The sequence below is a fragment of the Nocardioides xinjiangensis genome (assembly GCF_017916455.1).
Taxonomy (GTDB): domain Bacteria; phylum Actinomycetota; class Actinomycetes; order Propionibacteriales; family Nocardioidaceae; genus Nocardioides; species Nocardioides xinjiangensis.
The window spans coordinates 170,399-228,069 of the sequence record NZ_JAFMSY010000005.1 but is presented as its reverse complement, the minus strand read 5'-3'; the positions used below and the strand labels follow the sequence as shown (position 1 = coordinate 228,069).

Below are 57,671 nucleotides of genomic sequence, written 5' to 3'. Positions count from 1 at the left end.
TCCACACGATGTGCGAGTCGACGTTGCCCTTGTAGGAGCCGCGCAGCACGAAGTACTTGTGGTGCGTGTAGCGCTCGATGTTCTCGGGCATGTTGTCGATCTCGGGGTCACCGGTCGGGACGTCGTCGCGGAGGTTGAAGCCGGTCGAGCGCAGCGGCACGCGGCCCCTCGGCGTCGGCGCTCCGATGTGCTTCTTGGTGTAGAAGCCCATCAGCCCGTAGTTGACCCGAAGGTTGCAGCCCTGCGCGTAGAGGGAGCGCAGCCTGTCGGCGATGTAGTTGCCCCGGTTGCCGCGCATGGTGTGCATCGAGAGCGCCAGCTGGGTGCGCCTCTGCACCCCCGCCGCGTCGGTGTAGACGCACTGGACGTTGTTGAGGATGTCGAGCACGACGTCCTTCTTGGGCGTCGTGTGCCGCGGGAAGACGATGTTGTAGTACTTCTGCTGGTCACCTGCGGGGCAGTCCCGGCCGTTCTCGCAGAACGCGTAGGACGCACGGCGCTTGTCCCAGTCGGGCCGCATGTCGTTGAACAGGGAGACGAACTGGTCGTAGAGCGTCTTCTTGCCGACCGTCGTCCAGAGGTCGTTCCACTGCCAGCGAACCGCGTTGAGCGTCATGTTGTAGGAGCCGAGCATCACGACGTTGCGGTTCCGGCCGGTGCGGCTGAACAGGTAGAACTTGCTGTGCAGGTTGTTGTACTCGTTCTTGTCGGCACGGCAGCCCGACACGCAGCGGCGCAGGAAGCTGGACTTCTTGGTCTTGTTGCCCAGGACGCGCTGGATCCGGACCTGGGCGTTGGGCACCAGGTGGTCGTTGAGCAGCACCTTCACCTTGACGCCGCGCCGCTTGGCGCGGATCAGCTCGTCGGCGAACACCTGCCGGTCGAGGGAGTACGCGGAGATGGTGATCTTCTCGCCCTTGGGCGTGTTGCGGATCGCCCGGAGGACGTGGCGCTCGATGACGAAGCGGTCCTTGGGGATCATCGGGTTGTTGAACTTCGGGCCCGTGGGCACCTTCCACCGCTTGTTGGGCTTGCCGGGGCGCGCCAGCGTGGTGGGGGCGGCCGGGGCCGACGCGGCGACGCCGCGCGCGACGGTCGCCGGTGCAGGCGGGGCGGCGGCCGAGGCCGGGACCAGCAGCGCGGTCAGCAAGCCGCAGGCGGCGGACAGGGCGATGAACGTGGAACGCAACACAAACTCCCTCGGGGTGCCCTCCGGCACCCGGGTCAGAGACTCCCCCGGGACCGCGGCACCACGTCGTGGGTGCTCGCGCGGACGTCGGCCACGATATCAGCGACGAGGCGCCCCGCCGATTCGAGGAGCTCCTCCGGTGTCACGGTGCCGGGCAGGCGGCCGGCACCGGCGACGCGGCGGCCGGTGAGGGCGGCGAGGTCGCCGAGCACGTGGAACCCACGCTCCGCCACGAGGCGGGCGGCCGCTCGGTCCATGGCGTCGAACCGGTCGCGGTAGGCCTCGGGCAGCCCGCCGCGCTCGCTCGGCTGCCGGGCCAGCAGGTCCTCGGCGAGGTAGCCGCGGATCCACACGCCGCGCTCCTGGGCGGAGTACGGCGGCAGGTGCTTGTTGACCAGCCGGAGGGTCTCGATCTGCACGATCCCGAGCGCGGGGTTGACCGCCTCGGCCGGCGCCTCGAAGTCGTCGGGGTCGACGCCGAGCACCTCGGCGAAGTGGCGCCAGTGCAGGTCCCGCGGCTCGCCGGCGCCGGGCATCACGAGGAGGTGCACCCGCTCGGCGGGCAGGTCGCGGGTCCAGCGCTCCAGCACCGCGGCGAGGTCCCAGGTGCGCATGCTGAACTCCGGGCCGCCGGCGGCCTTGCCGGCCAGGACCGAGTCGAGGTCGACGGTGCCGCCGTTCTTCACCGACTCCTGCCAGCCGGCCGAGACCACGCTCGCCGCGTCGCGGGCCGTGACCACCAGGTGCACCTCGGCTCCGGGGAAGCTGGCGACGGCACGCGAGGCCTGCGCGGCGCTGGCCCCGCACAGGAACTCGTGGGTGATGAGGACGTCGGCCGACTGCCCCGCGCCCTCGTCGACGAGCCGCTGCCAGGCCCCCGGCGCGTCCGGGTGGCGCCTGGCCAGCCGCGGGCGCTCCTGGAGGTCGAGCGCCGCCCAGAGGTGCTCGCGGTGCCCGAAGCCGGGCAGGACGAGGCCCGCGGCGCGGAGCCGGTCGCGGTTGCCCCACACCACCTGCTGCAGGTACGTCGTCCCCGTCTTCGGCAGGCCGATGTGGAGGAACACCCGGCGGGGCCCGCCACGGCTGTCCGGGCCTGGGCTCAAGAGAAGTCCCCGCGGTACTTCTCGAGCAGCTCCTCCAGCTTCTCCTCGTCGCGCGCGGCGACCGGCAGGAGCAGCTCGGTCACGACGTCGGTGAGCTCGGCGAGGCGCACGTTGAGGGCGCGGTTCTCCTGGAGGGCCTCCTCCAGGGCGGCGACCCGCTTCTCCAGGTCCCCGCTCGCCGGCGCGTGCCTCCTGCGTCCGAACATGTCTGCTCCCACCTCACCCGTTCCAGTCGATGATCAAGCGGCACACCTGCGAGCTCGCGGGGTCGGCCGAGACGCGCGTGCGCCGGTCCTCGAGGACGCGGCCGCCGGACTCGGCCACCTCGGCCAGCACGACCGCCGGGTCGAGGGCCTTGCGGGCGCCGGTGCGGCGAGCGTAGCCGTCACGGCCCTTCTCGCTGAGGAACTGCAGGTGCAGCGTGCCGGTGGTGCCGGCGAGGACCATGCGCGAGGCCCGCAGCATGTTGAGCCGCCCGCGCCGGCCGAGCCGCTCGACGACGTGGACGCAGCCCACGGCGCGGGGGCCCGGCAGCCGGGCGAGCCAGGCCGGGACGGCGAGCACGTGGCGCAGCTCGAGCAGGTTGAACAGCTGGAAGGTCACGCGCGGGTCGTCCGCGCGGCGCTGCGCCTCGACCTCGTAGGCATAGGGCTGGAAGTCGAGGCCGACCGCGGCGACGCCCCGGTCGGCGAAGAAGCCGACGTCGGCCCCGCGGCCGCAGCCGATGTCGACGTACGTCGCCAGGTCGGGGTGGCGCTCGGCCACCTCGCGCGCGACGTCGGACACCGTCGGCTCCTGGTGGATCGTGCGCTTGTGGTAGCCGTGCCAGCCGGCCCGGCCCGTGCGCATCCCGCGGAACCAGCCGTTGAACAGCTCGATGGTGCTGGCCGGCGTGGTGAACTTGTAGGCCGGGTCGGGCACGCGCCAGTGGGGGCCGTAGGTGGCGGTGAGGAACTTGTCGGCATCGGCCGGCACGGGGAACTCGCGGCCCTCCAGCGAGGCCGTGCCGAGCGGGTGGATCCACTCGCGCCGGAACGGCACCGCGATCTCGCCCATCAGGTACAGCACGCCGTTGCGCATGAAGCCGCCGAAGACGTCGAGGCCGCGGTCGAGCCCGTCGCTCTCCAGCACGTGGACCTTGAGCGCGATCGCGGAGTACCGCGTGACCCGGTAGCCCATGTCGGTCAGCGCGCGCTGCACGCGGAAGGACTCGCGGATCACGTCGACCGGGTGGTCGTAGGTGCTGACGTAGCCGAGGTCGGCGTCGCTGTCGTGGCCGATGAGCCCGCCGTCACGCACGGCGCCCAGCGCGGTCCCGTAGGCCAGGAACGCGTCGAGCCCGGCCTTGCGCAGCGCGCCGAGGACCTCGTCGATCGCGTCGAGCAGCGGCTCCACCTGGGCGGCGTCGCGCGTGTCGAAGGTCTCGACGAGCTTGAGCGACTTGTCGAGGCTGAGCGGTCGGCCCGCCGCGTTCACCACCTCGATCCGGTCGCGACGGTCGCCGAGCCGGACCGTCCGGGAGTACAGCACCGTGCCGGTGCCCGGGTCGGTCATCGTGACCTCGGTGACGCCGTCGAGGAAGGGGCGCAGCGGCTTGGGCCAGGACAGGTGGATCCCGTCGTCGCGCGCCTGGCCGTCACGCAGCAGCCAGAACGACCAGATGCGCCGGCCGTCGAAGGCGACGTCGACGAGCCGCTCGCGGGACGGCGAGACGACGATCTCCTGCGCGTCGATCCGGAGGACCTCCAGCGCGCCGGGACGCCGCAGCTGGCTCAGTGACCTCACTCCCGGAGTATATCGAGCGCCGTCGCCGGCGCTGCGCCTACTCCGACGCGGTCAGCGTGGCGGTGGCGTGCACCAGGCTGTGGTCGGACGCCTTGCCGGTGCCGGTCACGGCGTAGTCGGCGAAGGCGACGCCGGTGGAGCCGAAGATCCAGTCCACCTGCATGCTCGGGGGCGGCGAGCACCCGCCTGCCGAGCTGCCGCCGTTGGCGGCGCTGAAGACGCCCCCGGCGGTGAAGCGGCAGAAGATCTCCGCGCGCTCGTTGTAGTCGCCCGTGGCGATCACCGGGTAGTCGCCCGACCGGCGCAGCTCGGTGAGGTGGGCGATCTCGAGGCCGGCGGCCTCGGCCCGCCAGCGGGCGTTGTTGCCGAGGCGGGGGGTGTCCGCGGGGTTGTGGAAGTTCGCGAACCACGCCCGGCGACCGGTGCTCGTGGACTCCAGCAGCACGACCGGCATCGCGATCCGGCTGCCGCCGGCGTAGGGGATGGTGAGGGTATGCGCCTCGACCATCCGGAACATGTCGGAGCGCCAGGCGATGTTGAAGCGGACGGACTTGTCGCCGAGGGACAACCCCGGGTAGAGCGAGTACTCCCCCGCCCGGGCGACGAACATGTTGTGCTGGCTGGCCTCGAACTCCTGGAAGCCGACCACGTCGATGCCGTTGCCGCGCAGCGCGGCGATCGCCATGTCCATGCGGGGACCCGCGTCGGGGAACCCGGGCTTGTTGCCGCCGGGACCGGTGTGGGAGTCGCCGAGCACGTTGTAGGTCGCGACCTGGAACTCCACCGCCGGCTGGGTGCGGCGCTCGAGCTGCTGGGCGACCCGGGCCGCCAGCCGCCGCTGGGCGGCGCGGAAGCGACGTACGGACGCCTCGAGCTCCTCGGGCTCGGTGACGTCCGGCTCGGCACTGCCGCCCTCCCCGGAGGTGGCCTCGTCGTCCGGCGTCGCCGACCCCTGCTCCTCCGTCCCGGTGGGCCCGTCCGGCTCCGTGACTTCGCCGGTCTCCTGGGAGGCGCCGACGCGGTCGTCCGCGGAGCCCGTGCCGGCGGGCCCGGACCAGAAGGACGCCCACACGACGCCCGCGATGACCGCCAGCACCAGGAGGGGTGCCCACACCTCCGCGCGCGAGCGGCGCGGGCCGCTCACGGTCGGATCCTTGTGCATCACGGCCACCTCCGGGAGGCGAGCCGCCTGCCGCGCGGGCGGGTCGGGCGGACGGCTCGGAGGCGGCCAGCCTAGCCGGGCCTCCGGGCCGCGTCCCAACCTCCGGTCAGGCGCCGGGCACCAGGAGCGGGTCGAAGACCTGGAAGCGCTGCTCGGGGTCCATCGACGAGCCGGGCACCGGGGGGAGCCCGAGCGTGCGGGTGACGAGGTTGGTCAGGTCACCGACGCGGATCGGCTGGACGCCCGAGTAGCCCATCTGCTGCTTGCCCGGCGAGGCGAACGACGGGTTGAGGTCGTACAGGTCGCTGTCGGCGGGGACGCCGGGACCGGTCACCCACATGGGGACGCGGTAGCTCTGGGCCCAGTCGCGCGAGGACCCTCGCGCCTTCTGGGCGCCGCCGGTGCCGGTGACCACCAGCAGGGTGGTGCCCTGCATCTCCGGCGACGCGGCGATGCTGCGGCGCACCGCTGCCACGCGACGGAACGCCTTGCGGACCGCCTTCTGGTACGCCGGACCGGTGAAGCCGTCGTCGAGACCTGCGTCCAGCACCCCGGAGAGCTCGAGGACGCTGAGCTCGGCCGGTGCCTTGGCGATCTTGTCGCGCCACCACCCGACGACCGCGGCGTCGTCGCGCATCACCTTGGCGGCGTCGAGCTTGGCCTTCCCGTCGTCGACGCCGTAGGGGTCACCGCCGCCGGACTTGCGGTTCCAGCTGCGGTGGACCAGGTGCGTCTCGGGGCGGCTGGCGCCGAACATCGTGCGGTTCGAGAGGTTGTGGGCGAGGTCGAAGACGCCCGAGACGTACTGCCCGGCCGAGGCGTGCACCGTGGCGGGCAGTCGCTTGGTGGAGCCGACGCCGTGGCCGCCGGCCTTGGCGAACACCCGGCGGCCGGTGAGCAGCGACATGAGGTTCGCGTCGGCCTGCGTGCTCTCCCGGACGGTGCGGGCGTTGGTCGTCGAGGCGCCGTTGGCACGCAGGCGGGCGATCTCGCCGGCGTCGCCGACCTTGCCACGCACGACGGTCGACGTCAGGCCGGGGACGGCGACGACCACGACGTGGTCGACGCCGACGGGCGCCGAGGCCGGGACCACCGCGTTGGCGAAGTAGAGCGGGTGGTCGCTCGTGCGGCGGACGAACGCGTTGTCGAGGCGGGTGTACCCGTTGAAGAACACGTCCTTCGTGCCCATGATCCAGTCGATCGCCCCGCCGGCCGGCGGGCGGCACGTGGTGCCGTCGACGTAGCCGCCGCTCGCCGACCACAGGTCGGCGCCGGGGGCCACGGCGCAGTAGTACTCGCCGCGCTCGTTCTTGTCACCGAGCGAGATGAACGGGGCGTCGGGGTAGGCGGCGCGCAGCTCGTTGGCCAGGGCGACCTCCATCGCGAAGCCCGTGTCGCGCCACTGCTGGGCCGGCCCCCGGGTGTCGGCCGGGTTGTGCGTGTTGAAGAACCACACGCGGCGCCCGGTCTCGATGTTCTGGAGCAGGACCGCGGGCATCCGGCTGGGGACGCCGTCGAAGTAGGGGATCGGGATGGTGCGCGCCTCGAGCAGCCGCCAGACCGCGGTGCTCCACCCGATCGAGTTGACCGACGGTCCCGCGGGGTTGTTCAGGCCGGGGTAGGTCTGCCAGGTGGTCCCCATCAGCTCCGCGAAGCGCGTGGCCTGCGGCGGCTGGAACTCCTGGAAGCCGACGACGTCGAGCGCGTTCTCCTTCACCAGGGTCACCACGCGGTCCATGCGCACCACGCCGGAGTCCCAGCCCTTGCGGTTGCCGCCCGGCGCGGTGTGGTCGGCGCCGAGGACGTTGAAGTTGGCCACCCGGAACGACGTGGCGGGCGTCGTCTGGGGGGTGTCGGCGACCCGTGCGGCCACCGGTGCCGCCGCGGCTGCCGGAGCCAGGGCGTCGGGCGTGGCCGGGGCGATCAGCAGCGCGGTCGCGAGGGCGAGCGAGGTGGCGCACAGGCGTCGCAGCCCGGTGACGGGCGGACGCGTGGAGCGCGAGGACGTGGTCGTGCCGGACATGCGTGGGGCCTCACAGTCGTCGGGGAAGTGGCGTCGTCGAGGTGGCCCGACCGTGGCCGCCCGGCGCGTGGGACGCGCTGCGAGGACACGGTCGATGTGACGGGTGTGATGTGACGGAAGTGACTCGTGCGGCCTCAGGGTACACGACGGCCTCGCCCGCACGACGGCTTCGAGCGCGGTCCCGGCACGCTAACGTTGCCGCCGTGAGCACCTCCCCGACCCGCGTCTTCGTGGCCCGGCTCGTCGGGCTGCCGATCTTCGACCCGCAGGGCGACCAGGTGGCCAAGGTGCGCGACCTCGTCGTCGCCATCCGCACCGAGACCAGCCAGCCGCGGGTCCTCGGCATGGTGGCCGAGGTGTTCGGGCGGCGACGGATCTTCGTGCCGATGACCCGCATCACCAACATCGACAGCGGCCAGGTGCACACCACCGGGCTGCTCAACATGCGGCGGTTCGAGCAGCGCTCGACCGAGACCCTGGTGATGGGGCAGATGCTCGACCGCACGGTCACCATCAGGGAGTCCGGCGTCACCGGGGTCGTCTACGACGTCGCGATGGAGCAGGCACGCAACCGCGACTGGGTGCTCTCGCGCGTCGCCGTGCAGGAGCCCAGCAAGGGGTTCCGGCGGCGCGGGCAGACGTACGTCGTGGAGTGGCGCGACGTCACCGGGCTGACCCGGCCCGAGCCCACGCAGGGGGCCACCCACCTCATCTCCGCGCTCAACGACATGCGCCCCGCCGACGCGGCGAACATGATCCACGACCTCCCCCGGGAGCGGCGGACGGCGGTGGTGGCGGCCCTCGACGACGAGCGGCTCGCCGACGTCCTCGAGGAGCTGCCCGAGGAGGACCAGGTCGAGATCCTGGAGCAGCTGGACTCCGAGCGCGCCGCCGACGTCCTCGAGGAGATGTCGGCCGACGACGCCGCGGACCTGATCGCCGACCTCAACCCCGAGACGGCCGCGACCCTGCTGGGCCTGATGCAGCCCGACGAGGCCGAGGACGTCCGCCGCCTGATGTCCTACGAGGACAACACCGCCGGCGCGATGATGACGCCGGAGCCGGTCATCCTCTCCCCCGACGCGACCATCGCCGACGCGCTGGCGCAGGTGCGCAACCCCGAGCTCACGCCGGCGCTGGCGGCGCTGGTCTACGTCTGCCGCCAGCCGCTCGAGACGCCGACCGGCAGGCTGCTCGGCGCCGCGCACATCCAGCGGCTGCTGCGCGAGCCGCCGTCGACCCTGGTGGCGGCGGCCCTCGACGAGTCGATGGACCCGCTGCGCCCCGACGCCTCGATGGACGAGGTGGCCGCGCACCTCGCCACCTACAACCTCGTCGCCGCGCCGGTGGTCGACGACGAGGGCCGGCTGCTCGGCGCCGTCACCGTGGACGACCTGCTCGACCACATGCTGCCCGAGGGCTGGCGCGACCGCGCGCCCCGGCCCGGTCCCATCGCCGGCGACGCCGGCGCGCGGGCACGCGGCGGGGGCGTCCGATGACGGTGGACCGCCGTTCCCGCCTCGACACCCCGCGCGACGCCCGCCGCCACCTCGTGCGACGCCCCAGCGTGGACGCCGACGCGTTCGGCGTGTTCGCCGAGTCGTTCGCCCGCTACATGGGCACCGCGAAGTTCCTGCTCTGGATGACGATGTTCGTCGCCGCCTGGATCCTCTGGAACACGCTGAGCCCGCGCGAGCTGCGCTTCGACCCGTTCCCGTTCATCTTCCTCACGCTGATGCTCAGCCTGCAGGCGTCGTACGCCGCGCCGCTGATCCTGCTCGCGCAGAACCGGCAGGAGCAGCGGGACAAGGTCGTCGCGGAGCAGGACCGGCAGGCCAACGCCCGGGCGCACGCCGACATGGAGTTCCTGGCGCGCGAGGTGGCCTCGCTGCGGATGGCCGTGGGCGAGGTCGCCACCCGCGACTTCCTCCGCTCCGAGCTGCGCGGGCTGCTCGGCGACATCGAGGACCTCTCGCGCCAGCAGGCGGACGACGAGCCCGAACCGTGAGCCCTCGGGTCGGCTCGTAGACTGGGGCATCATGAGCACCCCCACGCAGCAGCAGGTGATGGACGCGCTGGCGACCGTCAACGACCCGGAGATCAAGCGCCCGATCACGGAGCTGGGGATGGTGGACTCCGTCGAGGTGGCCGCCGACGGCTCCGTCGCCGTGCACGTGCTGCTCACGGTGGCCGGGTGCCCGCTCAAGGACACCATCAACCGCGACGTCACGGCGGCCGTCACCACGGTCCCGGGCGTCGCCTCCGTCGACCTCACCCTCGGCGTGATGACCCCCGAGCAGCGCGCCGGCCTCAAGGAGGTCCTCAGCGACGGCCGCGCCCAGCGCGAGATCCCGTTCGCGCAGCCCGGGTCGCTGACGAAGGTGTACGCGATCGCCAGCGGCAAGGGCGGCGTCGGCAAGTCGTCGGTCACCGTCAACCTCGCGCTCGCGATGGCGGCCCAGGGCCTCCGGGTCGGCATCGTGGACGCCGACATCTACGGCCACTCCGTGCCCGCCATGCTCGGCGTCGCCGACACCCGCCCCACGCAGGTCGACGACCTCATCATGCCGGTCCCGACCCCGAGCGGCGTGTCGGTGATCTCGATCGGCATGCTCAAGCCGCGCCGCGACCAGGTCGTCGCCTGGCGTGGCCCGATGCTCGACCGCGCACTCGTGCAGATGCTCGCCGACGTCTACTGGGGCGACCTCGACGCACTTCTGCTCGACCTCCCGCCGGGCACCGGTGACGTGGCGATCTCGCTCGGCCAGCACCTGCCCAGCGCCGAGGTCGTCGTGGTGACCACCCCCCAGGAGGCAGCGGCGGAGGTGGCCGAGCGCGCCGGGACGATGGCCTCGATGATGCACCAGCGGGTGGTGGGCGTCGTCGAGAACATGAGCTACCTCCCGTGCCCCCACTGCCCCGCCGAGGACGACCACCGGCTGGAGGTCTTCGGCAGCGGCGGCGGTGCCCGCGTCGCGCAGACCCTGTCGGAGCGCTTCGGCTACGACGTCCCGCTGCTCGCCCAGGTCCCCCTCGACATCTCGCTGAGGGAGGGCGGCGACGTCGGCAAGCCCATCGTGGAGGCCGATCCCGGCGCACCTGCGGCCCGCGAGCTGACCGACGTCGCCCGGACCCTCTCCGGCCGTGGCCGCGGGCTCGCCGGCATGCAGCTCGGGCTGACCCCGTCCAGCAGGTTCTGACCGGCGCCGGACCAGGAGGTTCTGAGGCATGTTCGACGTCGGGCTCCTCGAGCTGGCCGTGATCGCCCTGGTCGCCGTCGTGGTCCTCGGGCCCGACCGGCTGCCCGACCTCGCCCGTCAGGCGGCCCAGCTGCTCCACCGCGCCCGCAACATGGCCCACAACGCGCGTGACGAGCTGCGCAGCGAGCTCGGTCCGGAGTACGCCGACCTCCAGCTGCGCGACCTCGACCCCCGCGCGATCGTGCGCAAGCACATCACCGAGGCGATGGCCGAGGTCGACCGGGAGCAGGCCCGGGCGACCCAGCGGTCGGCGCTGCCGGAGGGCGCGGTCCCGCCCTACGACGTGGAAGCCACCTGAGCCGAGCGGTCAGCCGTCGCGGCTCTGCACCGCGACGAGGGCCGTGTAGGGCACCAGCACCTCGCTCCCGGATACGTCCCGCGCCTGGAGGAAGTCGGCGCCGACGCGCTCGACGTACGTCTCGTGGCGCGCGCCGCCGGCGACGTGCAGCACGCACCGGGCCTCCGCGTCGGCGAGCCGTCGCAGGGCCGCACGCAGCCCCAGCCGGTCGACCGGCGACCACGCGACCTCGGCCACCGACCGCGCGCTGGCCCCGTGCACGCCCGACACCGCCGCGAGCGGCACGACCCACTCCTGCCCGCGGCCCCGGAGCAGGCACCACTCCTCCCCCACACGGGACAGCCTGCCCTCCAGGCGACCGAGGTGCGGCAGGTCGAGCGCGACGTCGCGACCCCGTGAGGCCATCAGCCGGCTCGCCAGCGTGACCGTGCCGTACTCGGCACGAGCGCGGTCCGCCAGCTCGGCCGCGCGGTCGGCCTCCCACGCCGCGGCGGCCTGACCCTCGAGGTCGTCGAACAGGGCGAACAGGTCGTGCTCCCAGGACATGGCACCGAGCCTAGGCCGCGTCCCGGCTGTGGAGGACGCCTTGACCCGCGTCCTCAACCTTCGTTGAATGAAGCAAACGGACGCAAACGAAAGGTTTGGCAGGTGTCTCGGGACTCCTCACCGGTCTGGCGACCGCTCGCCGTGTGGCTGGCAGCGACCGCCGTCGCCGCCACGGCCGCGGCAGCCGCACCGCGGGCGTGGGAGCGCGCCGGCTCGGCACCGGCTCCCGACCGGCTCACCGACCTCGTGGTCGCCGGGTGCGCGAGCGCACTGGCGGTCGCGCTCGGCTGGCTGTGGCTCCTCACGACGACCACCGTGCTCGACGTGCTCGGCGGCGGCGTGCCGACGGCGACGGGGGCCACCCGGCGGCTGGTGCTGCTGGCCTGTGGCGTGGCCGCGGCGGCCTCGACGACGGTCCCGGCGCACGCGGTCGACGGCGAGGGCGCCGAGCTCCTGGTGGGGCTGGGCATCCCGGACCGGGCCGTCGCGCAGGTGCAGCCGCAGCGTGACCGACCCGCCGGCGCACCCGAGGCCCCTGCCACGCCCGGCACCCACGTCGTGCGCCCCGGCGACTCGCTGTGGTCCATCGCGCGCGACCACCCCGGCAGCGGCGACGTCCACACCCGCTGGCGCGCGATCTGGGCAGCGAACCGCGAGGTGGTGGGGCGCGACCCCGACCTGATCCACCCCGGCCAGGTGCTCCGCCTGCCGGGGACGCGGCGCACCGACGGCGTTCCCACCGACACCGACGGCACCGACACGAACAGCAACCACACGAACACCGACAGGGACATGCACATGGACGAGCAGCCGGACCCGCCCGCCCGGGACCACACCGGGGACCACACCGACGAGGACGGGAAGCGATGATGGCCACCCCGTCGGGCAGCGACGCCGAGGTGATCCTCCTCCGGTCGGATCCCGGACCCGGCCCGGGCGTGGCCAGCGTCCAGGGAGCCCTCGCGCTCGACCTCACCCAGCGCACCGCTCCCCCGCGCCCGCGACCGCGGCTGGCCCGTTCCACCGACCTGGTCGCCGCCCCGGAGGCCGCTCGCGAGCAGGTCGACGCGGTCGTCGCCCGCTACCTGGCTGCGGCCGTCGAGATCGCCGCCGGGGACCGCCCGGTGAGCCAGCTGCTGCGCCACACGGTGCCGGAGGTCTACGACGACCTCGCGCGGCGGGCGCGCACCGTCGGCGCGGCCGCCGGCTCCGCCCCCGGCCGGTTGCGCGGCCCGAACCCGGCCCGCCCGGTGGTCGTGGGCGTGCGCACGGCCCTGGTCCGGTCCGACGCGGTCGAGGCGAGCGCGCACGTCAGGTACGGCCGCCGCTCCCGGGCGGTCGCGGCACGGTTCGAGATCGTGCGCGACCGCTGGCAGTGCGTGGCGCTGGCCTGGGGCTGAGCAGCCCGCGGACCGCGGTGCTGCTCAGCCGCCCACGGTGGCGCGGCCGGAGGCGCCGCCCGGCGCCCCGTGGCAGCGCTTGAACTTCTGCCCGGACCCGCAGGGGCACAGCGCGTTGCGGCCCACCCCGGCGAACGGGTCGTCCTCGGCGGCCGGCTCGGCGTGGACCTCGGCCTCGCCGTCCTCCGACGGGGCGCTGTAGGCGAGGTTGCGCGGCCGGCTCGGCTTCTCGAGGCCCTTGGCGCGGATGGTCGGCGCCTGCTGCGTGGCCGTCTGGGCCCCGGGTGCGTGCGCCGCCGCCTGGGCGAAGTCGATCTGCGGCGTGGACGCGGAGACCTGCGGCGCGGCCGGCTGGACGGGTGCGCCGCCCTCGTCGAGGCCGTCGGCGTCCTGGGCGTCGTCCTCGACCTCCACCTGGAGGTTGAAGAGGAACCCGACCGACTCCTCCTTGATGCCGTCCATCATCGCGGTGAACATGTCGAAGCCCTCGCGCTGGTACTCCACGAGCGGGTCGCGCTGGGAGTACGCGCGGAGGTAGATGCCCTCGCGGAGGTAGTCCATCTCGTAGAGGTGCTCGCGCCACTTGCGGTCGAGCACGGAGAGGACGACGCGACGCTCGAGCTCGCGCTGGACCTCCTCGCCGATCTCGTCCTCGCGGCGGTCGTAGGCCTCCTGGACGTCCTTCTGGAGCTCCTCGATGAGGGTCTCGCGGTTGAGCCCCTCGACCCCGCCGGCCGCCTTGACGACGCCCTCCTTGGTGAGCCCCACCGGGTAGAGCTGGTTGAGCGCGGTGAACAGGCCGTCGAGGTCCCAGTCCTCCGCGTAGCCCTCGGTCGCGCCGCGGACGTAGCCGGCGATGACGTCGTCGAGGAAGCCCCGGATCTGCTCGCCGAGGTCCGCGCCCTCGAGGACGCGGCGGCGCTCGGCGTAGATGACCTCGCGCTGGCGGCTCATCACGTCGTCGTACTTGAGGACGTTCTTGCGCGACTCGAAGTTCTGCGACTCGATGTTGGCCTGGGCGCCGGCGATGGCGTTGCTGACGCGCTTCGCGTCGATCGGCACGTCGTCGGGGACCTTGAGCACGGTGAGGATCCGGTCGACCCACTCGGACTTGAACAGGCGCATCATCTCGTCCTGCAGCGACAGGTAGAACCGGGACTCACCCGGGTCGCCCTGACGGCCGGAACGACCGCGCAGCTGGTTGTCGATGCGTCGCGACTCGTGGCGCTCGGTGCCGATCACGTAGAGGCCGCCGAGCTCCTTGACCTCGTCGTGCTCGGCCGCGACCTGGGCCTTGATCCGCTCCACCATCGCCGGCCACGCGGCGTCGTACTCCTCCGGCGACTCCACCGGGTCGAGGCCCTGCTTGCGCAGCTCCTGGTCGGCGAGGAAGTCGACCGAGCCGCCGAGCATGATGTCGGTGCCGCGACCCGCCATGTTGGTGGCGACGGTGACCGCGCCCTTGTGACCGGCGAGCGCGACGACCTTCGCCTCGTCGGCGTGCTGCTTGGCGTTGAGGACGGTGTGCGGGATGCCGCGCTTCCTCAGCAGGTTGGAGAGGTACTCCGACTTCTCCACCGAGACGGTGCCGACGAGGATCGGCTGTCCCTTCTCGTGGCGCTCGGCGATGTCGTCGGCGACGGCGGCGTACTTCGCCTCCTCGGTCCGGTAGACCAGGTCGACGTTGTCGATGCGCTGCATCGGGCGGTTCGTCGGGATCGGGACCACGCCGAGCTTGTAGATCTTGTCGAACTCCGACGCCTCGGTCATCGCCGTGCCGGTCATGCCGGAGAGCTTGGTGTAGAGGCGGAAGTAGTTCTGCAGGGTGATCGTGGCGAGGGTCTGGTACTCCTCGCGGACGGTCACGCCCTCCTTGGCCTCGATGGCCTGGTGCAGGCCGTCGTTGTAGCGGCGGCCGGCCAGGATGCGGCCGGTGTGCTCGTCGACGATGAGCACCTCGCCGTCCATGACGACGTACTCCTTGTCGTTGCGGAACAGCTCCTTGGCCTTGATCGAGTTGTTGAGGAACGAGATGAGCGGCGTGTTGACCGAGTCGTAGAGGTTCTCGATGCCGAGGTGGTCCTCGACCTTGGTGATGCCGGGCTCGAGCACCGAGATGGTGCGCTTCTTCTCGTCGACCTCGTAGTCGGTGTCGCGGACCATCGTGCGCGCGATCCGGGCGAACTCGGCGTACCACTTGACCTCGTCCTGGGTCGGGCCGCTGATGATGAGCGGGGTCCGCGCCTCGTCGATGAGGATCGAGTCGACCTCGTCGACGATGGCGAAGTTGTGGCCGCGCTGCACGCAGTCCTCGACCGAGTCGGCCATGTTGTCGCGCAGGTAGTCGAAGCCGAGCTCGTTGTTGGTGCCGTAGGTGATGTCGCAGGCGTAGGCCTCGCGGCGCTCGGCGGGGCGCATGGAGGGCAGGATGACCCCGACGGTCAGGCCGAGGAAGTGGTGCACGCGGCCCATCTGCTCGGACTGGAACTTGGCGAGGTAGTCGTTGACGGTGACGACGTGGACGCCCTTGCCCTCCAGGGCGTTGAGGTAGGACGGCAGCACCGCCACGAGGGTCTTGCCCTCACCGGTCTTCATCTCGGCGATGTTGCCCAGGTGCAGCGCCGCCGCACCCATCACCTGCACGTCGAACGGACGCATGCCCAGCACGCGCTTGGAGGCCTCGCGCACCGTGGCGAACGCCTCGGGCATGATGTCGTCGAGCGTCTCGCCGTTGCTCAGCCGCTCGCGGAACTCTGCGGTCATCCCGCGGAGCTCGTCGTCGCTCATCTTGACGAAGTCGTCCTCGATGGCGTTGACCGCCTTGCAGACGGCTTCGAGCTCGCGGAGGATCTTGCCCTCGCCGATGCGGAGCAGCTTGTCGATGATGGCAGGCACGAGTGGTAACTGTACCTACCGTGCCAACGGGGATCCCAATGCGTGTGAGAGGCCTGCGGAGAGGTCACCGCGGTCGCCGACCACCACGTCGTCGAGGCCCAGCCAGCCGGAGAGCCGCCGGAGCTCCTCGGCGAGCTCCTCGGCGGTCCCCGGAGGGGCGCCCGCCTCGGCGAACGCGGCCGGGACGAGCAGCGACCGCGAGGCCCGGTCCGCCTTGAGGTCGACCCGCGCCACCAGCCGGTCGCCGAGCAGGAACGGGAGCACGTAGTAGCCGTGCCGCCGCTTCGGCGCCGGGACGTAGATCTCGATCCGGTAGTGGAAGCCGAACAGCGCCTCGGTCCGCGCCCGCTCCCACACCAGGGGGTCGAACGGGCTGAGCAGCGTCCGGGCGCTCACGCGCCGGGGCAGCCGGGCGTCGCGGTGGAGGTACGCCTGGCGCCTCCACCCGTCGACGGCGACCGGGACGAGCTCGCCCGACTCGACGAGCTGGTCGATCGCCACCTTCGCGCTCGGCCGGCCGGGGGCGGGCTGGAGCCGCAGCCGGTAGTAGTCGGCGAGGTCCGGGGCGCTGGCCACGCCGTGCGAGCGGGCGGCGCGGCGTACGAGCTCGGTCACCGCGTCCTGCGGCGTGGGCGTGGGCGCGTCGAGCACGGCCGTCGGCAGCACCCGCTCGGGCAGGTCGTAGACCACCTCGAACTGGCTGGTGCGCCCGGCGACCGCGACGTCGCCGACGAGGAACAGGTAGTCGAGCACCTTGCGGGCCTCGGACCAGTTCCAGCCCCAGTGCTCCCGGCTGCGGGGTCCGGTGCTGAACTCGTCCTCGAGGTCGCGCGCGGTGACGGGGCCGCGGTCGCGGACCGCGTCGAGCACGCGCGGCTCCAGGGTCGGGTCGGCGACGAAGCCCCACTTGCCGCGCTCGGCGCGGTACTGGTCCATCCGGTGACGCATGAGCGGCCAGAGGCCGACCGGCATCAGCGCCTGCACGTGCGCCCAGTACTCCACGACCCGGCGCGGCCGGCGCTCGGCCGCGCGGCGCAGCAGGTCGGTGTCGTAGGGACCCATCCGGGAGTACAGCGGCATGTAGTGGGCGCGCTGCAGCACGTTGACGGAGTCGACCTGCAGCACGCCCGTGCGGGCGAGCGTGCGGTCGAAGGTCCTGGTGGACGGGGTCGCGTGCGGCCGGTCGGTGAAGCCCTGGGCGGCCAGCGCGATGCGGCGGGCCTGGAGCGCGGTGAGCCGGTCCACCGTCAGGGCAGGTCGAGCAGCTTCTCGCGCATGGCGTACATGACGGCCTCCATGCGCGAGTGCAGCTGCAGCTTCTCCAGGATGTTGCGGACGTGGTTCTTCACCGTGTTCTCGGAGATGAAGAGCTCCTTGGCGACCTCGCGGTTGTTGAGGCCTTTGGCCACCAGGCGCAGCACCTCGAGCTCGCGCTCGGTCAGGCGGAGCGCCGGGCCCTGCTCGCGCTCGGGCTTCGACATCTGCTTGAACTCGTCGATGAGCTTCACCGCCATGGACGGGCTGATCAGCGACTGCCCCTCGTTGACGACGCGGACGGCCTGGGCGACCTCCTCGATGGAGGAGTCCTTGAGCAGGTAGCCCGAGGCGCCGTTCTTCACCGACTCGTAGAGGTCGGCCTCCTCGTCGGAGACGGTGAGCATGATGATCTTGGTGGCCGGGACGGCCTCCTTGATCGCGCGGCAGGCCTCGACGCCGGTGCGGCGGGGCATGCGGACGTCGAGCAGCACGACGTCGGGCGCGGTCGTGACGGCGAGCTCGGTGGCGGTGACGCCGTCGGCCGCCTCGCCGACCACCTCGATGTCGGTGTCGCCGCCGAGCAGCATGATCAGGCCGCGGCGGAACAGCTCCTGGTCGTCGACCACGAGGACGCGGACGGGTTCGGAGCCTGCAGGAGCGGCGTCGGTGCCTGTTGCCTCGGTCACGCGCGCATCATGTCATGCGCGCGTGACCGAAGCACCGCCGCGGCGCTCAGCCGACGTCGAGGGAGATCACGCCGTAGTCGTAGCCGCGCCGGCGGTAGACCACCGAGGGACGCTCGCTCTCCTTGTCGACGAACAGGTAGAAGTCGTGGCCCACGAGCTCCATCTCGTAGAGCGCCTGGTCGAGGGTCATCGGGACCGCGCTGTGGGACTTCTCCCGCACGACCAGCGGACCGTCACCCGTCACGGTGATGGGGCCGACCTTGCGCTCCACGACGCCGTCGTCCTCCACCGGGTCCTCGAGCTGCGGCATGCCGGCCAGCGCCTCGCCGACGGACACGTGCGCGTTGCGTCCCTTGTGCACCCGCCGCCGGTCGGCGGCGCGGCGCATCTGGGCCTGCATCTTGTCGAGCGCGAGGTCGAGGGCGCCCATCTTGTCCTCGGCGGCGGCCTCGGCGCGGATCACCGGCCCCTTGGAGAAGGCGGTGAGCTCGACCTTGGTCGACCGGTCGTGCTGGCGGGGGTTCTTCTCGAGCTCCACCTCGACCTGGACCCGCATGATGCGGTGGTCGTGCTTCTCCAGACGGGTGAGCTTGTCGGACACGTGCTCGCGGAACCGGTCGGACACCTCGCAGTGCCGTCCCGTGACCACAACCTCCATGTGAACCTCCTCAACTAGCGAACGGGCCGCACCCCTCCATTCGCCGCGGCGGCACACCCGCCGGGGCAGGGTGGGATGGAGCCCGCCCGGCCGACCTGGTCTTCGACCCCACAACCGCCTGCTGAAGCGTTCGCAACTTCTCCGTCACTACTGGCCTTCTCCCGGCATCCGGCACATCTGGTGCCGGCGACGGGGCAGGACTTACTTCTAAGCCGCACCGTGATCGTCCCGCGGCCGCTGGGCTGCTGGGCAGCCCGGCGCCCGGGGACTTACGTGGACCGTTTCGCCTGCGACTGGCATCGGCTAGCCACGGGTGGGACTCGTCGCCGCACCTGACGGTGCCGCGCACAGCCCTCTCCGTGACGCAACCACGGACCCGGGCGGACTCCATGAAGAGACGCTAGCCCCTCCACCGCCCCGAACCAACCGCGGGCCCACCCCTCGGGCCGACCCGCCTGGGGGTCGCCGCCACGGCGGCGACGGCGACCGGCCGGAGCCCCACCGCCTCGAGCGCCCGCTGCGCCTCGCGGGCCGTGGCGCCCGTCGTCAGCACGTCGTCGCACACCACGACGTACGCCTCCCGGTGGCGGCGGCCGACCCGGGCGAGCACCGGCGCGGGACAGTGCATGGACCCGGTCACGTTGGCGGCCCGGCCGGCGGCGTCGAGCCCCGCCTGGTCCGCCGCTCCGCGCGAGACGAGCAGCGGCGCCACCGCCGCGGCGCGCTCGACCCGCAGGAGTGCCGCCGCGTGCCGCACCAGCGCTGCGGTGGCCTCGTAGCCGCGCTGGCGTCCTGCGCCGGGGCGCGACGGGACGGGCACCAGCAGGAGCGGCACGGTCGGGTCCAGCTCCCCCACGGCGCCGCGGACCGCCTCGGCCAGCAGCCCGCCCAGCACCCGCCGGTGGCTCCACTGCCCGCGGTCCTTGTGTCCCACCACGAGCGCGCGGACCGCGCCGTCGTAGGTGTGCGCGACCCACGGCGTCACCAGTCCCGGTGGCACGGGGGTGGGCCAGGCGACCCGCGCGGTCGGCGCCAGGGCGGCCCGGCAGGGACGGCACAGCATCCGGCCCGGGTGCTCGCACCCCACGCAGCGGCTACCGAGGAAGAGGTCGAGCGCCGCGTCGAGCACCCACCCATGCCAGCAGCCGTCGGCTGCCGCGGCAACCGCCCGCCGCGCGGCTGGGGAGGACCGCCGGCTCAGCCGACGTAGGTGAGCGACGTGAGGCCGTCGGGCAGGTCCGACACCGTCCGCTCGGGACGGGTCAGGCTGGTCACCGAACGCCCGGCGAGGGCGTAGGACTCCGCGTCGGCGGGGGTGGACACCAGCACCCGGTTGGAGCCGCGGAGCCGGACGGTGCCGTCGGTGGAGACCTCGCCCGGGGCGCCGTCCACGGACAGCGTCCGGACCAGGGAGAGCTCCTCGTTGATGTCGCTCAGCACCGAGACGGTCGTCGGCGAGCGCCAGCCGACGTCGCGAATGCGCCCGTTGCCCTCGACCGGGAGCGGCAGCCTGCGGACCGGCGTGAACCCCACGACCACCCCGGCCTCGTCCTGGCGCACGCGGACGGAGACGACCTGGTCGGCCTTCCGCCCCCGACGCACCCCGAGCAGCCGGGTGCCGTCGCGGGACACCAGCAGCTGGGTGACCCGGCGGCCGCTGAGGCCGGGGACGTCGACCTCGGCCGCGGACCCGTCGACCACCAGGACGACCCGGGCCCGGCCCGCGTTGCGGTCGAGGACCCAGATGCGGTCACGGTGGTCCCACCTCGGCGCGGCCAGGTCGGCCGCGCCGACGACGACGGGCGTGACCTCTCCCGTGGGCGCCTCGGCGGGAGCCACAACGAGGCGCGTCCCGTCGGCGGACACCCCCGCGACGCGGGAGCCCGCGAGGTCGACGCCGATGGAGCGCAGGCCGTAGTCGTCCTGCCCGAGGGGCCCGAGCGTCTCCTCGAAGCCGGCCATCGAACCGGCGACGACGAGCCCGTCAGCCAAGGCGTACAGCTCGGTGCTCGTGGCCTCGCCGTTGGGGTCGTACGCGCTACCGACGCCGCCGAGGTCGACCTGCGTGGACCCGCCCTGGAAGCTGATCACCCGCCCGCCGATCGTGAGCTGCACGGCGTTGATGCGCGGCTCCTGCCGCAGCGTCCACACCAGCTGGGCGAGCATGCGCTGGGCGGTCACCTCGTCGACCGCGTCCGGGTCGCCCGACAGCGAGACCTCCGCGATGCCGGAGGTGATCGGCACGGAGAGCCCGTGGGTGGTGCCGGGCGGGAAGTAGCTGCGCGCGACGTCCTGCAGGTCCTCGGGCAGCGTGGCGAGCAGGCCCCGCACGAGCGAGGAGGCGAACTGGTCGCCGCGCGGCGCGAACACCGGCTCGGGGACCAGCACCTCGGTGGCCGGGTCGAAGTAGTAGAGCGAGGCCGGCTCGTACCAGTCGTCGAACCACGAGTCCGGCACGATCAGGGCGTCCGGCACCTCGTCGATGCGCCACTCGCCGTCCTCCTCGACCAGGCGCAGCGACAGGTCGGCGCTCGGCTGGGTGCGCTGCCACGCCCCGCGGGCGTCGTAGCGCTTGACGTCGCTGAGCCGGACCCGCACCGACGTGCCGGTCGTGGGCTCGGCGGACTCGGCGTAGGTGATGATCTGCCGCTCGGGCACCCACGCCTCGGCGGCCTCGCGGGAGAGGAACTGGCGCGCCACGCTGGTGCGGACCGGCGTGGCCCTCATCGCGTCGAAGAACCCCTTGACGATGTCTGCCGCGGCCTGCCCCTCCTGCGGTGGACGGGGGTTGAACGAGATGCCGGGCACGTCGTCAGCGCCGGTGGTCACCTCGGACTCCACCACCGGGCCCGACGTCGGCATCTGCACGCAGCCGGCCAGCAGCACGGAGGCGGCCGCGGCCGTCAGCACCCGCGTCGCCCGGGCTCGGGCTCGGGATCGGACTCGTCTCATGCGGTCTCCCGGGCGTCGTGGGGCACCAGCGGCAGCGGTGAGTGGCGCAGCTGGGAGCCGAGCTGGCGGGGCAGCGTGAGCCGGAACTGGGCGCCCTCGCCGGGGCGTCCCCACGCCTGCAGCCAGCCTCCGTGCAGGTGCGTGTCCTCGAGGGAGATCGACAGGCCGAGCCCGGTGCCGCCGCTGGTGCGCGCGCGGGCGGGGTCGGCGCGCCAGAACCTGTTGAACACCATGGCCGACTCCCCCGGGCCGAGCCCGATGCCGTGGTCGCGCACCGCGATCGCGGCCGACTGCCGGTCGGAGCCGACGAAGATCTCGACGTCGCGGCTCTCCGCGTGGTCGATCGCGTTGGTGACCAGGTTGCGCACGATGCGCTCGACGCGGCGTACGTCGGCCTCGGCCACGCACGGCCTGCCGGGATCGTGCAGGACGACGCGGGTCTCGCGCTGCGCGGCGAGCACCGACGTCATGTCGACCACGCGCCGGGCGACGTCGACGAGGTCGACGTCCTCGGCCTCGAGCACGGCAGCGCCGGCGTCGAACCGGCTGATCTCGAGCAGGTCGGCGAGCAGCGTCTCGAAGCGGTCGAGCTCCTTCTGCAGCAGCTCGGCGGCACGTCCGGTCACCGGGTCGAGGAACGGCTTGGCGTCGTGGATGACGTCGCTCGCCATCCGCACGGTGGTGATCGGTGTCCGCAGCTCGTGGGAGACGTCGGAGACGAACCGCCGCTGGAGCCGGCTGAGCTCCTCGAGCTGACGGATCTGCCGCTGCAGGTTGGAGGCCATCTGGTTGAACGACGTCGCGAGGCGGGCGAGGTCGTCCTCCCCGCGCACGCGCAGCCGCTCGTGCAGCTGCCCGGCGGCGAGCCGCTCGGCGACCCGCCGCGCCATCCGGATCGGCGTCACGACCTGCCGGGTGACCAGCCAGGTCAGGCAGGCGACGAGCAGCAGGAGCGGGACCCCGGCGACGAGCATGGCGCGGGACACGAGCGCGAGGGTCTCCTGCTGCTCGGCCAGCGGGTAGAGGTAGTAGAGGGTGTAGGTGTTGTCGTCGGCCGGGAGCCGCACCTGGCTGCCGACGACGATGCCCGGTCCCTCGGGCAGCCCCGGCACCTCCTGGGTGGTGCGGATGTCGGTGTAGGTCCAGGCCGTGGACGAGGCCGAGTCGAAGCGCTCCTCGAGCGTCTCGGGGACGCTCGCGAGGTCGAGGCCCTCGGTGAACTTCGCGCCGCCCTCGGCCAGGCGGAGGCCCTCGCCGACCGGCGGGGACAGGACGACGGCGAAGCCGCGGGTGGCCCCGCGCGCCTGGATCGGCTCCACCAGGGCCTCCTGCTGCGCCGACTCGTCGACGTCGATGCCCGGTGTGGCGGCGAGCGCCTCACGTGCCGCGGCGGTCTCCCCCTCGGCCTCGGCCACGACGGCGTCCACGCGGTTGGCGAGCAGGCCGTCGCGCGTCTGCTGGATCAGGAACCAGCCGACGACACCGACGACCGCGGCCGAGAGCAGCAGCGTGCTCACCACGACGCGCGCCTGCACCGAGCGCCGCCAGAAGGCGGGGCCGTGGCGCAGCACCGCCGGCAGCCGGTCGAGCATGCTCACCGCTCGCTCCTAGGACTTGCCGGCCTTGTAGCCCACGCCGCGCACCGTCACGACGACCTCGGGGTTCTCCGGGTCGTGCTCGACCTTGGACCGCAGCCGCTGCACGTGCACGTTGACCAGGCGCGTGTCGGCGCTGTGGCGGTAGCCCCACACCTGCTCGAGCAGCACCTCGCGGGTGAACACCTGCCACGGCTTGCGGGCCAGGCACACCAGCAGGTCGAACTCGAGGGGCGTGAGGTTGATCGGGCGGCCGTCGCGGGTCACCGAGTGCCCCGCCACGTCGATGGACACGTCGCCGATCGTCAGGCCCTCGTCGGGGGTGACGTCGTTGCGCCGCACGCGGGCGCGGATGCGGGCGATGAGCTCCTTGGGCTTGAAGGGCTTGACGATGTAGTCGTCGGCCCCCGACTCCAGCCCGACGACCACGTCGACGGTGTCGCCCTTGGCGGTGAGCATCACGATCGGCACGCCCGACTCGGCGCGGATCTCCTTGCACACGTCGATGCCGTCCTTGCCGGGGAGCATCAGGTCGAGCAGCACGAGGTCGGGCTTGTAGTCGCGGAAGGCGTGGAGCGCGACGTCACCGCGGCCCACGATGCGGCTGTCGAAACCCTCCTGGCGCAGGACGATCGACAGCATCTCCGCCAGGGAGGCGTCGTCGTCGACGACGAGCACGCTGCCACGCGCGGGCTCGGCAAGGTCGGTCATGGCGCCAGTCTAGGGTGGCGCCACGACCGACCTGCCCGTGACGGGGAGGCCCGTCCCGGCTCAGTAGCGGTAGTGCTCCGGCTTGTACGGGCCCTCGACGGAGACGCCGATGTACTCGGCCTGCTCCTTGGTGAGCTCGGTCAGCTCCACGCCCAGGGCGTCGAGGTGCAGCCGGGCGACCTCCTCGTCGAGGTGCTTGGGCAGCACGTGCACGCCCATCTCGTAGGCGTCGCGGTTGGTGAAGAGGTCGACCTGTGCCAGCACCTGGTTGGTGAAGGAGTTCGACATGACGAACGACGGGTGACCGGTGGCGTTGCCCAGGTTGAGCAGGCGGCCCTCGGACAGCACGATGATCTTCTTGCCGGGTGCGCCGTCCTCGCCGGGGAAGATCCACTGGTGGACCTGCGGCTTGATCTCGTCCTTGACGATGCCGGGGATCCTCGCCAGGCCGGCCATGTCGATCTCGTTGTCGAAGTGGCCGATGTTGCCGACGATGGCCTGGTTCTTCATCCGCTGGAAGTGCTCGACCTTGATGATGTCGAAGTTGCCCGTGGTGGTGATGAAGATGTCGGCGGTGTCGACCACGGACTCCAGGCGGCGCACCTCGTAGCCGTCCATCGCCGCCTGCAGCGCGCAGATCGGGTCGATCTCGGTGACGATGACGCGAGCACCCTGGCCGCGCAGCGACTCCGCGGACCCCTTGCCGACGTCGCCGTAGCCGCACACCACCGCGACCTTGCCGCCGATCATGACGTCGGTGGCGCGGTTGATGCCGTCGACGAGGGAGTGGCGGCAGCCGTACTTGTTGTCGAACTTGGACTTGGTGACCGAGTCGTTGACGTTGATCGCCGGGAAGAGCAGCGAGCCGTCCTTGAACCGCTCGTAGAGGCGGTGGACGCCGGTGGTGGTCTCCTCGGTGACGCCCTTGATGTCGGCGGCGATGCGGGTCCAGCGCTGCGGGTCGGCGGCGAAGGAGCGCGCGAGGACCCGGAGGACCTCCTTGTACTCCTCGTTGTCGGTGGAGTCCTGCGGCGGGACCACGCCCGCCTTCTCGAACTCGACCCCCTTGTGGACGAGGAGGGTGATGTCACCGCCGTCGTCGAGGAGCATGTTCGGACCGACCGGGTTGCCGTCGGCGTCGGTGAAGGCGAACACCTTCTCGGCCTCGTCCCAGTACTCGGCGAGGGTCTCGCCCTTCCAGGCGAAGACCGGCGTGCCGGCGGGCGCGTCGACGGTGCCGCCGTTGGCGGGCGGGCCGACGACGACGGCCGCGGCGGCGTGGTCCTGGGTGGAGAAGATGTTGCAGGTGGCCCAGCGCACGTCGGCGCCGAGCGCGACCAGCGTCTCGATGAGGACGGCGGTCTGGATCGTCATGTGCAGCGAGCCGGCGACGCGGGCGCCGCGGAGCGGCTGCTCCGCGCCGTAGCGCTCGCGCATGGCCATCAGTCCGGGCATCTCGTGCTCGGCGAGCTCGATCTCCTTGCGGCCGTACTCGGCCAGGCTCAGGTCGGCGACCTTGAAGTCCATGGGTGTCTCCTGGTGTCGAGGAGGAGCGTCTGCGCCGCACATCTGTGCATCGTCGGGATCTCCCGCGCGGACCAGAAGAGAGTAGGACCGTTCTCAGCGATTCGGGGAATCCTCGGCAGCCTCTCCGGGAGGTCCTCCCGCGTGCCCCTCCGACGACTCCGGCGAGCCCCCGTCAGCGTCCCCGGCGACGTGCCCCGCGGCGTGCTGCTCGGCGTGGTGCTTCCCGTGCTCGTCCCCGGGCTCGGACCCGTGCTCGGACCCGTGGCCGGACCCGTGCTCGGACCCGTGGCCGCCGCCGATGCCGAAGGTTCGCAGGACGGCCAGGACGATGGCGCCGACGACGAGCCCGACGAGCCCGGAGACCACGGTGTTGAGCAGCCAGCCGAGCAGGGAGCCGAGCGCCCCGCCGACGGCGTGGTGCACGTCCTCCTCCCAGTGGTGCAGGAGGTCGTACGGCGCGTGCAGGACGTCGCCGATGCCCGTCCCCTCGAGGAGGCCGTCGTGGCCGCCGATCTCGTAGGAGCTGACGAGGAAGATGTGCCCGCCCACCCACAGCATGGCCAGCGTGCCGATGAACGAGATCGCGGCCAGCAGTCGCGGCATCGCCGTCACGAGGGCGAGTCCCAGGCGCTGCGAGCCCCGGGACGGCTTCTCGGCGAGGTGCAGGCCGACGTCGTCCATCTTCACGATGAGCGCGACCACGCCGTAGACGAGCACCGTGATGAGGACCGCGACGACGGCCAGGATGAGCGCGCGCATCCAGATGGTCGCGTCGGGATCCGAGCCCACGACCTCCTTGAGCGCGATGACCATGATCTCGGCGCTGAGGATGAAGTCGGTGCGGACGGCCTGGGCGATGGTGCGCGCCTCGTGCTCGGGCGTGAACTCGCCCTCCGGCGACACCTCCTCCTCGGCCTCGGTGGTGTGGTGGAAGAGCTTCTCGTGGACCTTGTGGGCGCCCTCGTAGGCGAGGAAGGCGCCTCCGAAGATCAGGATCACCGGCAGCAGCTCGGGCAGGAACTGCCCGAGCAGCACCGCCGCGGGCAGGATGAAGAGCAGCTTGTTGCGCAGCGAGCCGATGGCGATCTTCTTGATGATCGGCAGCTCGCGCGCCGCGGCCGACCCGTGGAGGTACTGCGGGGTGACGGCGGTGTCGTCCACGACGACGCCCGCAGCCTTGGCGCTCGCCCGCGCGGCGGCCGCGCCCACGTCGTCCACGCCGGCTGCGGCGATGCGTGCGAGCGCGGCGACGTCGTCGAGGAGGGCGAACAGTCCGCCAGCCATGGTCGGTCCTTCGGGTCGTCGGTCGGGTCGATCCGCAGCCTATCGGCGACAGCCCCACCCCAGGCCCGTGCCCATGCCGACGACGATGCGCCCGGCCGCGCACCGACGGCGGCGACCTCGGCGCCGACCACCGCGGCTGGGGTGATCACGTGCGGGCAGTCCGCGTACGACAGCGTGCCAGCCGACCCCCAGGCGCTCCTGGCGTTTCCGCGGTGGAACTCGTAGGCCGGCAACCGTCCACAGCCCTACCCGACTGTCGGTGCGCCCGCGTAGAATCGAACACATGATCGAGTCGTTGGAGCGGACCACCGCGACCGGCGCAGACGGCCCCTCAGCCGCCGGCCTGCTCGCCTCGATCCGCCACGCCCGCGACGTCGAGAACGCCGCCACCGCCCGGCAGCTCGACCTCGCGGCGCAGTGGGCGGACCTCCACCCGCCCGAGTCGATCCACCACGCGGCGACGTTCTCCGACGACGGTCGGTGGGGCTGCGAGGTCGAGATCCCGATCGCCGGCGAGGGCTGCCCGATGGTCGCCGAGTTCAGCATCGCCGAGCTCGGCGCAGCCCTCGGCACGTCCACGATGGCGGCGAAGCGGCTCGTCGGCCACGCCCTCGAGCTGCGCCACCGCCTTCCCCGGCTGTGGGCTCAGGTGCAGTCCGGCCGCGTTCCGGCCTGGCGGGCGCGCGCGGTCGCCGAGGCGACGATCCACACCACGCCGGCTCTGACTCCCGAGGCCGCCGCCTACGTCGACTCCCAGGTCGCTGCCGTCGCCGGCAGGATCGGGCCGGCGCAGCTCGACCGGCTTGTCGCCGAGACCATCGAGCGCTACGATGCCGCCGCGGTCGACCCCTCGACCGACCCCGAGGACGGGTACCTGCACGTCGACCACCGCCACGCCACGCTCCATGCCGACGACGTGCACTACGCGGGGACGATGCGTTTCGAGGCCGAGCTCGACATCGCCGACGCCCTCGACCTGGACCGCGCCCTCGCCCACGGCGCCGAGACGCTCAAGGTCCTCGGGTCCGAGGCGCCGCTCGACGCCCGCCGCTCCGCAGCGCTCGGTGACCTCGCCCGCACCCAGACGGCGCTGGACCTATTCGCCCACGGCGCCGCGGTCGCCGGCACGACGAAGACCGCCGACGGGCTACCCGTGGCGCGTGAGGTGGTGCTGCACGCCCACTTCGACGCCACCACCGTCGGCACCGAGACCGTGTTCGAGACCACCGGCCGACTTGAGGAACGCCAGCGACTCGTGCTGCTGGCGCAGGTGCAGGACTGGTGCGCCGACACCCGCACCAAGGTCACCATCGCCCCGGTCGTCGACGTCAATGCCCACCTGTCCGCGCCCGGCTACGACATCCCCGCGCGACTGCGCGAACAGGTGATCCTGCGCGACCGGACGTGCGTGTTCCCGCACTGCAGCCGGCCCGCTCGGAGCTGCGACATCGACCACGTCATCGCGTACGACCACGACGCGGAGGCCGAGGGCCGACCCCAGCCCGGGCCGACGCAGACCGACAACCTCGCCGCCCTCTGCCGCAGCCACCACCGGCTCAAGACCCACTCCGCCTGGCGCTACGACATGACCGGCAACGGTGTCTACGAGTGGACCAGCCCCCACGGCCACCGGTACCTGCGCGACCACACCGGCACCGGGCCACACGTCCCAAGCACCGACGCCGAGCCGCAGCCGCCCGACCGACCATGACCCCGCCCCACACCCCGGCGACCTGACATCGGCGGGGCCACCGGCATGTCCGCGCGGCGCGACCGGGCCTCGTGACACGCGCCGTAGCACCTCCACCGGCCACCGATCGCGGCCGCCCCTCCCCGATCGGCCCCTGGCCGACGCTCACTCACTCGTCCGCCGGCGGAGCACCTCGCCCAGCGACCCGCCGCACGGCCGAGCCCGCGTCAGCCCACACCCTTCGCCGCCAGCAGCGCCTCCATCCGCTCGGGGGCATCGTCGTCAGCCAGCCAGGTCCGGACCTCGAAGTCGCCGATACGAAGGGTGGGCGCCCAGCCGTGCTGGAGCGGAAGCAGGTCGGCGAGGGCGTCGCGGAACGCGCGCTGCAGGTGCCTGCCACCCGCGGCCGGGAGGAGCGGCGGGCACGGCCGAGCGAAACCGCCACCCGGGAGCCGAGCGGTGGCCGCTGCACGCTCCGTCCACACGACCCGGTCGAAGGCGAGGGCCGTGCCTGGCGGGTACAGCGCAAAGGCCTTGGCGCGCGGCGGCGTGAAGTGCTGCACCTCGTCGACTTCGACGATGCGCTCGACGCCGTCTGGCGACGACAGCACCGCGTCGATGCTCCGGCGCTCACGCGGCGGCATGGTGTCGGGGAGGGTGCCGCCCGTCAGCTCGCGATAGATGGCCTGCACCGTGGGCCACGCCTGTCGCCACTCCACGGCGCCGGGCCGCCTCAGCCAGTCGGGAGCGACCTCCCGGCGGACCGTCGTGCTCAGCACGTCGTCCACCAGGTCCAGGACCCGGTTCTGCAGCTGCCGTGCCACGGAGCATCCCTCCTGTCCAGCGGCTCCGACACCTCCGCCGACAATGAGACCGGAGCCGGCCCGTACGCCTGTGCCGAGAATAGGGGCCGACGACCCGCCCGCCGCCCTGCGAGGCTGCCACCGTGAGTGCAGGCACCTACGCCGGGGACGACTTCTACTGCGACGTGGCGATCCCGCGGGCCGTGCCGCTGGAGGTCGTGCACGAGGACGAGCTGGTGCTCGCCTACCACCACACCCGGCCGTTCTGGCGGGTCCACGTCGTGGTGGTGCCGCGGCGGCACATCGCGTCGTTCACCACCGTCGGCGCGGCGGACGAGCCCGACGTGCGCGCGCTGCTCGAGGTCGTGCAGCGGGTGGCCCGACGGGTCGAGGAGGAGCAGGGCGCGGCGGCCGTGCTGACCAACCTCGGCCGCTACCAGGACTCCAAGCACCTGCACGTGCACGTGCACTCGGGACCGCAGCGCGACTGAGCGTCCGTGCCGGGCGTGACACTCGCTCCGTGGACATGGCCGCACCCGGCCGCCGCCCTGGGGCCGGGTCCGCCGCGGGCTGCTCGCGGCGCCCCGGGCAGTCAGTCCTCGACCAGCCCGATGCGCAGGTACTCCGCGGCATAGGTCCCGGTCAGCAGCAGCGACGCGTAGCGCGCCACCTCGGCGTCGGCCTCGGTCTCGAGCGTCTCCACGCGTACGCCGTGCCGCGCCGCCGCCGCCCGCAGCTGGCCCGCCTGCTCCCGCACGACAGGGTCGTCGGAGCGGTCGTCGAGGACCAGGAGGAGCGGTCGCAGGTCGCCGGGCTCGTCGGCGAACGGGTCGGCGAAGAGGTCGTGCGGCTTGGTCGCCTCGATGACGGGCAGGAGGTGCTCGGCGTCGCCGGCGATCGCGGACCGGCCGCTCGTGCGTCGCAGCGACTCGGCCAGGCGGCGGGCCGCACGGGCCGCGAGCACCGACCCGCCCCACACCAGCGGGTTCGTGTCGGCCATCGCGATCGCGAGCATCTTGGCCGGGTTGACCGAGAGGTCCCGGTGCGGTGAGCAGCTGGTGGCGACGTCGTCGAGGGAGGCGGCGACCGACTCGGCGTCGGCGCGGGGACCGAGGTGCACGTGGGCGAGGTAGTCCAGCATCACCACGGCGGTCGCGAGCTGGTCGCCGGTCACCGTCGGCAGCACCGTCACGTGCCGGCCCGCCGCGTGCTCGCCGACCAAGGAGCGCTCGGGGCACGCCACGACGACCTGCGCGCCGCGGCGCACGGCCTCGGCGACGGCCGACGCCGAGCCGTGGTCGTTGCCCTCGGGCGCCAGCATCACGACCAGGTCGAGCGACCCGGCCCAGCCGGGCAGGCCGGGGTTGGGCCAGGCGACGAACGGCACGGGACACCACGGCTCGAGCACCGCCCGCAGCAGCCGGGAGTCCGGGCCGGCGGCGATCACCGCACGCGGCCGCTCGCCGTCGCGGCCGGCCGCGATCAGCTGGGCCGTCGCGGTGGCCGCCTCGTGCGCCTCGCGCCGCACGCGCGCGCCGCTCTCGGCGAGCGTGCGCAGCCGGAGGTCCACCGTCTCCAGCACACCGGCGTCATCGAGCCGGGCCTCGTCGAACCACGTCGCCACGACCGTCCCCGTCTCAGTCGGGCTTGCGGGCCTCGTCGACGAGCAGCACCGGGATGTCGTCGCGGACCGGGTAGGCGTTGCCGCACCCCTGGCAGACGAGCTCCTCGACGCCCCCGGACGAGGACTCCGACAGCGTGCCGTGGCAGGCCGGGCAGACGATGATGCTCAGCAGCTGCTCGTCGATGTTCACGTGCCGAAGAGTACGTCAGTCGGTGGGCGTGAGGACCCGCAGGTGCCCGCGCTTGGCGCCCCGCGTCGGGTCGTCGGCGGAGTGCAGCGGCACGGGGGCCGGGGCCGGCCGCGCCGCCTCGCGCACCGCGTCGGCCAGCGCCAGCAGGTCGTCGCTGCTGGGTCCCTGCGCCTTCGGGTCCGGGGCGAGCCGGAGCACCTCCCAGCCACGGGGCGCGGACAGCCGCTCGCTGTGCGGCTCGCAGAGGTCGTAGGCGTGGGGCTCGGCGTACGTCGCGAGCGGACCGAGGACGGCGGTCTGGTCGGCGTAGACGTAGGTCAGCGTGTTGACCGCCGGACGGCCACACGCCGTCCGCGAACAACGACGGGCAAGGCTCACGGGCCCGACGCTACCTGCCGCACGCACGCGCGACGCTTAGGCTCGCGGCGTGAGCGACGGGGTGGACGACGTGAGGCCGCGGACCCGGGACCGGCGCGGCCGCGGCATGCGCGGGCCGGGAGTGCTGCCCGCCGTGCCGGGCACCCCGGCGCTGCGGACCGCGCGGCAGCGCTTCGACCAGCTCGTGCTCGACGTCGTGACCCCGCTGGACGAGCGCTGGCACCGCCACCTCGGTCTGGTCGAGTACGCCGTCGAGGACACGCCGATGCTGCCCGACGACTGGGGCGACGAGACCGTGCCGCTGTCGTCGCTGGTGCGCGGCAAGGGCCAGGCACCGACCCGGCTGGTGATCTTCCGCCGCCCCATCGAGCACCGGGCCAGCACGCGTGACGAGCTGGAGGCGATGGTGCACACGGTCGTCGTCGAGCAGCTCGCCGAGCTGCTCAACCTCGCGCCGGGGCAGGTCGACGAGAGGTACGGCGACGACGACTAGCGCTGGGCGGGTCGGACGTCCGGGACCTCGCTGGTCGTCTCGAGCTGCGACAGCGGCAGCACCGACAGCCCACGGTCGCTGACCTCCAGCGCCACCACGGCTCCGGTGCGCTGGAGGCGGACGCGGGCCAGCACGGCCTCGTCGGGCAGCCGCAGCCGTGAGGCGGTGGCCGGGTCGACCTCGACCCGCCGCTCGCGCACGACCGGACGGCCGTCCGCGTCCCACGCCTGCAGCGTCACCACGCCGGGCGCGCTGGCACCGGTCACGACGAGCCGCTTCGCGCCGCCGGGAAGGGCGACCGCCGTCTCCGTGCCGACCGTCGTCCCGGCGCTCGCCAGTGCGAGGTCCGCGGCGGTCCGGGTGCGCAGGGTCGCCGTCACCGGACCGGTGGCCTCGAGCCGCAGCGCCTGCACGCCTCGCAGCGTGCGACCGCGCAGCACGCCGCTGAGGTCGACCTCGGAGACCGACCCCGGTGGCAGCGGCACCTCCTCGACGCCTGAGGGAGTGAACTCGCTCTCCTCGCTCACGAGCTGGAGGGCGACCCGCACCTCGCTGTCACCGGGGTTCGCCAGGGTCAGCACGCGGTCGGCTGCCGTCGTGCCCACCCCGGCGACGTAAGACGTCGAGGCGGGGGCGGCCTGCCCCGGCAGCCACTCCCGCACCGGCCGGCCGGGGCCGACCGGGTCGATGACGTCGACGACGCTGGAGGCGAGACGCCCGCGCGAGACCGTCACCCGGACGGCGAGGGCGTCACGGTTGGGGGCGACGGCCGAGAGGTCGAAGGACGCCGTCCGGCTGCCCGGCACCCGGACGCCCCGCAGCGCCGGCACGTCGACGGGACCGCTGCCGTCCCACACGGTCACGTCGGCGACGGCAGGTCCCCGGTCGGGGTTCACGAGCGTCAGGGTCGAGGCATGCTCGGCCGATGCGCCGACCCCGGTGAACCAGCGCTCGGGCGCTGGCGGCTCGCAGACGACGGCGGACCCGGCGCCGGACCGCGACAGGACCAGCCCGGGGGCGAGGTCACCGGTGGCGCCGGCCACGACCGCCTCGCGCTCCCGGCGCGCCGCGGTGCCGTCGGTCATGGCCTGGGTGGCCTCCTGCGGCCCGACCCTCAAGGGGAGCTCGCCCGTGGCGAGGCTGGCGCTGCCGAACCGCACCTCGTCCGCACCCGGCAGCCGGGCGGGGCAGACCGCCGTCGACCGGTCGAGCGCCGCACCGGCGGGGGCGTAGGAGGCGGGCGGCTCGTCGGCAGGTCGGACCAGCGCGAGCGCGGCGACGGTGAGCAGCGGGATGACCAGGGCCAGCACCGTCAGCGGCGACGGGCGCCGGCTGGTCGCCACGGCGGCGCGCCGACGGCTGCCGGCAACGGGGGACGTCGCGGGCGGCGTGCTGCTGGGATCAGGCATCGCGGCGCACCTCCCTGCGCTGCCGCACGGTCGGCGCGGCGAGCACCAGGGCGACCACGAGTGCCGCAGCCTGGACCACCAGCAGGGCGGTGCGCCACCACGCCCCCGAGCCGTCGACGGCAGCCGGGTCGAGCGGCCGGTCGACGCGCCACGCCCGGGTGCTGCGGTCTTCGGCGCTCGCCTGCTCGAGACCGGCGGTGGCATCGAGGAGCGCGGAGACCCGTCCGTCCGCCGGTGAGCCGAGCACGACGTACTCCACGCCCCGGTCGCCCAGGGCGGCCACGACGGCGGGGGTCGGCGACGACACGAGCGCCCGAACGTCGTCGGTCAGCCCGGTGTCCTCGTCGGCGAGGGTGAGCACCTCGTCCTCCCCCACCGTCGTGCCGTCGTCGCGCCGGATGCGGTAGCCGATGCCGTCGTCGACGGATCCCTCGAGCACGAGCACGCCGTGCTCCTGGCCGAGCAGCGAGCTCTGCTGCATGTAGACCGGCACCGCCTGCTCGGCGTCGCGGGCCATGGCGTTGTCGGGGGTGGTCAGCCACCAGCCGAGGCCGCCGACCGGCACGGCCGCGGCGACGACGGCGAGGACGGTGGCGAACCCCCGCTGCCACCAGGGGTGGTGGTCGGCGAGGCGGCGCAGGTAGGCGTCGGCGCCGAGCACGACCGCGACGACCGCCGTGCCCTGGAGGATCACCACGAACAGGCCGAGGCTCGGCCGCGTGGAGACCGACGGCAGGTCCAGGCGCACGTGGGAGAGCACGCCGGACACGACGGCGGCCGCCAGGGCCACCAGCCAGCAGATCAGCACCGGCACGCGGGTACGTCGTGGGACCAGGGCCGCGAACGCCAGCAGGCCGAGCACCGCCCCGAGCCACCAGGGGGCGCCGAGGTCGTTGAGCCGGCCGGTCACCAGGCCGCCGAAGGTGACCTGGTCGACGGTCAGCCGGCCGGCCTCGAGGAGCAGCCCGGACGCCGAGCCGGTGGTCAGCAGCGGGAGCAGCCACGGCGCGAGCAGCACCGGCGTGGCCGCGACCGCGACCACCGGCGGTCCCCAGCTGTCGCGCTCGCGCAGCAGCCGCGGCGCGATCAGCGCGGCCGAGCCCAGCACCACGGCGGTCGCGAGCAGCGCGAAGAGCCAGAAGCCGGGCACGAAGGCGGCGCCGAGCGCGAGCAGGAGGGCTGTGCGCCAGGCGGCGCGCCAGCGCCGGTCGCTGTCGGGGTCGACGAAGCCCAGCGCCGCGTGCGCGGCCCACGGCAGCAGCGCGGCCACCGCCACCGTGCCGAACCGCCCCTCCGCCCAGGCGCCGGACGTGACCGGAACGAGGGCGTAGCTCAGCGCCCCCCACACCACGAGCCAGCGGGGCAGGCCGAGCGGGTCGACGAGCCGGCCCACGACCTTGAGCAGGCGCCACGCGCCCCATGCGGCGACCGGCACGGCCAGCAGCATCAGGCCGGAGACGACCGCGCCGGTGTGGCCGAGCAGGACCGACGCGGCCACCGCGAACGGCAGCACGTAGGCGGGCGCCGGCACGTCGGTGCCGGTCCCGAGCGGGTGCCACGTCGTGACGTGCAGCCGCCACCAGTCCCCCGCCGACTCCGGCACCGGGGAGAGCGCGCCACCGGTGATCGTGCCGAAGGCCTCCCGCCCCGCGACGAGGGCGAGCACCCCGAAGAGCACCAGCACCACCGCCACGGGGTTGGTGAAGAACCGCGCCACGAGGCCGGTGTCGGTGAGGTAGGCCTCCTCGTCGTCCTCACCCCGCGAGGCGGACGAGCCGCGCCGCTCCCCGGGCGGCACCCGTGCCGGCTCCGCGGCCCTCGCGAGCCGCCGCCGCTCGGCGACGTCGGCGGCCTGGTTCGTGGCGGCCGAGGCGAGGTCGGTGAGGAAGTCCAATCCGTGCCGGTAGGGCAGCCAGGCCGGCGCCAGCAGGCGGCGCGCGGCCTCCTGCTGCGGCTCGCCCGTCCGCCGCCGTGCGCGCTCGCGGCGGGCGGCGCGCAGCTGCCCGGGCCGGCCGTGCACCGACAGGGCGGCGGCCAGCTCGTCGAGCGCCTCCCCGACGGAGCGGACGGCGAGGAAGCCGACGACGCGCAGGAGCGAGCCGACGAACAGCCGGACGTACTGCCACGCGAAGCCGCGCGTGGACACGTTGGCGAGCGAGGTGAACAGCGCCGCCCGGCGCTCCTGGTAGTGCGTGTGGCGCCCCGTGAGGGGCGTGCGCCGCACGCCGCGGTGGGCCGCCTCGGCGTGGAAGACCACGGCCTGCGGGACGACCAGCGTGCGGTGGCCGGCCAACGCGGCACGCCAGCCGAAGTCGATGTCGTTGCCGAAGATCGGCAGCTCCTCCTCGAGGCCGCCCAGCGACTCCAGCACCCGGCGGCGCGCGAGCATGCCGGCGGTGTTCACGGCGAGCACCTCGCGGACCGCGTCGTGCTGGCCCTGGTCGTACTCGCCCCGCTCGAGCCCGGTCTCGCGCCGGCCGGTGCCGGTGATGGTGAGGCCGACCTCGAGCAGGCGGCGCAGCGAGGGCCACTCGCGCAGCTTGGGGCCGAGGATCGCGGCGTCCGGGTGCTCGGCGGCCGCGGCCAGCAGGGCGGCCAGCGCGGTGGGCTCGGGGTTGCTGTCGTCGTGGAGCAGCCAGATCCACTCGTCGGCGTCGGCTTCGGAGCCCGGGAGGCCGGCGGCGAGGTCCAGACCACGGCGCACGGCTGCCGGGTAGCTCGTGGAGCCCGGGACGACCTCGACCGCGGAGCGCGCCTCGAGCCCGGCGCGCCCGAGCGCGGCGCGGACGAGGTCGACGCTGTCGTCGCGGCTCGTGGTGTCGACGACCACGACACGGTCCACCGGGTGGGTCTGCCCGATCAGACCGGTCAGGACTGCTGGGAGCCATCGCGCCCCGTCGTGACTGACGAGAAGCGCTGTGACGGTCACCGGAGCACCTTAGCGAGGCGCTCCGCGCTCCTTGAAACCGCCGGAGAGCTGCCGGAAGGGCCTCAGACGGCGCGCTTCTTCAGCTTGCGGCGCTCACGCTCGGACAGGCCGCCCCAGATGCCGAAGCGCTCGTCGTTCATCAGTGCGTACTCCAGGCAGTCGTCGCGGACCTCGCACGTCAGGCAGACCTTCTTGGCCTCCCGGGTGGAGCCGCCCTTCTCGGGGAAGAACGCCTCGGGGTCCGTCTGCGCGCACAAGGCGCGGTCCTGCCAACCGAACTCCTCGCCCTCGGGCTCGAGAAGAAACAGTTCTGCTCTCATGGCTGACGCCCTTTCGACCCTGTCTTCAGAACTGAACGACACTGTGGGAATTACATGCCTGTCGTACACTGCAAGTCAAGCCCGGATCTGATATGGCCGTTCTGCGTCCGGCAGGCTGTTCCTATGCCATCATCCGCGACTCCGCTGCGCCGCCTGACCGTCCTCTCGGGCGGTGTCGGCGGCGCCAGGTTCATCCAGGGACTCCTCCACGGGCTGCGCACCGGGGTCGTGCCCGGCGGCTCGGCCGAGACCGAGGTGACCGTGGTGGCCAACACCGCCGACGACTGGTGGGTCCACGGCCTCAAGGTGTGCCCGGACCTCGACACCGTGATGTACACCCTCGGCGACGGCATCGACGTCGAGCGTGGCTGGGGCCGCCGCGACGAGACCTGGAGCGCGCGCACCGAGCTCGAGGCGTACGGCGTCGAGCCGACGTGGTTCGGCCTGGGGGACCGCGACATCGCCACCCACCTGGTCCGCACGCAGATGCTCGAGGCCGGCTACACGCTCTCGCAGGTCACGCAGGCGCTGTGCCGGCGCTGGCTCTCCGACGTCCACGGCGGACGGGTCCGGCTGCTGCCGATGACGGACGACCGGGTCGAGACGCACGTCGCCATCGCGGATCCCGACAGCGCGAGCGGTCGCCGAGTCGTGCACTTCCAGGAGTACTGGGTGCGCCTGCGCGCCGCCGTGCCCGCCGAGGCGGTGCTCGTCGTCGGGCAGGACACCGCTGCGCCCGCGCCGGGCGTGCTGGACGCGATCGCCGACACCGACCTCGTCGTGCTGCCGCCGTCGAACCCGGTGGTGTCCGTCGGCACGATCCTCGGCGTGCCCGGTGTCCGCGACGCGCTGCGCGCCACGGCCGCTCCGGTCGTCGGCCTCTCCCCCATCGTCGGCGCCTCACACGTGCACGGCATGGCGGCGCAGATGCTCACGAGCATCGGCGTGGAGGTCAGCGCCGCCGCGGTCGGCACCCACTTCGGTGCCCGCGCCGCCGGCGGCGTCCTCGACGGCTGGCTGGTCGACGAGCGCGACGCCGCCCAGCTGCCGCTGCTGGAGGAGGCCGGCGTGCGCGCGGCGGCCGTCCCGCTCATGATGCGTGACCGCGCCGCGACCGCCGCCATGGCCGCCGCGGCCGTCTCGCTCGTCTCCGGCGCGCCGGCGTGAGGCTCGAGGTGTGGGCGCCCGACGGGCTCCCCGAGGTCGCCGCCGGCGACGACCTGGCCGGACTGGTGCTGGCCGCGCTCGCGCACGGGTCCGCCGACGCGACGGCCCTCGCGGACGGCGACGTCCTGTGCGTGACGAGCAAGGTCGTCAGCAAGGCCGAGGGCCGCACCCGGGTGGGCAGCCGGGACGCGGCGATCGAGGAGGAGACGGTGCGCGTGGTGGCCCGGCGGGGGGCGACACGCATCGTCCGCACCCGCCTGGGGCTGACCGTGGCGGCGGCCGGCGTGGACGCCTCCAACGTGGAGGCGGGGTCGGTCGTGCTGCTCCCGCTCGACCCCGACGCGTCCGCGCGCAGCCTGCGCCGCGAGGTGCGGGCACGCACCGGGCGCAACGTCGGCGTGGTGGTGACCGACACCGCGGGCCGGGCGTGGCGCGAGGGCCAGACCGACATCGCGATCGGTGCCGCCGGCCTGCGCGTCGCCGAGGACCACGCCGGCCGCACCGACCCGCACGGCAACCTGCTCACCGTCACCCTGCCCGCCGTGGCCGACGAGATCGCGGGGGCGGCCGAGCTCGCCCAGGGCAAGCTGTCCGCCCGGCCCGTCGCGGTCGTGCGGGGACGCGGCGACCTCGTGCTGCCGCCCGGCGAGGACGGACCCGGCGCCACGTCGCTCGTGCGCCCCGAGGGCGGCGACCTCTTCGGCTGGGGCGCCCGCGAGGCCGTCGTACGCGCGCTGGCCGGGGACCCCGCGGACCGCGAGGCCTTCGGTGCGCGCGCACCCGCCGACGAGCTCGCTGCGGCCCTCGACCGGCTCCCGCGGGCTGCCGACCGGACCGCGCTGGCGGCCGTCTGCTTCGCCCACGGATGGAGCCTCGAGGACTGGGAGCGCGACGGATCGCCCCGCTGAACGCGACGTGGTGTGGGTCGGATCACCCGGGACTACGTAGACTCTGCCACCGCAGTCCCACCCAGCAGTCGACCGAGAGACACCGAGCACCGTGGCCAAGCAGGCAAAGACCGACCGTCAGGCGGTCATCGACTCCATCCGCTCCCAGCAGTCCCGCCGCGAGAACCGGCGCGGCATGGCCATCGTGGGCGTGTGCGTCCTCGTCGCCGTGCTCATCGTGGGAGCGGCCGCGTTCAAGCCGATCAAGGACTGGTACGACCTGCGTGCCTACGCCTCGGACTCGCTGTCCGACATCGGCGCCAAGGCCTCGGCCTGCGAGAAGGTGACCACCAAGCCCGCGGAGGGCAACCAGGACCACGTCGAGGTCGGCACGCCGATGGAGTACCCCGACGCCCCGCCCGCCTTCGGCACGCACTGGAACATGTGGGACACCATCGACCGCAAGCTCTACACGGCGTCCGACCGGCCCGACCTCGGCGAGCTCGTGCACAACCTCGAGCACGGCTACACGATCCTCTGGTACGACGAGACCGTCGCCGACGACCCCGAGCAGATGGACGACCTGCGCGGCATCGCCTCCAAGCTGGACAGCACCACCAACCTCCGCGACAAGTTCAAGGCCGTGCCGTGGACCTCCGAGGACGGCAAGGCGTTCCCCAAGGGCCAGCACGTGGCCTTCACCCACTGGTCCATCGGCGGTGTCGGCGAGACCGACCCGTCCAAGCAGGTCGGCGTGTGGCAGTACTGCTCCGAGGTCAGCGGCGCCGCGCTCGACACGTTCATGGAGGACTACCCCTACATGGACTCCTCGGAGCCCGCCGTCCTGTGAGCGACACCCTGACGTGACGACGTTCGCCGAGGTCCTCGCCGCCCAGCTGCGGCGCGACCCCGGACGACCGCTGGTCACCTTCTACGACCACGCCACCGACGAGCGGGTCGAGCTGTCGGTGACGACGTACGCCAACTGGGTGGCCAAGGCGTCCGGGCTGCTCACCGACGTGGCCGACCTCGAGCGCGGGATGTCGCTGCGGGTCGACCTGCCCCCGCACTGGCTCTCGCCGGTGTTCCTGGGAGCGGCCTGGACGATCGGGCTGCGGGTCACGTCCGGCGACGACCCGGACGCCGTGGTGTGCGGCCCGGAGGGGCTCGTGGGGTGGGCCGACCGCGCCGGCTCGGTGCCGGTGCTCGCGTGCAGCCTGCGTCCGCTGGGCGTGCGGTTCGCCGAGCCGCTCCCCGCGGCCGTGCACGACGTCGGGGTGGAGATCTGGTCCCAGCCCGACGGCTTCACGGCGTGGGACCCGCCCACCCCCGACGACCTCGCGACCGACGAGCTCACCCAGCGCCAGCTCTTCGCGCCGGCCGCGCCCCGGGGCGACGACCTGACGGCCGCCGTCGGGAGCGGTCTCACCGACGGCGGCCGTCTTCTCTCGGTGGCCGACCCGGCTTCCCCACCAGGAATGGCCACCTTCACCGAGCCCCTCGCACGAGGTGGCTCGCTGGTCCTCGTCCGCAACCCCGACCCGGCCCGCCTCGACGGCGTCTACGACGCCGAGCGGGCGACGGCGCGGGCCTGATCGCGGTCCCTGCTGCCCCGGTCCGCCGGTCACCCGGCCAGGTCGAAGGCCCCCAGACCCTCACCGAGCACGCGGGGGCTCGAGACGCCGGCCTTGCGGCCGCCGTACACGTAGGCCACGCCGCTCGCGCGGTCACGCACGATGTAGTCGCCCGGACCCTTGAGCGTCATCGCCTGCACCCCGAGCACCCAGTCGAAGGCGGACAGGTCGGAGGGCAGGCCGGCCGGGCGCGGGAGCCCGCCCTTGACCGGGACGCCGGCCCCGAACCCGCTGCCGGTGCCGGTCCAGACGGTCAGCCTGCCACCGGCCGGCGTACCGACCAGGTCGGGCTTGCCGTCGCCGGTGACGTCGCCGACCGCCGTGAGTCCCTCGACGGGGCCCCAGCCGCTGCCCAGCACCCGGCCGGCCGCCAGTGCGCCGGTGCCGTTGCCGGCGAAGAGCCAGAGCCGGCCGGAGACGTCCCGCGTGACCACGTCGCCGAACCCGTCCTGGGTGACGTCGCCGGCGTTGAGGATGCGGTCCATCCCCGCGAAGGAGACGCCCGTGTCGATCGGGGCGCCGAGCTCGAACGTGTCGCGGTTGGCGACGACGACGAGCTGCTTGCCCGCGGCGCCGATGAGGTCGGCACCGGGCCCGCCGACCAGGTTGACGCCGGTGATCCAGCGCATCGACTTCAGGTTCGTCGCCGGGCCCAGCGCCGCACCGTACGTGCCGTCGCCGCGACCGGGCAGGAGCATCATCTTGCCGCTGGAGGAGCGGGCGACGATGTCGGAGCGGCCGTCGCCGTTGAAGTCACCGGCCACCATGCGGTTGACGCCGCTCCACGACCCGGCGACCCGCACCGGCGGGGCGAACCTGCCGGTGCCGTAGCCGGTCTGCAGGAACAGCCGGTTCTTGGTGCGCAGCAGGAGGTCGGCCCGGCCGTCGCCGTTGACGTCGCCCGGCCCGATGATCTGCCGGTAGTTGCCGTAGCCCTTGCGGGTCACGTCACGGTCGAAGCCGCCCCTGCCCGTCGCCGTCAGCGTGGTGAGGCGACCCTTGAATCGCGCCACGAGGTCGTTGCGGCCGTCGCCGTCGATGTCGCCGACCGCCGTGATCAGCGAGTACCGGCGCAGCGACATCTTGCGGGTGGTCTTCCCGAACTTGCCGTTGCCCTTGCCGGCGCGGATCCGCGCGACGCCCGACCGGTCGAGCGTCACCAGGTCGGCCAGCTGGTCGCCGGTGAGGTCGGGTGACACCAGGACCTCGGCCGGCTTGTCCCAGCCGCGCTTGCCCACCACGATGCGCTTCTGGAACGACGTCAGGCCGCCCGTCGGGAGCACGAGGCCCCGACCGTCGGAGGCGCGGCGCACGACGAGGTCCGGGTAGGGCGACGCGTCGAGGTTGTTCTGGGGGTTCGGGGCGGACACCGCGACCGCTTGCACCGTCGGCGTGACCGGAGCGGCCTGGGTGGCGTACGTCCGGATGAGCGGCAGCTGCGCGTAGAGGTACCTGCCGGGGCAGGCCGTGGACCCCGCGTCGCGGTGGCCGTTGATCGCCGGGAAGGTGCCACGGCCGATCCTCTGGTTGGTCGAGGCCGGGTTCACCCCGTGCAGCGACAGCTTCCAGGCGAAGAGCTGGCCGTAGGCGCGGAGCATCACGTCCGGCGGCTGCACCACGTCGAAGTTGCCGATGGCCGACATCGCGAACGAGTAGTCGTTGTAGTTGAGCGTGTGCGCGCCGACGACCGGCTTGTCGATGCCGCCGTAGCGGCCCTCCCAGATTCGACCGAAGCGGTCGACGAGGAAGTTGTAGCCGATGTCGCTCCAGCCGCGGGACTTCACGTGGTAGGCGTAGATGCTGCGGATGAGGGCGGGGACCTGGGCCTCGGTGTAGTTGTTCGCGTTGACGGTGTGGTGGACGAAGCCGCCGCTGATCGTGCCGTAGCGCAGGGAGCCCTTGTTGCGGATGCTCTCGTCCGCGCCCCACTGGGCCCGCGAGAAGATCGTCGGCTGTGCGACCGTCCGCGCCCGAGCCGCCTGGAGCACGAGGTCGTCCGAGCCGTCGGCGCCGGCGTCGGCGCCGTACTCCGCGTCGTAGGACCCGTCGGTGTCCTCGCCGGAGGATCGGTCGGCCGGCGCCTCGGTCTCGCTCGCGCGGGCCTGGCCCGGGTCCACGATCGCCAGCGAGAGGTCGTCGGGCAGCGCGACGCCGTCGGTGGCCGCCTGGACCTGGACGTCGTCCACGTCGCCGACGAAGGTCGGCTCGGTGCCCGGCCGGGCGGAGGCCGCCTCGGCGCTGTCGGGGTCGGGACCGTGCTCGTCGTGGTACTCCAGGTCCTGCCAGGCGCTCCACTCCTCGCCGGTGCGGGTGCGCACGCGCAGCGAGATCTGGTCGTCCTCGAGCTGCGCGCCGCCGTCCCAGGTGACGCCGACGGCAGAGAGGTCGGTGACCGCCTGTGGGGTGCTCACCACGCGGGCCGCGGTGGCGCCGCCGGCGACCGTACGACCGCGCAGTCCGGCGAACCCGCCGGACGCACCGGTGAGCGGCACCTCGGTGACGGTCGGCTCGACCGCCGACGTCGGCACCGTGGCCGACACCAGCTCGGCGGGCGCAGACTGGCCCCCGGCCGTGCCGGAGGACCGGTCGACGGGGCGCTCACCGACGATGTCGAGGGACACCACGCCGGAGGCCGGGGTGAGCACGACGAGGACGACGCCCAGGGCCAGCACCTGCTGGCAGAGGGTGACGAGACGGGCCTGAAGAGGTCGCATGAAAATCTCTACTCCTGTGTGGGGGAAGGTCACACAAGGCAGGAGTTTCACACCAGTCACATCAGTCACGGAAGGGTTTCTGAGTAACTACAGACGTGTAATTTCCAGTCGACACGCCGCTACATCCGTGCAATTTATCCGATTTCCGCCCCGTCGGCGCCCGCGAATGCGCCTGAGTCCGCCCCCGCTGCCGCCCCTCGCCTCCCCCGGTCGCTGCCTTGTCGCTGCCTCCCCTCGCGTCACCGCCGCCCCGGGTAACGCCACCGAACCCGCACTCCCGCCCTCACCGGTGGGGGCGGGAGTGCGCGTCCGGTGGCGTTACCCGCCGGCGAGGGCCTCCGGGCGCGGCGGGGCGGGGCGGGGGCGCAGGGGCGACCGGGGGGCCAGCAGGCGGGGCTCAGATGTCGCTGGCGAGCGCGTCGTCGCGCTCGTCCTCCTCGACCTCTTCGCCGTCGGGCTCGTCGTCGTCGCCGTCGTAGTGGAGGAACTTGATCGCCTCGTCGACGTCGCCGTCGAAGCCGAGGCGGCCCTTCTCCAGGACGATCGCCCGGTCGCACATGCGCTTCACCGAGCCCGCGGAGTGGCTGACGTAGAACATCGTGATGCCGGACTCGCGGATCTGCTTCATGCGCTTGAGGCACTTGCGCTTGAACGGCCGGTCCCCCACCGCGAGGACCTCGTCGGCGATGAAGATGTCGCAGTCGACGTGCACGGCCACGGAGAACCCGAGCCGGGCGAACATGCCCGAGGAGTAGTTGCCGACCGGGGTGTCGAGGAAGCGGCCGACGTCGGCGAAGGCGGCGATGTCGTCGAACTTCGCGTCGGTCTCCTCCTTCGACATGCCGAGCATCGCGGCGTTCATGTAGATGTTGTCGCGGCCCGTGAGCTCGTTGTGGAACCCGGCGCCGGTCGCGATGAGGCCGGAGATCCGGCCCCGGGTGAGGACCTCGCCTTGGTCGGGGCGCATGACGCCGCTCACGAGCTTGAGCAGGGTGGACTTGCCGGAGCCGTTGAGACCCATCAGGCCGATGGACTCCCCCTGCTGCACCTGGAAGGAGACCCCGTCGAGGGCCTTGAACGTCTCGCTGGTCGACTGCCCGCGCAACTTGCCCTGCAGGACCTTCTTCAGCGTCGGGTGCGACTGGTAGCGGAACGTCTTCGAGACGTTGTCGACGACGATCGACGTCGTGGGCGAGAGCGTCATCACAGGCGCTCCGGGACGGTCTTCTCCAGCCGGGAGAAGACGAACTGCGACAGGGCGAGCAGCACCAGGCCGATGCCCAGCATCACGAAGCCGCGGGTGTAGAGGTCGGAGACGAACTCCGGCAGCTCGGCCCCGGTGGCGGGGTCGACGGCGCACCGGCCCTCGCACGTGGGGTACCAGAACCCCCGCTGGATGAGCATGACCGCCTCGGCGACGGGGTTGGCGACGTAGAGGTCGTGGTACTCCGCCGGGATCCGCTCGCCGTCGGCGATGAGGTGGTAGGGGTACATCATCGGCACCGTGAACGGCACGATGTTGATGAACGTCTGCACGATCCGCTGGAAGTCGCGGAAGATCACGTTCACGCAGGAGAACATCAGCCCCGCGGCCGTGCCGTAGACCATGATCAGCAGGAAGCCGAGGAACGCCGCCCCCATCCCGACGGCGTCCGGCACCCACATCGGGCCGTCGCCGAAGACGCCGGTGGCCAGGCACGCGGCGACGAGGATGATCAGCTGCGGCACGGCGTGCCACAGCGAGACGAGCATCGACGCCACCGGGAACATCTCCCGCGGCATCGCCATCTTGGCGATCACGCCCTTGTTGGCGAGCAGCGAGCGGGTGCCGGCGGTCACGGACTCGGTGAAGTAGTTGACCAGCACCATGCCCGCGAACAGGTGGATCGCGAAGTTCTCCAGCCCCATCCCCCGACCCAGCAGCAGGCCGAAGACGAAGTAGAAGGTGAGGAACCGGGTGAACGGGTTGATGTACGACCACGCCAGGCCGAACGCCGTACCGGCGTAGCGCGCCCGGATCTCCCGGCGCACCATGAGCCGCAGCAGGTAGCGACGCCGGAACACCTCGAGCACGCCCGACGTCCGCGACGGCGGCGACAGCGGCACGTGGGCCAGGTCGTGTCGGACCTCGACCGGGCGGGTGTCGCCGGGCTGGCTCACCCGTCCTTCCCGTCGGGGGCCGTCGCCGGCGCAGCGTCCGTCCACGGGGCGAACGTCTTCTCCCAGGCCTCGGGGGACGTGATCGCGCCGAGGGACTCGCGGTACTGCCGGGCGAGCTCGGGCCACTCGCGGTGGAAGCGACGGTGGATGTCGATCGTGCGCTTCATCAGGTCGCGGTAGCGAGCCGGGTCGCGGCGGTAGAACGCGACCGAGCTGCCGTCGTTCATCGACACGACCGCGGAGTCGTACTTGACGAGGTTGTACCAGCCGGCGTCCATCGCGCTCAGCTCGGTCTCCGGGAACTCCTGCGCCATCTCGCGCACCGGGCGGAGCTGGCGCAGGGGGGCCAGGCCGGCGGCGACGAGGGTGCTGAGCCGGCCGGGGATCTCGATGTCGGACTTGCCCTTCTTGGGCGGCTTCTTGCGGCGCACCGGGGGCAGCTCGTCACGGTCGGTGTGGAGCTGGGCGTCGGAGAACTGCTTGCGGAACGCGTTGACCTCCGCGAGCTTCGTCGCCAGCTCGCCATGCAGTGCGTGCGGGCCGCGCAGCACGTCCTCCATCGCCAGGTGGCGCAGCTCGGCGGTGGAGTACTGCAGCGAGGCCAGGTGCTTGACCTGGTGGTTGAAGCTCTCGCGCACCATCCGGCCGCCGCGCTCGTAGGGCGAGTGCAGCAGGGCGGCGATGATGCGGTTGCGGTGGTGGAAGTACGACTGCCAGTCCACCCCGTCGTTCTTGTCGGTCCACGGCACGTGCCACACGGCCGCGCCCGGGAAGGACACCGTCGGGTAGCCCGCCTCCTTGGCGCGCAGGCCGAACTCGGAGTCGTCCCACTTGATGAAGACCGGCAGCGAGAGACCGACCTCCTCGAGGACCACGCGCGGGATCAGGCACATGAACCAGCCGTTGAAGTCGACGTCGGCGCGCTTGTGCAGCCACCGCGAGGAGCGCAGGTTGCGCGCGCCGAGGTCCCACTGGCTGTAGCCGTCGAGGCGGGTCTGCCACCAGAAGCGCCACGGCTGGACGATCTCACCGAAGGAGTGCAGCTCGGAGCGGCTGTAGAGGTTGAACATGTGGCCACCGACGATCGTCGGCCGCTTGGCCAGGTCGCCGAAGGTGACCGCGCGGATGATGCCCTCGGGCTCGCAGACCACGTCGTCGTCCATCATCATGGCGTACGTCGCGGTGCCCTTGCGGACGCTCTCGAGCTGGCCGCGGGCGTAGCCTCCGGAGCCTCCGAGGTTGCCCTGCACGATGACCCGCAGCTTGTCGCCGAGGCCCTCCTGCGCGGCCGGGAAGAACTCGCTGCCGGTGACCTTGTCCTTGCCCTGGTCCATCACGAACACGGTGTCGAGGTAGGGCTGGAGCTCCTCGGCCGCGCCGAGCTGGCCGAGGAGCTGGGCGCTCATGTCGGGCAGCATCGTGGTGATGCAGACGTCGACCGTGCCGTGCTCGGCGCGGTCGGCCGGGACCTGCGCGGTCCACTCGGCGCCCTCGACCGTGGCGCCGTCGTCGCCGGCGACGACGTCGTACCAGTACCAGCCGCCGTCGACGAACGGCTTGAGCGGCAGGACGAACGTGAACGAGCCGGAGTCGCCCTCGACCGTCGCGGCGTCCACCCGCTGCGAGTGGCCGCGGGCCATCGACTTGTAGACCGTGACGACCGAGCCGGCACCGGTGACGGAGACCGTGAGCTCGACCTCGGTCACGACGGTGTGGCGGCGCCAGTAGGACGCCGGGAAAGCGTTGAAGTAGGTGCCGAAGGACAGCAGCTGCGACGGCTCGAGCCGCAGCGCGGTGCGCGAGCGGATCTGGTCGGGGTGCAGCTTGCGGCCGGTGGAGGTCGACTGGCGGATCGCCGCGTTGTTGAGGTCCTTGGCCGCCTTGTTGCCGCCCACCGCGTAGCGGTCGGTGTCGAGCTTGGCCTCCTCCGGGTCGACGTAGAGCGGGAAGACGTCGGTGTCGCGGTCCAGGGGCAGGATCTGCCGCTGGAGCAGCCGGGTCACGGTGCCGGCCGCGGCGGGCGCGGTCCCCGTGGCGGTGGTCTGGCTGGTGGTGGTCATGCGTCGATGCCTCCGCTCGTCAGCTCGGCACCCTCGGTGAAGTGCGGCTTGAGCTTGTTGTCGTACATCGACAGCGCCGAACCGATCGCCATGTGCATGTCGAGGTACTTGTAGGTGCCGAGGCGGCCGCCGAAGAGGACCATCGGCTCGGCCTTGGCGCGCTCGCGGTACTTCAGCAGCTTGGCGCGGTCCTCGGCGGTGTTCACCGGGTAGTAGGGCTCGTCGCCCTCCTCGGCGAAGCGGCTGTACTCGTGGACGATCACGCTCTTGCCCGGCAGGTGCGTCCGCTCGCGCTCGGGGTGAAAGTGCTTGAACTCGATGATGCGGGTGTACGGCACGTCCTGGTCGTTGTAGTTGACCACGCCGGTGCCCTGGAAGTCGCCGGTGTCGACGACGCTCTCCTCGAGGTCGACCGTGCGCCACGACAGGCGGCCCTCGGCGTTGCCGAAGTACTCGTCGACCGGGCCGGTGTAGACGATCGGGATCTTGCCCTTGTAGTCGTCGGCCACTGCGAAGAAGTCGGTCTCGAGGCGGACCTCGATGTTCGGGTGGTCGGCCATCTTCGTCAGCCAGGCGGTGTAGCCGTCGACCGGCAGGCCCTCGTAGGTGTCGCTGAACCAGCCGTTCTCGAAGGTGTAGCGCACCGGCAGCCGCGTGATGATGTCGGCGCTCAGCTCGGTCGGGTCGGTCTGCCACTGCTTGGCGGTGTAGCCCTTGATGAACGCCTCGTAGAGCGGGCGGCCGATGAGGCTGATCGCCTTCTCCTCGAGGTTCGAGGCGTCCTCGGTGGCGATCTCGCTGGACTGCTCCGCGATGAGGGCCCGGGCCTCGTCGGGGGTGTGCGACCTGCCGAAGAACTGGTTGATCAGGGCGAGGTTCATCGGCAGGGAGTAGACCTGCCCCTGGTACTTGCCGAAGACCCGGTGCCGGTAGTCGGTGAACGAGGTGAACCGGTTGGCGTACTCCCACACCCGCTCGTTGGAGGTGTGGAAGAGGTGCGCACCGTACTTGTGCACCTCGACGTTGGTCTCGGGGTCGCGCTCGGAGTACGCGTTGCCGCCGAGGTGGCTGCGGCGCTCGAGGATCAGCACGCGGAGGCCGAGCTCCTCGGCGCACCGCTCGGCGATCGTGAGGCCGAACAGGCCGGCGCCGACGACGACGAGGTCGGGCAGCTGGTCCGTGACGGTGGTGGGGCCCTGGGACAAGGGATGAACTCCTTGGGTGAGAAACGCGGACTGAAGTCTAACGAGGGGGTCGGGCCGAACCGGTGAGGCGGCGCATGCCCCGGGCCGACGCCATGGCCCGGATCACGTTGCGGGCCTCGGCCCGGCCGCCTCGCACCGGGCTGAGCAGGACGACGACGAGGGTGATCAGCCACGGCTTGAGGCGGACCAGCGCGTTCTCCCCGTGGCGCAGGTGCACCACGAAGAGGTTGCGATACATGTAGAAGCCCTTCCACCCGGCGAGGTCGTGCTGCTGGTCGAAGTCGAGCTGGCGCACCAGGACGGCGTCGCGCACCGCCCAGATGCGGTGGCCGGCGTGACGGGCCCGCACGGCGTAGTCCGCGTCGTCGTAGAAGATGAAGAAGGCGGGGTCCGGGAAGCCGATCTCCGCCACCACGCCACGGCGGGCCATGAAGCCCTCGAAGGCCACGTTGTGCACCTCGACCAGCTCGGGCATCGACGCGCGGTCGGCGTACACGGTGTCGACGGCGGCGCGCTTGGGACGGATCGCGAGCGGGTTGCGCAGGTCGAAGTCGGTGGCGGCCTTCTCCACCAGCGCGCCGGAGGTGTCCTCGCGCACCGCGATGAGGCAGTCCTCGTCGACGGCCAGCAGCCGCTCGAGGCAGTCGGGGGCGGGCACCACGTCGTCGTCCATGAGCCACACGCGGTCCCAGCCACCGTCGTACGCCGCCCGCACGCCGGCGTGGAAGCCGCCGGCCCCGCCGAGGTTGGTCTCGCTGGTGGTGACGACCAGCGGCAGGTCCGTGCGTGCGTCGAGGACCTCGCGGGTGTGGTCGGTGCTGGCGTTGTCGACCACGATCACCGCGTCGGGGCGGTGCGTCTGGGCGGCGAGCCCGTCGAGCATGCCGACGAGCAGGTCGGCGCGGTTGTAGGTCACCACGACGACCGCCACCGTCTCCCCTCCGGGCCGGGCGGTCGGGGCCGTCACGACAGGAACCTCCGGTGGCCGTCGAAGTCGCCGGCGATGCCGGCGCGCATCGCGCCCAAGCTCAGTCGCAGCCGGGAGAGGCTGGGCCGGGTGAAGGTGTAGAACCAGGCGGTCTTCACCACGAACGCGATCGCGTGCAGCGGTCCGCGGTAGTCGCGCAGGTTGACGAGGTTGTTGCGGGCCATGCAGTAGTGCTTGAGGTCGCTCGGCGAGTCGTTGTAGGTCGTGCGCCCGAACATCATGGGCGTGCCGAGGTTGCCGACGCTGGGGTGTCGCACCGTCGCGGTGACCACGGTGGCGACGCGCGCGCCGGCCTCCTCGGCGCGCAGCCGGTACTCGTGGTCGTCGCCCCAGATGAAGAACTCCTCGCGCGGGAGCCCGATGCGGTCCACGAGCTCCTTGGTCACCAGCACGCCGTTGAAGGGGATGACGATCCCCTCGATGCGCTCGCCCCGCGCCGCCCGCCGCACGTCGTCGACGGCGTGCACCACCCGGGTGGTGCGCGGCAGCCGGATCGGGAAGACCAGGCGCCCGGGGTCGGCCTCGTCCACGACGAGCGGGCCCCAGAAGTCGAGGTCGTCCTCGAGCAGGAGCCGGTCGAGGCAGTCGAGGTCGGGCAGCCCGTCGTCGTCCATCAGCCAGACGAGGTCGGCCTCGCGGTCGATCGCCCAGGCGAGGCCGTCGTGGAAGCCGCCCGCGCCGCCGCGGTTGGTGGGCAGGGTGCGCGCCCGCAACGGGATCTCACCGGTGGTGGGCCGGGCCGCGAGCCACTTCCCCGTGCCGTCGGTCGACGCGTTGTCCACGACCAGCACCTCCGCCAGCCCGTCGACCTCGCCGAGGCGCTCGACGAGCCGCTCGAGCAGGGGCAGCCGGTTGAAGGTGACCACCACCGCGACGACGCGGGGCAGGGGTCCGGTGGTCACGCGTACACCCTAGGGGCCGGGCGAGGACCGTCAGCAAACCGCGCCGAGGTCCTCCGACTGGTTCGCGGCGTAGCCGGTGGAGAGCGAGCCGAGGGAGCCCCCGGTGACGGCCGGGGGCGCGCTCGGTGTCGCCGGCGCGGCCGGCGTCGACGCGCCGCCGTCCTGCGGGGTCGTGGCGCCGCCCTGGGGCGCGCCGGGGTCGCCCCCGTCGGCCGCCTCGACGGTCTCCGCCGGCGGCTCGCCGGCGGGCGCGCGGCCCTCCGCCCTCGCGATCGCCGCCTCGACCTTGCGGTGGATGAGGGCGATGTCGGGCTCGGCGGTGTTGATCATCGGGGGCACCAGCGACAGCGTCGCGATCTTCTGGCTTCGCGCCTTGAGCGCGAGGTCGACGAACCGGTCGACCTCCCCGCGCGGGAGGTCGGTGGAGACCATCGCCGAGCTCGCGCCGGCGATCTGCTCGAAGTTGCGCAGCGCCACCTGCGGGCTCACCTGCTGCAGCATCGCGCTCATCACGCACTTCTGCCGGGCCATCCGGGAGTAGTCGTCGGATCCCTCGCGGGCGCGGGCGAACCACAGCGTGTCGTGCCCGTCGAGGACGCGGGTGCCCGGCTCGATGTAGTGGAAGGTCTTCTCGTGGGGCAGCCCGACGGGGATCGGCTGGCGCACCGTCAGCTCGACGCCACCGACCGCGTCCACGAGGTCCTTGAAGCCCTCGAGGTTCACCATCGCCCAGTAGTTGATGTCGAGGCCGGTGATGCCCTCGACGCCCTGGACGGTGGCGTCCACGCCGGGGTTCTTCGATCCCCTGAACAGCTCGGCGTGGTCGAGGGCCCACGTGGAGAGCCCGTTGAGGTACATCCCCTCGACGTCGAACCCGTCGGGGAACTGCTCGTCCATCACCGAGCCCTCCGCGAAGGGGAAGTTCTGCATGTTGCGCGGCAGCGAGATCAGCACGGTCTTGCCGGTCTCGGCGTCGATGCTCGCGACCGTCATCGAGTCGGGCCGCAGGCCCCAGCGGCCGGCTCCGGAGTCGCCACCCATCAGCAGCACGTTGTAGCGCCCGTCGGCGGCGTCGACGGCGTCCCCCTCGCCGAACATCGAGATCATGAAGTCGCGCTGCACGCCGACGACGTGGGCGCCGAAGAGGAGGGCGCCGGCGACGCTGAAGCACAGGAACCCGTTGACGCCGACCACGGCGAGGCGGTGCTGGCGCTGCAGGGTCAGCGGCTGGCCCAGCCGCCAGGCGTCGACGAAGAGGTAGGCCCAGCCGACGGCGAGCGCGACGAGGCCGAGGCGGAGCACCTGCAGGAGCGTGGTGCTCGTGCCGGCCCAGAACGCCAGGCCGTGCCAGAAGTACGACGTGACGACCGCCAGCACGCCCAGGACGAGCAGCGAGAGCCAGGTCCACGTCGCGACGCGCCCGACCCGACGGTTGCCGGACACGAGCTGCGCCGACCCGGGGAGGACGAGCGTCATGACCATGAGGGTCACCGCGCGGCGGAACCGCACCCGCTGGGCGCGATGGTGCGTCGTGCGCGGCTGGTGCGACCCGGAGGGCGGGACGGGCGGCATCGGGGGTACCTCTCTGCTGGGGGAAGTCAGCCCGCCCAGTATCACCAGTCACATCCGTCCCACAGCGCCGCGACGCGCCGGGACAGCCCCGTCAGCGGCTCAGGCCTCGCGACCCTCGTCGATCTCGGCCTTGCGGGCCAGCCGGTGGGCGCGGCGGATCTCGGCCTCGCGCTGCCGTCGTACGTCGCCGGGCGTCTCGGTCTCCAGGGGCGGCACGGCTCGCGGCTTCCCGTCGTCGTCGATGGCCACGAAGACGAAGTAGGCGCTCGCGACGTGCACCGGCTCGTCGGAGGCGTTGCCCCACGGCTGCGCCTCGACCCGCACGCCGATCTCCATCGAGGAGGTGCCGGCCCAATTGACTTGGGCGTAGGTCTTGATGATGTCGCCCACGTGCACCGGCGCGAGGAAGGTCATCTCGTCCATCGCGGCAGTGACGGCTGGCCCGCCGCTGTGCCGGTGCGCCACGGCCCCGGCGGTGGAGTCGGCCAGCTTCATGATCTCGCCGCCGTGCACGTTGCCGAGGAGGTTGGCCTCGCTGGAGTGCGCCATGATCCCGAGGCTCACCCGGCTGTACGACGTCGGTCGGGCTGCGCTCATGCTGCGCACGGTAGCGTCCCTCCCCATGGCTGATCGTCCGCAGGGCTCCGGGATGCCCGAGAAGGGAACACCCGAGTACGACTGGCTCTACGGGAGCCAGTCGCAGACGCCGCCGAGCGACGCCACGCAGCGCGTGCCGGCGCAGGCGGGCGACCGGGACGCCCGGCCCGACGAGACCCGGGTCATGCCGGTGGCCCGTCGCGAGGCGCGTGGCGGCGGCAGCGGGTCCGGCGGCCGGCCGCCGACGGGCCGCACGCCGGCGGCCGCCCCGCGGCCGAGGCGTCGGTGGCGCCCGCGCCTCCGGCTGGGCTTCGTCCCGCTGCTGCTCCTGCTGCTGCTCGTCTACCTCGTCGGCGTGCCGCTCTACCACTGGACGGCGATCGACAAGGTGGACGCGGCGCCGAGCGGCGACCGGCCGAGCGACCAGCCCGGCACCAACTACCTCATCGTCGGCTCCGACAAGGCCGACGACCTCAGCGACGAGCAGCGCGCGGCGCTGCGGACCGGGGAGCGGGGCGGCACCAACACCGACACGATCATCGTCCTGCACACCGGCTCCGGCGGCCGGACGATGATGTCGATCCCCCGCGACACCCTCACCGAGGTCCCCGGCCAGGGCACCGCGATGATCAACTCCGCGTTCTCGACCGGCGGGCCTCCCCTGCTCGTCGCCAGCGTGGAGCAGCTGACGGGGATCCACATCGACCACTACGTCGAGCTCGGCTTCGGCAGCGTGATCAACACGGTGGACGCCTTCGGCGGCGTGGAGATCTGCCCGAAGCAGGACATGAGGGACCCGATGGCGCGCCTCGACATCGAGAAGGGCTGCCAGGAGGTCGACGGCCTGACCGCGCTGGCGTACTCCCGCTCGCGCCACGTTACCGCGCTCAGCGACCTCGACCGCGTGGCCCGCCAGCGCGAGGTCATCAGCGCGCTCGGCGACGAGGCGCTGTCGCCGTGGACCTTCGTCAACCCGGTGCGCTACTGGCAGATCAACGCCGCCGCGTCGGGCGCCATCCGCGTCGACGAGGAGATGAACCCGCTCGACCTCGGCAGGTTCGCCCTCGCCATGACCGGCGACAGCCAGACCTGCACGATGCCCAACCTGCCTGCCCCGAGCGACCCCAACCGGCTCGTCGCCGACCCCGACCGGGCCCCGGCGCTGTTCGACGCGATCATCGAGGACTCGACGGTGCCGAAGCGCGCCTGCACCCCGACGGGGCGCGCCCGCTAGCCCCGGCGACCGACGAGCAGGTGCTGAAGCCGCACCTCGTGCCCGGGTGCGACGCCGTGCGCGCGGTCGAGCTCGAGCACGTCGTGCAGCGGCGTGACCGTGACGTCGACGAGTCCGCCGCGGACCATCGCGTCGCGCACCTCGTCGATGCTGCCGGCATCGGCCAGGGGGAGGTGCCCCTCGGGCCGCTCACCGTAGAGGTCCCCCAGGCCGTCGGTGAACCACGTGCTGTCCGCCATGGCCACCACGCCGGTCCTGCTCGACCCGGTCCCGGGTCGCTGGCGCAGCTCCCCGAGCTCGTGGATCGACGACGGGGTCTTGTCCCCACCGCCGGCCGGACGTACGCTCACGATATATCGCGATACGTCACCGATAGGTCTGGCCGCCCGGTCGACATCGGCCTCCGGTACGTCCGCCGACACCGACCTGCACTCCGACCGACACCCCCGACCGACACCCCCGACCGACACCCGAGGGAGCACCGACATGGGACACCACTGGCCCGGCGCCGACTGGCCCGAGAGCAACGACCGCGGCGACGACCACCGGCGCCCGAGCGCCAACGACTGGAGCAGCTGGGGACAGGCCTTCAGTGGCGGTCGTGGGCGCCGACCGAGCGGCCCACCGCCGTGGCTCGGCGAGATCTTCGGCTTCACGAGCGCCCCGCAGCGCCCGCAGCAGCGCGGCCCGCGGGTCCGCCGCGGCGACGTCCGCACGGCGATCGTCGACGTGCTGCACCGCGCCCGCAAGGCCGACGAGCCGATCAACGGCTACCAGGTCATCCAGGAGATCGCCGAGCTCAGCAACGGCGAGTGGCGCCCCTCCCCCGGCTCGGTCTACCCGACCATCCAGCAGCTGCAGGACGAGGGGCTGGTGGAGTCCGACGACGCGCGGGGGCGCCGCACGATCCGGCTCACCGACGCCGGCGCCGCCTGGGCCGAGGACAACGCCGCCGACCTCGCAGCGGTCTGGGCCCCGTTCGCCCGCACCGAGCAGGCGGTCGCGGACCAGCCGTCCGGGCACGCCGACATCAAGAGCGAGATCGGCCAGGTCGTCAGCGCGGTGTGGCAGCTGGTCACCCAGGGCTCGGAGCAGCAGCGCCGGGCCGCCCTCGACGTGCTCGTCGACACCCGGAGTCGTCTCTACGGCATCCTCGCGGACGGACGGGACGGCGAGCGATGACCGCCCCCGACCCGCGCCTGCGCATCGCCGACAGCGACCGCGAGCGGGCGATGGCGGACCTCGCGATGCACTACGCCGACGGCCGCCTCGACCACGAGGAGTACGACGAGCGGCTCGACGCCATCTGGACGGCGCGGACCCGGGCCGACCTGGCCGTGCTCTTCAGCGACCTCCCCCGGCTCGAGGCACCGCAGCCGGCGAGGACGGTGGCGCGGTCGCAGCACCCGGCGGGGAGCCGCTCCCGGGTCCCGCTCCTCCCGGTCCTGGCGCTGCTGTTGGCGCTGAGCATCCTGCTGGGCGCCCCGCTGTGGCTGCTGGTGTTCCCCCTCATGTTCTTCACCGGTCGCCGCCGGGGCATGGGCTGTGCTCCGCCCCACGGACACGCCGACTACCGGCGGCCACGCCGCTCGCACGGCTGGTAGACCCGGGCCCGGCTGGAGCGCGACGGGGCCGTGCGGCCCCGTCTGCGAGCATGTCCCTCGTGAGGTCGACGCGAGTGGTGAAGGCGCGTGCGCCGCACGCCCTCGCGCGGGCCGCGGCCGCCACCGCCGTGACCGTGACGAGCGCCGCCTCCGCCCACACCTGGGCCGGCGGCGACGTGCCGACCGGCCCGGGGCTCTCGCTGGTCGCGGCGGTCGTGCTCGCGAGCAGCCTCCTGGTGTTCTGCCGGGACGTGCCGGGGTGGGCGCTGCTGCCGGTCGTGGCGATCGCCCAGCTCGGCGTGCACGAGTCGTTCGGCCTGGTCGCCCACCACCACCCGCCGGCGCCGGCGGCTCCTCCCGGCGACGCCGGCTGGACCTGGCAGATGGGCCTGGCCCACCTCGTCGTCACGCTGGTCACCGCCGTCCTGTGGTGGGCGGGCCGGCGCGCCGCGTCGTACGCCGTCTCCCTGGGCGAGCACCCGACCCTGCTCGTGGCGAGCTGGCTGCCGCGACCGCCGGCCGGCGCGCCCGCACGCCCGTCCCTCGTCCACCTCCTCGTCTCCCCGCGGCGCGGGCCACCCCTAGCGGTCCCGTCCGCCTGAGCCCGCCACGGGCTCGGGTGGCTCCAGCGACCTCAGACCCGCACCACGCCCCAGGAGAGACATGTCCATCCGCACGATCGCGCGCCTCGGCGCGCTCCCGGCCGCCACCGCGGCCATCGCCCTCTCGCTCGCCGCGCCCGCCGGCGCGCACGTCAGCGCAACCGTCTCCGACGCCTCGGCCGGCGCTTACACGATCGCCACCTTCAGCGTCCCGCACGGCTGCGAGGGCTCGCCCACCACGAAGGTCGAGATCCAGGTCCCCGAGTCGGTGCTGTCGGTGACCCCGACCCGCAACCCGTTCTACGACGTCGAGACCACCACCGCGCAGCTCGACGAGCCGGTGGCCGACGGCCACGGCAACGAGGTCACGGAACGCACCGCGTCGGTCGTCTACACCGCCACGACCCCGCTCCCCGACGGCCAGCGCGACACCTTCGAGCTGTCCTTCCAGGTCCCCGACGCCGCGGGCGAGACGCTCGCCTGGCCGACGATCCAGACCTGCCGGGAGGGCGAGACCGGCTGGACGCAGGTCCCGGCCGACGGGCAGGACGAGGACGAGCTCGAGGCCCCGGCCCCGTCGTTCGAGGTGCTGCCGGCGGCCGAGGGGACCGGCCACGACGACGCCACGGCCGGGACCGCGGACGACACCACGGCCGAGGCCGACGACGCAGCCGAAGCCGCAGGTGCGGCCGGGAGCGCGGACGCGGCCGCCGACGACGAGGACGGCACCTCGGCCCTCGGGTGGGCCGGCCTGGTCGCGGGCCTGGCGGGGCTCGCCGCGGGCGGACTCGCCCTGGCCCGCACGCGCAGGTCGTGACCGCGGCGGCGCGCCCGGCGCGGCGGCACCGGAGCCCCTCCACCGGACGGGCCTCGGTCGCCGCCGCGCTGGTCGCGCTCGCGCTCGTGTTCCTCGGGGCGACGCCCGCCTCCGCGCACGCGGAGCTCATCGAGACCGACCCCGCCGAGGGCGCCGTCGTGCAGACGGCGCCCGAGACGGTCACGCTGACCTTCAACGAGCCGGTGCGGCTCACCGCCCAGGAGATCGCGGTCTACGACGCCGCGGGCGGCGCCGTGCCGTCGACCGCCACGGCCGGCGGCACGGAGGTCAGGGTCGGGCTCACGGGGGCGGCGGACCTGGCGGACGGCACGTACGTCGTGTCGTGGAACGTCCTCTCCGGCGACGGCCACCCGATCTCGGGGGCGCTGACCTTCTCCGTCGGCGCCCCGAGCGCGTCGGTCACCCCGCCGCCCGAGGCACAGGCCTCCCCCGGCAGCGTCACGGTGCTGCGTGACGCGCTCACCGTGACGTCCCTCGTCGGCCTGCTCCTCGCCGCTGGGCTCGCGCTCTTCACCGCGCTGGTCCTGCCACGCTCGTGGGCCGGTCCCGACGTCCGGACCCGGCTCCGCCTCTGGACGAGGTACGCCGCCCTGGCCGGGGTGACGGGCGCGGTCCTCCTGGTGCCGGTGGCGTCGGTCTACGCCCAGGGCCTCGACCTCCACAGCTCGCCGAGCGCCGTGGACCTGGGTCTCGTCGCGAACGACGTCCTGGCCGCGGCCCTCCTCGCGGCGGGGCTCGGCCTCGTCGCCTGGGCCGCCTCGGCCGCGCCGCCGGACCGCACCCGGGGGCGGCTCCTCGTCGCCGGGGCCGTCGTGGCTCTCGCAGGGCCGGCGCTGGTCGGCCACAGCCGGGCCTTCACCCCGTCGCCGCTGCTGGTCGCGGCCGACGTCCTGCACGTCGCCGCGGGGGCCGTCTGGCTCGGTGGCCTCGTCGGCCTGGTGCTGACGCTGCGTGCCCTGTCGGGCCGCGAGGTGCTCGCCGCGCAGACCCTGGCGCGCTTCTCCACGCTGGCCGGGGGCGTGCTCCTCGCGGTCGCCGCGACGGGCACGTTCCTCGGCTGGCGGATCCTGGGCTCGCTGACCGGACTCGTGGAGACGCGCTACGGCTGGCTGCTGCTCGCCAAGGTCGGGATCGCGCTGCTGGTCGCCGGCCTCGGCGGGTGGAACCGCTGGCGCACCCTCCCCGCGGTCCGCCGGGCGACGGGCTTCGGCGACCGCGAGGCCGCCGCCGCCGCGGTCACCCGGACGGTGCGCGTCGAGGCCGTGCTCCTCGTCGCCCTCCTCGGCGTGACGGGCGTCCTGGTCAACCAGTCCCCCCGTCCCGCTCCCGTGCAGGCGGAG

At 73.0% G+C, this 57,671-nt stretch carries 53 protein-coding genes (2 of these 53 running past the window's edge); 19 read left to right on the top strand and 34 right to left on the bottom strand.

The annotated features are described in order from the left end of the window. The 6 genes from J3P38_RS17360 to J3P38_RS17335 form a co-directional block, all read right to left on the bottom strand. Positions 1-1,189 carry the 5' portion of a phospholipase D-like domain-containing protein gene (locus J3P38_RS17360; RefSeq protein WP_210504554.1) on the bottom strand. Its footprint begins 254 nt before the window's first position, so 1,189 of the gene's 1,443 nt are visible here — the first part of the coding sequence; the start codon lies at positions 1,187-1,189; the stop codon falls past the left edge of the window. Positions 1,190-1,224: 35 nt separating this feature from the next. Continuing rightward, complete coding sequence (locus J3P38_RS17355; protein ID WP_210504552.1) at positions 1,225-2,253, bottom strand: hypothetical protein; 1,029 nt, start codon at positions 2,251-2,253, stop codon at positions 1,225-1,227. 35 nt (positions 2,254-2,288) lie between these two features. Then, positions 2,289-2,498, bottom strand: a complete 210-nt coding sequence (locus tag J3P38_RS17350) for a DUF6752 domain-containing protein (RefSeq protein ID WP_210504550.1) — start codon at positions 2,496-2,498, stop codon at positions 2,289-2,291. Positions 2,499-2,511: 13 nt separating this feature from the next. Then, on the bottom strand, positions 2,512-4,077 hold the full coding sequence (locus J3P38_RS17345) for a class I SAM-dependent methyltransferase (RefSeq protein ID WP_210504548.1): 1,566 nt from the start codon (positions 4,075-4,077) through the stop codon (positions 2,512-2,514). A gap of 37 nt (positions 4,078-4,114) precedes the next feature. Further along, entirely contained in the window at positions 4,115-5,221 is a 1,107-nt protein-coding gene (locus J3P38_RS17340; RefSeq protein WP_210504546.1) for an endonuclease/exonuclease/phosphatase family protein, read from the bottom strand. 124 nt (positions 5,222-5,345) lie between these two features. Further along, the gene (locus J3P38_RS17335; protein ID WP_210504545.1) at positions 5,346-7,262 is read right to left on the bottom strand and encodes an endonuclease/exonuclease/phosphatase family protein; all 1,917 of its coding nucleotides are present in this window, start codon (positions 7,260-7,262) and stop codon (positions 5,346-5,348) included. A gap of 203 nt (positions 7,263-7,465) precedes the next feature. Here J3P38_RS17335 and J3P38_RS17330 point away from each other — a divergent pair, with 203 nt between their 5' ends. From J3P38_RS17330 to J3P38_RS17315, 4 genes are read left to right on the top strand one after another with little or no spacing between them, the layout of a single operon-like run. Further along, a complete protein-coding gene (locus J3P38_RS17330; protein ID WP_210440265.1) occupies positions 7,466-8,761 on the top strand; it encodes a magnesium transporter MgtE N-terminal domain-containing protein in 1,296 nt (431 codons plus the stop codon). Next, positions 8,758-9,270 (top strand): DUF1003 domain-containing protein, encoded by a 513-nt coding sequence (locus J3P38_RS17325; RefSeq protein WP_210504544.1) that lies wholly within the window; start codon positions 8,758-8,760, stop codon positions 9,268-9,270. The genes J3P38_RS17330 and J3P38_RS17325 overlap by 4 nt, the downstream gene beginning before the upstream one ends. 31 nt (positions 9,271-9,301) lie before the next feature. Beyond that, positions 9,302-10,462 (top strand): Mrp/NBP35 family ATP-binding protein, encoded by a 1,161-nt coding sequence (locus J3P38_RS17320; protein ID WP_210504543.1) that lies wholly within the window; start codon positions 9,302-9,304, stop codon positions 10,460-10,462. Positions 10,463-10,490: 28 nt separating this feature from the next. Continuing rightward, positions 10,491-10,820 (top strand): sec-independent translocase, encoded by a 330-nt coding sequence (locus J3P38_RS17315; RefSeq protein WP_210440262.1) that lies wholly within the window; start codon positions 10,491-10,493, stop codon positions 10,818-10,820. A gap of 9 nt (positions 10,821-10,829) precedes the next feature. Here J3P38_RS17315 and J3P38_RS17310 read toward each other — a convergent pair whose 3' ends face one another. Further along, the gene (locus J3P38_RS17310) at positions 10,830-11,366 is read right to left on the bottom strand and encodes a hypothetical protein (protein WP_210504542.1); all 537 of its coding nucleotides are present in this window, start codon (positions 11,364-11,366) and stop codon (positions 10,830-10,832) included. A 102-nt stretch (positions 11,367-11,468) separates the two neighbouring features. Here J3P38_RS17310 and J3P38_RS17305 point away from each other — a divergent pair, with 102 nt between their 5' ends. After that, positions 11,469-12,236 (top strand): LysM peptidoglycan-binding domain-containing protein, encoded by a 768-nt coding sequence (locus tag J3P38_RS17305; protein ID WP_210504541.1) that lies wholly within the window; start codon positions 11,469-11,471, stop codon positions 12,234-12,236. Continuing rightward, positions 12,233-12,766 carry an Rv3235 family protein gene (locus J3P38_RS17300; RefSeq protein WP_210504540.1) on the top strand — a complete coding sequence of 178 codons (534 nt, stop codon included), beginning with the start codon at positions 12,233-12,235 and terminating at the stop codon, positions 12,764-12,766. The genes J3P38_RS17305 and J3P38_RS17300 overlap by 4 nt, the downstream gene beginning before the upstream one ends. 24 nt (positions 12,767-12,790) lie before the next feature. On the opposite strand, the gene secA is transcribed toward J3P38_RS17300, so the two are convergent. The 10 genes from secA to J3P38_RS17250 all read right to left on the bottom strand — a co-directional run bounded on the left by secA (position 12,791) and on the right by J3P38_RS17250 (position 26,331). Then, a complete protein-coding gene (gene secA / locus J3P38_RS17295; protein ID WP_210504539.1) occupies positions 12,791-15,661 on the bottom strand; it encodes a preprotein translocase subunit SecA in 2,871 nt (956 codons plus the stop codon). Positions 15,662-15,676: 15 nt separating this feature from the next. Further along, positions 15,677-16,906 (bottom strand): winged helix-turn-helix domain-containing protein, encoded by a 1,230-nt coding sequence (locus J3P38_RS17290; protein WP_210504537.1) that lies wholly within the window; start codon positions 16,904-16,906, stop codon positions 15,677-15,679. A 2-nt stretch (positions 16,907-16,908) separates the two neighbouring features. Further along, positions 16,909-17,604: a response regulator gene (locus J3P38_RS18495; RefSeq protein ID WP_210504535.1), complete on the bottom strand. Its 696-nt coding sequence runs from the start codon at positions 17,602-17,604 to the stop codon at positions 16,909-16,911. Between the two features lie 46 nt (positions 17,605-17,650). Beyond that, positions 17,651-18,262 carry a ribosome hibernation-promoting factor, HPF/YfiA family gene (gene hpf / locus J3P38_RS17280; RefSeq protein ID WP_210440256.1) on the bottom strand — a complete coding sequence of 204 codons (612 nt, stop codon included), beginning with the start codon at positions 18,260-18,262 and terminating at the stop codon, positions 17,651-17,653. 400 nt (positions 18,263-18,662) lie between these two features. Beyond that, entirely contained in the window at positions 18,663-19,391 is a 729-nt protein-coding gene (locus J3P38_RS17275) for a ComF family protein (RefSeq protein WP_210440255.1), read from the bottom strand. A gap of 68 nt (positions 19,392-19,459) precedes the next feature. Further along, positions 19,460-21,214, bottom strand: a complete 1,755-nt coding sequence (locus J3P38_RS17270) for an LpqB family beta-propeller domain-containing protein (RefSeq protein WP_210504534.1) — start codon at positions 21,212-21,214, stop codon at positions 19,460-19,462. Continuing rightward, complete coding sequence (gene mtrB, locus J3P38_RS17265; protein ID WP_210440804.1) at positions 21,211-22,806, bottom strand: MtrAB system histidine kinase MtrB; 1,596 nt, start codon at positions 22,804-22,806, stop codon at positions 21,211-21,213. Before mtrB ends, J3P38_RS17270 begins: the two co-directional genes overlap by 4 nt. A gap of 15 nt (positions 22,807-22,821) precedes the next feature. Further along, on the bottom strand, positions 22,822-23,520 hold the full coding sequence (mtrA, locus tag J3P38_RS17260) for an MtrAB system response regulator MtrA (RefSeq protein ID WP_210440253.1): 699 nt from the start codon (positions 23,518-23,520) through the stop codon (positions 22,822-22,824). A 60-nt stretch (positions 23,521-23,580) separates the two neighbouring features. Next, positions 23,581-25,047 carry an adenosylhomocysteinase gene (ahcY, locus tag J3P38_RS17255; protein ID WP_210504532.1) on the bottom strand — a complete coding sequence of 489 codons (1,467 nt, stop codon included), beginning with the start codon at positions 25,045-25,047 and terminating at the stop codon, positions 23,581-23,583. Between the two features lie 93 nt (positions 25,048-25,140). Then, positions 25,141-26,331, bottom strand: a complete 1,191-nt coding sequence (locus J3P38_RS17250; RefSeq protein ID WP_210504530.1) for a DUF808 domain-containing protein — start codon at positions 26,329-26,331, stop codon at positions 25,141-25,143. Between the two features lie 283 nt (positions 26,332-26,614). Here J3P38_RS17250 and J3P38_RS17245 point away from each other — a divergent pair, with 283 nt between their 5' ends. Continuing rightward, on the top strand, positions 26,615-28,042 hold the full coding sequence (locus J3P38_RS17245) for an HNH endonuclease (RefSeq protein ID WP_210504528.1): 1,428 nt from the start codon (positions 26,615-26,617) through the stop codon (positions 28,040-28,042). A gap of 206 nt (positions 28,043-28,248) precedes the next feature. Here J3P38_RS17245 and J3P38_RS17240 read toward each other — a convergent pair whose 3' ends face one another. Beyond that, entirely contained in the window at positions 28,249-28,845 is a 597-nt protein-coding gene (locus tag J3P38_RS17240; RefSeq protein WP_210504526.1) for a hypothetical protein, read from the bottom strand. Between the two features lie 122 nt (positions 28,846-28,967). Between J3P38_RS17240 and J3P38_RS17235 the strand changes: the two genes are divergently transcribed. Continuing rightward, positions 28,968-29,315, top strand: a complete 348-nt coding sequence (locus J3P38_RS17235) for an HIT domain-containing protein (RefSeq protein WP_210504524.1) — start codon at positions 28,968-28,970, stop codon at positions 29,313-29,315. A 101-nt stretch (positions 29,316-29,416) separates the two neighbouring features. Here J3P38_RS17235 and J3P38_RS17230 read toward each other — a convergent pair whose 3' ends face one another. The 3 genes from J3P38_RS17230 to J3P38_RS17220 are packed head-to-tail and all read right to left on the bottom strand — an operon-like array spanning position 29,417 to position 31,016. Continuing rightward, positions 29,417-30,448, bottom strand: coding sequence for an SIS domain-containing protein (locus tag J3P38_RS17230; protein WP_210440248.1), 1,032 nt, complete (start codon positions 30,446-30,448; stop codon positions 29,417-29,419). Positions 30,449-30,461: 13 nt separating this feature from the next. Further along, entirely contained in the window at positions 30,462-30,638 is a 177-nt protein-coding gene (locus J3P38_RS17225) for a Trm112 family protein (RefSeq protein WP_307807981.1), read from the bottom strand. A 15-nt stretch (positions 30,639-30,653) separates the two neighbouring features. Then, complete coding sequence (locus tag J3P38_RS17220; RefSeq protein WP_210440247.1) at positions 30,654-31,016, bottom strand: DUF3499 domain-containing protein; 363 nt, start codon at positions 31,014-31,016, stop codon at positions 30,654-30,656. 49 nt (positions 31,017-31,065) lie between these two features. Here J3P38_RS17220 and J3P38_RS17215 point away from each other — a divergent pair, with 49 nt between their 5' ends. Then, positions 31,066-31,509 (top strand): metallopeptidase family protein, encoded by a 444-nt coding sequence (locus tag J3P38_RS17215; protein ID WP_307807980.1) that lies wholly within the window; start codon positions 31,066-31,068, stop codon positions 31,507-31,509. On the opposite strand, the gene J3P38_RS17210 is transcribed toward J3P38_RS17215, so the two are convergent. The 3 genes from J3P38_RS17210 to J3P38_RS17200 all read right to left on the bottom strand — a co-directional run bounded on the left by J3P38_RS17210 (position 31,506) and on the right by J3P38_RS17200 (position 36,167). Then, entirely contained in the window at positions 31,506-32,918 is a 1,413-nt protein-coding gene (locus J3P38_RS17210; RefSeq protein ID WP_210504523.1) for a DUF5719 family protein, read from the bottom strand. The two genes, J3P38_RS17215 and J3P38_RS17210, sit on opposite strands and share 4 nt — an antisense overlap. Beyond that, complete coding sequence (locus J3P38_RS17205; RefSeq protein ID WP_210504521.1) at positions 32,911-35,847, bottom strand: glycosyltransferase; 2,937 nt, start codon at positions 35,845-35,847, stop codon at positions 32,911-32,913. The genes J3P38_RS17210 and J3P38_RS17205 overlap by 8 nt, the downstream gene beginning before the upstream one ends. 62 nt (positions 35,848-35,909) lie before the next feature. Beyond that, a complete protein-coding gene (locus tag J3P38_RS17200; RefSeq protein ID WP_056605988.1) occupies positions 35,910-36,167 on the bottom strand; it encodes a WhiB family transcriptional regulator in 258 nt (85 codons plus the stop codon). A gap of 123 nt (positions 36,168-36,290) precedes the next feature. On the opposite strand from J3P38_RS17200, the gene cofD reads away from it, so the two are divergent. The 4 genes from cofD to J3P38_RS17180 all read left to right on the top strand — a co-directional run bounded on the left by cofD (position 36,291) and on the right by J3P38_RS17180 (position 39,816). Then, a complete protein-coding gene (gene cofD / locus J3P38_RS17195) occupies positions 36,291-37,334 on the top strand; it encodes a 2-phospho-L-lactate transferase (RefSeq protein WP_210504519.1) in 1,044 nt (347 codons plus the stop codon). Further along, a complete protein-coding gene (gene cofE, locus J3P38_RS17190; RefSeq protein WP_210440243.1) occupies positions 37,331-38,242 on the top strand; it encodes a coenzyme F420-0:L-glutamate ligase in 912 nt (303 codons plus the stop codon). The genes cofD and cofE overlap by 4 nt, the downstream gene beginning before the upstream one ends. 91 nt (positions 38,243-38,333) lie before the next feature. Beyond that, positions 38,334-39,071: a DUF3105 domain-containing protein gene (locus J3P38_RS17970; RefSeq protein ID WP_210504517.1), complete on the top strand. Its 738-nt coding sequence runs from the start codon at positions 38,334-38,336 to the stop codon at positions 39,069-39,071. A 13-nt stretch (positions 39,072-39,084) separates the two neighbouring features. Further along, entirely contained in the window at positions 39,085-39,816 is a 732-nt protein-coding gene (locus tag J3P38_RS17180) for a TIGR03089 family protein (RefSeq protein ID WP_210504515.1), read from the top strand. A 29-nt stretch (positions 39,817-39,845) separates the two neighbouring features. On the opposite strand, the gene J3P38_RS17175 is transcribed toward J3P38_RS17180, so the two are convergent. The 9 genes from J3P38_RS17175 to J3P38_RS17135 form a co-directional block, all read right to left on the bottom strand. Continuing rightward, a complete protein-coding gene (locus J3P38_RS17175) occupies positions 39,846-42,569 on the bottom strand; it encodes an FG-GAP-like repeat-containing protein (protein WP_210504513.1) in 2,724 nt (907 codons plus the stop codon). Between the two features lie 397 nt (positions 42,570-42,966). Continuing rightward, complete coding sequence (locus J3P38_RS17170) at positions 42,967-43,773, bottom strand: ABC transporter ATP-binding protein (RefSeq protein WP_210440239.1); 807 nt, start codon at positions 43,771-43,773, stop codon at positions 42,967-42,969. Then, positions 43,773-44,729, bottom strand: coding sequence for an ABC transporter permease (locus J3P38_RS17165; protein WP_210440238.1), 957 nt, complete (start codon positions 44,727-44,729; stop codon positions 43,773-43,775). Before J3P38_RS17165 ends, J3P38_RS17170 begins: the two co-directional genes overlap by 1 nt. Beyond that, complete coding sequence (locus J3P38_RS17160) at positions 44,726-46,789, bottom strand: glycosyltransferase (protein ID WP_210504511.1); 2,064 nt, start codon at positions 46,787-46,789, stop codon at positions 44,726-44,728. The genes J3P38_RS17165 and J3P38_RS17160 overlap by 4 nt, the downstream gene beginning before the upstream one ends. Next, positions 46,786-47,994 (bottom strand): UDP-galactopyranose mutase, encoded by a 1,209-nt coding sequence (gene glf, locus J3P38_RS17155; RefSeq protein ID WP_246856404.1) that lies wholly within the window; start codon positions 47,992-47,994, stop codon positions 46,786-46,788. Before glf ends, J3P38_RS17160 begins: the two co-directional genes overlap by 4 nt. A gap of 37 nt (positions 47,995-48,031) precedes the next feature. After that, complete coding sequence (locus tag J3P38_RS17150; protein WP_210440236.1) at positions 48,032-48,961, bottom strand: glycosyltransferase family 2 protein; 930 nt, start codon at positions 48,959-48,961, stop codon at positions 48,032-48,034. Beyond that, positions 48,958-49,884, bottom strand: coding sequence for a glycosyltransferase (locus J3P38_RS17145; RefSeq protein WP_307807979.1), 927 nt, complete (start codon positions 49,882-49,884; stop codon positions 48,958-48,960). Before J3P38_RS17145 ends, J3P38_RS17150 begins: the two co-directional genes overlap by 4 nt. A 30-nt stretch (positions 49,885-49,914) precedes the next feature. Beyond that, the gene (locus tag J3P38_RS17140) at positions 49,915-51,360 is read right to left on the bottom strand and encodes an LCP family protein (protein ID WP_246856403.1); all 1,446 of its coding nucleotides are present in this window, start codon (positions 51,358-51,360) and stop codon (positions 49,915-49,917) included. Between the two features lie 195 nt (positions 51,361-51,555). Next, complete coding sequence (locus tag J3P38_RS17135) at positions 51,556-52,053, bottom strand: acyl-CoA thioesterase (protein ID WP_246850115.1); 498 nt, start codon at positions 52,051-52,053, stop codon at positions 51,556-51,558. Positions 52,054-52,078: 25 nt separating this feature from the next. Here J3P38_RS17135 and J3P38_RS17130 point away from each other — a divergent pair, with 25 nt between their 5' ends. Continuing rightward, positions 52,079-53,287, top strand: coding sequence for an LCP family protein (locus J3P38_RS17130; RefSeq protein ID WP_210504507.1), 1,209 nt, complete (start codon positions 52,079-52,081; stop codon positions 53,285-53,287). On the opposite strand, the gene J3P38_RS17125 is transcribed toward J3P38_RS17130, so the two are convergent. Beyond that, the gene (locus J3P38_RS17125; RefSeq protein WP_210504505.1) at positions 53,284-53,637 is read right to left on the bottom strand and encodes a hypothetical protein; all 354 of its coding nucleotides are present in this window, start codon (positions 53,635-53,637) and stop codon (positions 53,284-53,286) included. The two genes, J3P38_RS17130 and J3P38_RS17125, sit on opposite strands and share 4 nt — an antisense overlap. Before the next feature lie 136 nt (positions 53,638-53,773). Between J3P38_RS17125 and J3P38_RS17120 the strand changes: the two genes are divergently transcribed. The 5 genes from J3P38_RS17120 to J3P38_RS17100 all read left to right on the top strand — a co-directional run. Continuing rightward, positions 53,774-54,469: a PadR family transcriptional regulator gene (locus J3P38_RS17120; protein WP_210504503.1), complete on the top strand. Its 696-nt coding sequence runs from the start codon at positions 53,774-53,776 to the stop codon at positions 54,467-54,469. Beyond that, a complete protein-coding gene (locus tag J3P38_RS17115; RefSeq protein WP_210440229.1) occupies positions 54,466-54,891 on the top strand; it encodes a DUF1707 SHOCT-like domain-containing protein in 426 nt (141 codons plus the stop codon). The genes J3P38_RS17120 and J3P38_RS17115 overlap by 4 nt, the downstream gene beginning before the upstream one ends. 59 nt (positions 54,892-54,950) lie before the next feature. Beyond that, positions 54,951-55,493 (top strand): hypothetical protein, encoded by a 543-nt coding sequence (locus J3P38_RS17110; protein WP_210440228.1) that lies wholly within the window; start codon positions 54,951-54,953, stop codon positions 55,491-55,493. A gap of 61 nt (positions 55,494-55,554) precedes the next feature. Next, positions 55,555-56,310 (top strand): YcnI family copper-binding membrane protein, encoded by a 756-nt coding sequence (locus J3P38_RS17105; RefSeq protein ID WP_210440227.1) that lies wholly within the window; start codon positions 55,555-55,557, stop codon positions 56,308-56,310. Then, positions 56,307-57,671, top strand: partial view of a copper resistance CopC/CopD family protein gene (locus J3P38_RS17100; RefSeq protein WP_210504501.1) — the 5' portion only. Its footprint extends 327 nt past the window's final position; the window shows 1,365 of its 1,692 coding nt (coding positions 1-1,365); its start codon is at positions 56,307-56,309; the stop codon falls past the right edge of the window. Before J3P38_RS17105 ends, J3P38_RS17100 begins: the two co-directional genes overlap by 4 nt.

Coding starts and splice junctions, on each gene's coding strand:
- J3P38_RS17315 (WP_210440262.1), top strand. CDS start 10,491: ATGTTCGACGTCGGGCTCCTCGAGCTGGCCGTGATCGCCCTGGTCGCC.
- J3P38_RS17140 (WP_246856403.1), bottom strand. CDS start 51,360: ATGACGCTCGTCCTCCCCGGGTCGGCGCAGCTCGTGTCCGGCAACCGT.
- J3P38_RS17210 (WP_210504523.1), bottom strand. CDS start 32,918: ATGCCTGATCCCAGCAGCACGCCGCCCGCGACGTCCCCCGTTGCCGGC.
- J3P38_RS17120 (WP_210504503.1), top strand. CDS start 53,774: ATGGGACACCACTGGCCCGGCGCCGACTGGCCCGAGAGCAACGACCGC.
- J3P38_RS17135 (WP_246850115.1), bottom strand. CDS start 52,053: ATGAGCGCAGCCCGACCGACGTCGTACAGCCGGGTGAGCCTCGGGATC.
- J3P38_RS17200 (WP_056605988.1), bottom strand. CDS start 36,167: ATGAGAGCAGAACTGTTTCTTCTCGAGCCCGAGGGCGAGGAGTTCGGT.
- J3P38_RS17310 (WP_210504542.1), bottom strand. CDS start 11,366: ATGTCCTGGGAGCACGACCTGTTCGCCCTGTTCGACGACCTCGAGGGT.
- J3P38_RS17160 (WP_210504511.1), bottom strand. CDS start 46,789: ATGACCACCACCAGCCAGACCACCGCCACGGGGACCGCGCCCGCCGCG.
- ahcY (WP_210504532.1), bottom strand. CDS start 25,047: ATGGACTTCAAGGTCGCCGACCTGAGCCTGGCCGAGTACGGCCGCAAG.
- J3P38_RS17105 (WP_210440227.1), top strand. CDS start 55,555: ATGTCCATCCGCACGATCGCGCGCCTCGGCGCGCTCCCGGCCGCCACC.
- hpf (WP_210440256.1), bottom strand. CDS start 18,262: ATGGAGGTTGTGGTCACGGGACGGCACTGCGAGGTGTCCGACCGGTTC.
- J3P38_RS17350 (WP_210504550.1), bottom strand. CDS start 2,498: ATGTTCGGACGCAGGAGGCACGCGCCGGCGAGCGGGGACCTGGAGAAG.
- J3P38_RS17115 (WP_210440229.1), top strand. CDS start 54,466: ATGACCGCCCCCGACCCGCGCCTGCGCATCGCCGACAGCGACCGCGAG.
- mtrB (WP_210440804.1), bottom strand. CDS start 22,806: ATGCTCGACCGGCTGCCGGCGGTGCTGCGCCACGGCCCCGCCTTCTGG.
- J3P38_RS17320 (WP_210504543.1), top strand. CDS start 9,302: ATGAGCACCCCCACGCAGCAGCAGGTGATGGACGCGCTGGCGACCGTC.
- J3P38_RS17335 (WP_210504545.1), bottom strand. CDS start 7,262: ATGTCCGGCACGACCACGTCCTCGCGCTCCACGCGTCCGCCCGTCACC.
- J3P38_RS17245 (WP_210504528.1), top strand. CDS start 26,615: ATGATCGAGTCGTTGGAGCGGACCACCGCGACCGGCGCAGACGGCCCC.
- mtrA (WP_210440253.1), bottom strand. CDS start 23,520: ATGACCGACCTTGCCGAGCCCGCGCGTGGCAGCGTGCTCGTCGTCGAC.
- J3P38_RS17175 (WP_210504513.1), bottom strand. CDS start 42,569: ATGCGACCTCTTCAGGCCCGTCTCGTCACCCTCTGCCAGCAGGTGCTG.
- cofD (WP_210504519.1), top strand. CDS start 36,291: ATGCCATCATCCGCGACTCCGCTGCGCCGCCTGACCGTCCTCTCGGGC.
- J3P38_RS17170 (WP_210440239.1), bottom strand. CDS start 43,773: ATGACGCTCTCGCCCACGACGTCGATCGTCGTCGACAACGTCTCGAAG.
- J3P38_RS17325 (WP_210504544.1), top strand. CDS start 8,758: ATGACGGTGGACCGCCGTTCCCGCCTCGACACCCCGCGCGACGCCCGC.
- J3P38_RS17300 (WP_210504540.1), top strand. CDS start 12,233: ATGATGGCCACCCCGTCGGGCAGCGACGCCGAGGTGATCCTCCTCCGG.
- J3P38_RS17270 (WP_210504534.1), bottom strand. CDS start 21,214: ATGAGACGAGTCCGATCCCGAGCCCGAGCCCGGGCGACGCGGGTGCTG.
- J3P38_RS17250 (WP_210504530.1), bottom strand. CDS start 26,331: ATGGCTGGCGGACTGTTCGCCCTCCTCGACGACGTCGCCGCGCTCGCA.
- J3P38_RS17130 (WP_210504507.1), top strand. CDS start 52,079: ATGGCTGATCGTCCGCAGGGCTCCGGGATGCCCGAGAAGGGAACACCC.